Source organism: Geobacillus zalihae NBRC 101842 (genome assembly GCF_001544135.1).
GTDB classification, from domain to species: Bacteria; Bacillota; Bacilli; order Bacillales; family Anoxybacillaceae; genus Geobacillus; species Geobacillus zalihae.
The window spans coordinates 1-57,671 of sequence record NZ_BCPV01000013.1; the positions used below are offsets into that span (position 1 = coordinate 1).

The 57,671-nt window shown below is 54.4% G+C and carries 46 protein-coding genes and 4 pseudogenes (1 of these 50 running past the window's edge); 4 read left to right on the forward strand and 46 right to left on the reverse strand.

Annotated elements, in window-relative coordinates; all coding sequences use genetic code 11:
* Positions 1 to 65: 65 nt before the first annotated feature.
* Positions 66 to 773: a cytochrome c biogenesis protein CcdA gene (locus tag GZ1_RS06015; RefSeq protein ID WP_011230838.1), complete on the reverse strand. Its 708-nt coding sequence runs from the start codon at positions 771 to 773 to the stop codon at positions 66 to 68.
* A 168-nt stretch (positions 774 to 941) separates the two neighbouring features.
* Here GZ1_RS06015 and GZ1_RS06020 point away from each other — a divergent pair, with 168 nt between their 5' ends.
* Entirely contained in the window at positions 942 to 1,121 is a 180-nt protein-coding gene (locus tag GZ1_RS06020; RefSeq protein ID WP_011230836.1) for an aspartyl-phosphate phosphatase Spo0E family protein, read from the forward strand.
* A 57-nt stretch (positions 1,122 to 1,178) separates the two neighbouring features.
* Here GZ1_RS06020 and GZ1_RS06025 read toward each other — a convergent pair.
* The 8 genes and pseudogenes from GZ1_RS06025 to yneA all read right to left on the reverse strand — a co-directional run bounded on the left by GZ1_RS06025 (position 1,179) and on the right by yneA (position 9,362).
* Positions 1,179 to 2,958 (reverse strand): annotated as a pseudogene (locus GZ1_RS06025) (ABC transporter ATP-binding protein).
* A gap of 90 nt (positions 2,959 to 3,048) precedes the next feature.
* Positions 3,049 to 4,788, reverse strand: coding sequence for an ABC transporter transmembrane domain-containing protein (locus tag GZ1_RS06030; protein ID WP_060788109.1), 1,740 nt, complete (start codon positions 4,786 to 4,788; stop codon positions 3,049 to 3,051).
* 124 nt (positions 4,789 to 4,912) lie between these two features.
* Positions 4,913 to 5,125, reverse strand: coding sequence for a YneF family protein (locus tag GZ1_RS06035; protein ID WP_011230833.1), 213 nt, complete (start codon positions 5,123 to 5,125; stop codon positions 4,913 to 4,915).
* An 89-nt stretch (positions 5,126 to 5,214) separates the two neighbouring features.
* Positions 5,215 to 5,652 carry a sporulation inhibitor of replication protein SirA gene (sirA, locus tag GZ1_RS06040; protein WP_015374473.1) on the reverse strand — a complete coding sequence of 146 codons (438 nt, stop codon included), beginning with the start codon at positions 5,650 to 5,652 and terminating at the stop codon, positions 5,215 to 5,217.
* 246 nt (positions 5,653 to 5,898) lie between these two features.
* Positions 5,899 to 7,905: a transketolase gene (gene tkt, locus GZ1_RS06045; RefSeq protein WP_060788110.1), complete on the reverse strand. Its 2,007-nt coding sequence runs from the start codon at positions 7,903 to 7,905 to the stop codon at positions 5,899 to 5,901.
* Between the two features lie 118 nt (positions 7,906 to 8,023).
* Entirely contained in the window at positions 8,024 to 8,254 is a 231-nt protein-coding gene (locus tag GZ1_RS06050; protein WP_013145682.1) for a DUF896 domain-containing protein, read from the reverse strand.
* A 129-nt stretch (positions 8,255 to 8,383) separates the two neighbouring features.
* Positions 8,384 to 9,037, reverse strand: a complete 654-nt coding sequence (locus GZ1_RS06055) for a YneB family resolvase-like protein (protein WP_015374471.1) — start codon at positions 9,035 to 9,037, stop codon at positions 8,384 to 8,386.
* A 19-nt stretch (positions 9,038 to 9,056) separates the two neighbouring features.
* The gene (gene yneA / locus GZ1_RS06060) at positions 9,057 to 9,362 is read right to left on the reverse strand and encodes a cell division suppressor protein YneA (protein WP_015374470.1); all 306 of its coding nucleotides are present in this window, start codon (positions 9,360 to 9,362) and stop codon (positions 9,057 to 9,059) included.
* Between the two features lie 151 nt (positions 9,363 to 9,513).
* Between yneA and lexA the strand changes: the two genes are divergently transcribed.
* The gene (gene lexA, locus GZ1_RS06065) at positions 9,514 to 10,137 is read left to right on the forward strand and encodes a transcriptional repressor LexA (protein ID WP_011230827.1); all 624 of its coding nucleotides are present in this window, start codon (positions 9,514 to 9,516) and stop codon (positions 10,135 to 10,137) included.
* Between the two features lie 63 nt (positions 10,138 to 10,200).
* Here lexA and glnA read toward each other — a convergent pair whose 3' ends face one another.
* From glnA to hflX, 4 genes are all read right to left on the reverse strand, one after another.
* Positions 10,201 to 11,535 (reverse strand): type I glutamate--ammonia ligase, encoded by a 1,335-nt coding sequence (glnA, locus tag GZ1_RS06070; protein WP_060788111.1) that lies wholly within the window; start codon positions 11,533 to 11,535, stop codon positions 10,201 to 10,203.
* Positions 11,536 to 11,574: 39 nt separating this feature from the next.
* Positions 11,575 to 11,976 (reverse strand): MerR family transcriptional regulator, encoded by a 402-nt coding sequence (locus GZ1_RS06075; RefSeq protein WP_020756060.1) that lies wholly within the window; start codon positions 11,974 to 11,976, stop codon positions 11,575 to 11,577.
* A gap of 76 nt (positions 11,977 to 12,052) precedes the next feature.
* Positions 12,053 to 13,324, reverse strand: a complete 1,272-nt coding sequence (locus tag GZ1_RS06080; RefSeq protein ID WP_060788112.1) for a methionine gamma-lyase family protein — start codon at positions 13,322 to 13,324, stop codon at positions 12,053 to 12,055.
* Between the two features lie 13 nt (positions 13,325 to 13,337).
* Entirely contained in the window at positions 13,338 to 14,585 is a 1,248-nt protein-coding gene (hflX, locus tag GZ1_RS06085) for a GTPase HflX (RefSeq protein ID WP_060788113.1), read from the reverse strand.
* A 160-nt stretch (positions 14,586 to 14,745) separates the two neighbouring features.
* On the opposite strand from hflX, the gene GZ1_RS06090 reads away from it, so the two are divergent.
* Positions 14,746 to 15,363, forward strand: coding sequence for a trimeric intracellular cation channel family protein (locus GZ1_RS06090; protein ID WP_015374465.1), 618 nt, complete (start codon positions 14,746 to 14,748; stop codon positions 15,361 to 15,363).
* 322 nt (positions 15,364 to 15,685) lie between these two features.
* On the opposite strand, the gene GZ1_RS06095 is transcribed toward GZ1_RS06090, so the two are convergent.
* The 13 genes from GZ1_RS06095 to GZ1_RS06155 all read right to left on the reverse strand — a co-directional run bounded on the left by GZ1_RS06095 (position 15,686) and on the right by GZ1_RS06155 (position 31,268).
* Positions 15,686 to 16,564, reverse strand: a complete 879-nt coding sequence (locus tag GZ1_RS06095; protein ID WP_015374464.1) for a DMT family transporter — start codon at positions 16,562 to 16,564, stop codon at positions 15,686 to 15,688.
* Positions 16,565 to 16,663: 99 nt separating this feature from the next.
* Entirely contained in the window at positions 16,664 to 17,233 is a 570-nt protein-coding gene (locus tag GZ1_RS06100) for a Uma2 family endonuclease (protein ID WP_020756055.1), read from the reverse strand.
* Positions 17,234 to 17,382: 149 nt separating this feature from the next.
* Entirely contained in the window at positions 17,383 to 18,534 is a 1,152-nt protein-coding gene (locus GZ1_RS06105) for a thiolase family protein (RefSeq protein WP_174520673.1), read from the reverse strand.
* Positions 18,535 to 18,662: 128 nt separating this feature from the next.
* On the reverse strand, positions 18,663 to 19,514 hold the full coding sequence (locus tag GZ1_RS06110; RefSeq protein ID WP_060788114.1) for a 3-hydroxyacyl-CoA dehydrogenase family protein: 852 nt from the start codon (positions 19,512 to 19,514) through the stop codon (positions 18,663 to 18,665).
* Between the two features lie 14 nt (positions 19,515 to 19,528).
* Positions 19,529 to 21,148 (reverse strand): long-chain fatty acid--CoA ligase, encoded by a 1,620-nt coding sequence (locus tag GZ1_RS06115; RefSeq protein WP_060788115.1) that lies wholly within the window; start codon positions 21,146 to 21,148, stop codon positions 19,529 to 19,531.
* 3 nt (positions 21,149 to 21,151) lie between these two features.
* A complete protein-coding gene (locus GZ1_RS06120) occupies positions 21,152 to 22,225 on the reverse strand; it encodes a CaiB/BaiF CoA transferase family protein (RefSeq protein WP_060788116.1) in 1,074 nt (357 codons plus the stop codon).
* A 14-nt stretch (positions 22,226 to 22,239) separates the two neighbouring features.
* Positions 22,240 to 23,385 carry an acyl-CoA dehydrogenase family protein gene (locus tag GZ1_RS06125; RefSeq protein WP_060788117.1) on the reverse strand — a complete coding sequence of 382 codons (1,146 nt, stop codon included), beginning with the start codon at positions 23,383 to 23,385 and terminating at the stop codon, positions 22,240 to 22,242.
* 25 nt (positions 23,386 to 23,410) lie between these two features.
* On the reverse strand, positions 23,411 to 24,985 hold the full coding sequence (locus tag GZ1_RS06130; protein WP_033006255.1) for a fatty acid--CoA ligase: 1,575 nt from the start codon (positions 24,983 to 24,985) through the stop codon (positions 23,411 to 23,413).
* Between the two features lie 167 nt (positions 24,986 to 25,152).
* Positions 25,153 to 26,085, reverse strand: a complete 933-nt coding sequence (gene spoVK, locus GZ1_RS06135; protein ID WP_060788118.1) for a stage V sporulation protein K — start codon at positions 26,083 to 26,085, stop codon at positions 25,153 to 25,155.
* A 318-nt stretch (positions 26,086 to 26,403) separates the two neighbouring features.
* A complete protein-coding gene (gene hfq, locus GZ1_RS06140) occupies positions 26,404 to 26,634 on the reverse strand; it encodes an RNA chaperone Hfq (RefSeq protein ID WP_060788119.1) in 231 nt (76 codons plus the stop codon).
* Between the two features lie 34 nt (positions 26,635 to 26,668).
* On the reverse strand, positions 26,669 to 27,616 hold the full coding sequence (miaA, locus tag GZ1_RS06145) for a tRNA (adenosine(37)-N6)-dimethylallyltransferase MiaA (protein WP_060788120.1): 948 nt from the start codon (positions 27,614 to 27,616) through the stop codon (positions 26,669 to 26,671).
* Positions 27,617 to 28,007: 391 nt separating this feature from the next.
* Positions 28,008 to 29,705, reverse strand: coding sequence for a methyl-accepting chemotaxis protein (locus tag GZ1_RS06150; protein WP_060788121.1), 1,698 nt, complete (start codon positions 29,703 to 29,705; stop codon positions 28,008 to 28,010).
* Between the two features lie 213 nt (positions 29,706 to 29,918).
* On the reverse strand, positions 29,919 to 31,268 hold the full coding sequence (locus tag GZ1_RS06155; protein WP_060788122.1) for an MDR family MFS transporter: 1,350 nt from the start codon (positions 31,266 to 31,268) through the stop codon (positions 29,919 to 29,921).
* Positions 31,269 to 31,461: 193 nt separating this feature from the next.
* Here GZ1_RS06155 and GZ1_RS06160 point away from each other — a divergent pair, with 193 nt between their 5' ends.
* Positions 31,462 to 32,982, forward strand: coding sequence for a glycine betaine uptake BCCT transporter (locus tag GZ1_RS06160; protein WP_020756986.1), 1,521 nt, complete (start codon positions 31,462 to 31,464; stop codon positions 32,980 to 32,982).
* Positions 32,983 to 33,209: 227 nt separating this feature from the next.
* Here the strand turns inward: GZ1_RS06160 and GZ1_RS06165 are convergent, their stop codons facing one another.
* From GZ1_RS06165 to GZ1_RS06255, 20 genes and pseudogenes are all read right to left on the reverse strand, one after another.
* A complete protein-coding gene (locus GZ1_RS06165) occupies positions 33,210 to 34,235 on the reverse strand; it encodes a C40 family peptidase (RefSeq protein ID WP_060788123.1) in 1,026 nt (341 codons plus the stop codon).
* 209 nt (positions 34,236 to 34,444) lie between these two features.
* A complete protein-coding gene (gene mutL / locus GZ1_RS06170; RefSeq protein WP_060788124.1) occupies positions 34,445 to 36,337 on the reverse strand; it encodes a DNA mismatch repair endonuclease MutL in 1,893 nt (630 codons plus the stop codon).
* A 14-nt stretch (positions 36,338 to 36,351) separates the two neighbouring features.
* Positions 36,352 to 39,063, reverse strand: coding sequence for a DNA mismatch repair protein MutS (gene mutS / locus GZ1_RS06175; RefSeq protein ID WP_060788125.1), 2,712 nt, complete (start codon positions 39,061 to 39,063; stop codon positions 36,352 to 36,354).
* 96 nt (positions 39,064 to 39,159) lie between these two features.
* Entirely contained in the window at positions 39,160 to 39,708 is a 549-nt protein-coding gene (locus tag GZ1_RS06180) for an outer spore coat protein CotE (protein ID WP_015374452.1), read from the reverse strand.
* A gap of 224 nt (positions 39,709 to 39,932) precedes the next feature.
* On the reverse strand, positions 39,933 to 40,364 hold the full coding sequence (locus tag GZ1_RS06185; protein ID WP_011230803.1) for a YlbF/YmcA family competence regulator: 432 nt from the start codon (positions 40,362 to 40,364) through the stop codon (positions 39,933 to 39,935).
* Positions 40,342 to 41,937, reverse strand: a complete 1,596-nt coding sequence (miaB, locus tag GZ1_RS06190; protein ID WP_013145701.1) for a tRNA (N6-isopentenyl adenosine(37)-C2)-methylthiotransferase MiaB — start codon at positions 41,935 to 41,937, stop codon at positions 40,342 to 40,344. Before miaB ends, GZ1_RS06185 begins: the two co-directional genes overlap by 23 nt.
* 228 nt (positions 41,938 to 42,165) lie before the next feature.
* Positions 42,166 to 43,032: a 2-oxoacid:ferredoxin oxidoreductase subunit beta gene (locus tag GZ1_RS06195; protein WP_011230801.1), complete on the reverse strand. Its 867-nt coding sequence runs from the start codon at positions 43,030 to 43,032 to the stop codon at positions 42,166 to 42,168.
* Positions 42,999 to 44,771, reverse strand: a complete 1,773-nt coding sequence (locus tag GZ1_RS06200; RefSeq protein WP_060788126.1) for a 2-oxoacid:acceptor oxidoreductase subunit alpha — start codon at positions 44,769 to 44,771, stop codon at positions 42,999 to 43,001. Before GZ1_RS06200 ends, GZ1_RS06195 begins: the two co-directional genes overlap by 34 nt.
* 155 nt (positions 44,772 to 44,926) lie before the next feature.
* Positions 44,927 to 45,850: a dipeptidase gene (locus tag GZ1_RS06205; RefSeq protein ID WP_060788127.1), complete on the reverse strand. Its 924-nt coding sequence runs from the start codon at positions 45,848 to 45,850 to the stop codon at positions 44,927 to 44,929.
* A 93-nt stretch (positions 45,851 to 45,943) separates the two neighbouring features.
* Positions 45,944 to 46,204, reverse strand: a complete 261-nt coding sequence (gene spoVS / locus GZ1_RS06210) for a stage V sporulation protein SpoVS (RefSeq protein ID WP_003251598.1) — start codon at positions 46,202 to 46,204, stop codon at positions 45,944 to 45,946.
* A gap of 128 nt (positions 46,205 to 46,332) precedes the next feature.
* Positions 46,333 to 47,127, reverse strand: a complete 795-nt coding sequence (locus GZ1_RS06215; RefSeq protein WP_060788128.1) for a TIGR00282 family metallophosphoesterase — start codon at positions 47,125 to 47,127, stop codon at positions 46,333 to 46,335.
* Positions 47,128 to 47,240: 113 nt separating this feature from the next.
* Positions 47,241 to 48,797, reverse strand: a complete 1,557-nt coding sequence (gene rny / locus GZ1_RS06220; protein ID WP_033012175.1) for a ribonuclease Y — start codon at positions 48,795 to 48,797, stop codon at positions 47,241 to 47,243.
* A gap of 431 nt (positions 48,798 to 49,228) precedes the next feature.
* A pseudogene (gene recA / locus GZ1_RS06225) lies at positions 49,229 to 49,903 on the reverse strand (recombinase RecA); the annotation flags it as partial.
* Positions 49,904 to 50,089: 186 nt separating this feature from the next.
* Positions 50,090 to 51,997: a group II intron reverse transcriptase gene (locus GZ1_RS06230; RefSeq protein WP_060788130.1), complete on the reverse strand. Its 1,908-nt coding sequence runs from the start codon at positions 51,995 to 51,997 to the stop codon at positions 50,090 to 50,092.
* Positions 51,998 to 52,707: 710 nt separating this feature from the next.
* A pseudogene (locus GZ1_RS19940) lies at positions 52,708 to 52,791 on the reverse strand (hypothetical protein); the annotation flags it as partial.
* Between the two features lie 1,024 nt (positions 52,792 to 53,815).
* Positions 53,816 to 54,103: pseudogene (locus GZ1_RS06235) on the reverse strand (recombinase RecA); the annotation flags it as partial.
* 177 nt (positions 54,104 to 54,280) lie between these two features.
* Positions 54,281 to 55,525, reverse strand: a complete 1,245-nt coding sequence (locus tag GZ1_RS06240; protein ID WP_015374449.1) for a competence/damage-inducible protein A — start codon at positions 55,523 to 55,525, stop codon at positions 54,281 to 54,283.
* Between the two features lie 26 nt (positions 55,526 to 55,551).
* Complete coding sequence (pgsA, locus tag GZ1_RS06245; RefSeq protein WP_011230793.1) at positions 55,552 to 56,130, reverse strand: CDP-diacylglycerol--glycerol-3-phosphate 3-phosphatidyltransferase; 579 nt, start codon at positions 56,128 to 56,130, stop codon at positions 55,552 to 55,554.
* 80 nt (positions 56,131 to 56,210) lie between these two features.
* The gene (locus tag GZ1_RS06250; protein ID WP_060788131.1) at positions 56,211 to 57,104 is read right to left on the reverse strand and encodes a helix-turn-helix domain-containing protein; all 894 of its coding nucleotides are present in this window, start codon (positions 57,102 to 57,104) and stop codon (positions 56,211 to 56,213) included.
* A gap of 27 nt (positions 57,105 to 57,131) precedes the next feature.
* Positions 57,132 to 57,671: the 3' portion of a DUF3388 domain-containing protein gene (locus GZ1_RS06255; protein ID WP_015374447.1), read on the reverse strand. The gene runs 252 nt beyond the window's last position; only the last 540 of its 792 coding nucleotides appear in the window; its start codon lies beyond the right edge, outside the window — the gene reads right to left on this strand; the stop codon is at positions 57,132 to 57,134.

The window sequence follows — 57,671 nt, forward strand, 5'->3', positions numbered from 1 at the left end:
TCCATCGCCCTCTCCTCAACGATATTCCTCCAACAACAGCCGCACAAAGGGCGGCTCCATCGCCGCTAAAAACCAGTAAATCCGCCAAACAAGCTTGTCGTATAAGCAATCAGCTTTGTCATCCAGTCAAAGTACAAAACGACGCCCATCGCCACCATGACATAGCCGCCCGCCTTCATGATGGATGCGCTATGGCGGCGGATCCATTGCAGCTTGCCGATAAAAAACGACAACATGAAAAACGGAACGGCAAATCCGAGCGTATAAGCAAGCATATACATCATTCCTGAGCCCGGGTTGGTGGCGGCTAGAGCGACAACCGCCACCAAAATCGGCCCCATGCACGGCGTCCAACCGGCGGCAAACGCCATGCCGATCAGCACGGAGCCGACATATCCCGATGGCCGTTCACGAAACGAAATGCGCCGGTCTTTCAGCAAAAACGCCGGCTTCCACAGCCCGGCGACGACGAGGCCGAGAGCGACGATCACGACCGCGCCGATTTGCCGGATCGCATCTTGATAATCAACAAACAGCCTTCCAAGAAGCGAGGTGCCAAAGCCAAGCGAGATAAAAATGAGCGAGAAGCCGAGCAAAAAGCAAAGCGTATGCCATAAGCTGCGGCGGTTCAGCATCGCGTTTTCCTCTTTCAACTCGCTGACCGACACGCCGGTGATATACGATAAAAACGCCGGATAAAGCGGCAAGCAGCACGGGGAAATAAACGACAAAAACCCGGCGCCGAACGCTAAAAATAGATTGAGATCATTCATTGGTGAACCAGCCCCTGCTTTTTTACTTTTTATTTTAGCAGAATTCCTTCTTCCCGTAACATGTTTCTCATTGTTCCTGGTCAATTTTTCTATTTTCCATTTTTGCGTTCACTGATAAAATAGTATAAAGCACCATACACAATACTTCAAGCAAAGGACGGTCGATTCGTGCCGAAATGCAAATTGTTGACCTTGATTGAACAAAAGCGGATGGAGCTTGTCGACACGGTGGCCAAAACGGGGTTAAACTCGGCGGCGGCCATGAAAATCAGCAAAGAACTTGACACGTTGCTCAATGCCTATCAACGCGAACAAACCAAGCGGCGAAAGCAAAGCGCCTCCCGCTAGGCGGGACATGGCGCTTTCTTCTTTTTGTTCCAAGCAGGGGCGGCAAAACGCCGCCATTTACGCATGGACGTCGACGAGGCCGTTTTGCAGCAAGTACATTTGGTAGTAAAGCCCTTTTTGCGCCAGCAGTTGCTGATGCGTACCGCGCTCGATGATTTCGCCGCGGTGGAGGACGAAAATTTGATCGGCGTCTTGAATCGTTGATAGACGGTGGGCGATGACGATCGTCGTCCGCCCTTTCCGCATGCGCATGAGCGCATCTTGAATCGCTTCCTCTGTTTCGGTGTCAATATGGGCGGTCGCCTCATCGAGCACCAAAATTTTCGGATCAGCAGCGATCGTGCGAGCAAAGGAAAGAAGCTGGCGCTGACCGCTTGATAACGTCGCCCCGCGCTCGGCGAGCACATGGTCGTAACGATCGGGCAATTGCTCAATAAACGCATCGGCCTGCACGAGCCGAGCGGCCTCCTGAATGGCTTCGTCGTCCAGTTCCTGATTATACATGCGAATGTTCTCTTTGACCGTCCCGTAAAACAAAAACGGATCTTGCAAGACAAGGCCGAGGCGGCGGCGCAGCTCGGCGCGCGAGTAATCGCGGATCGACCGGCCGTCAAGCAAAATATCGCCGCGGTCAAACTCATAAAAGCGCATGAGCAAGTTGATGATCGAACTTTTGCCGCTGCCGGTATGGCCGACAAACGCGACCGTCTGACCTGGACGGATGACAAACGACAGCCGTTTCAGCACATCCCGTTTGCCATCGTAGGAAAAGCTGACATCCCGAAATTCGATTTCCCCGCGCTCGATCGCATGCGGCGACCAGTTTGGATTGGCCGGCGCCTCTTCTTGATGATCAAGAAGGGCAAACACGCGAGAGGCGGAAACGATCGCCTGCTGGTAAAGAGACAGGCGCATCATCATTTGCGTCACCGGTTCGAAAAAGCGCTCCAAATAGTTGACAAACGCATACAGCACGCCGATCTCAACTGGGCCATCAAGCGCCGTGATGCCAAAAAAGCTGAGAACCACTATGATTGACAACATATACACCACATCGATCGCCGGTCGAAGCAGCAGTCCATCGAGGTGGATGTTTTTCATCCCCGCCTTGCAATGCGCTTCATTGACGGCGGCAAACTCTTGATATAAACGGCGCTGCTGGCGGAACGCTTGAATGACGGCCATTCCTTGCAGCGATTCGTTCAATTTGGCGTTCAGTTCGCTCAGCCGTTCGCGCATCTCTTGATAAAACACCGAGCTGTAGCGTCGGTATGTGTGCATGATGAACGCGATCGCCGGGAGGATGAACAGGCAAAACAACGCAAGCTTAGCATCAAGCGAAAACATGGCGACAAACACGCCGATGACAAACAAGCCGTTTTGCACAAAGGCCGCTAGGACGCTGATGAACATGTCCTTGATCGCTTCTGTATCGTTCGTCACCCGCGAAACGATGCTTCCGCCCGGCGTCCGGTCAAAATAGCTCATCCCGAGCCGGTGCACTTTCGCAAACACATCCATCCGCAGCGCTTGAATGACGTGCAAAGCGAGCCGCTGAAACTCGACAAGCTGGAAGTAGGAAATGATCGTTTTCAAGACGAGCACGCCGAGATAGGCGGCGGCCAGCGCCGCCACCGGTCCAAAAGCAAGGCGGCCCGGCACCAAATAGTCGTCAATGAACACTTTCACCAAATACGGGCCGGAAAGCTCCCCGGCCGTTGCCAACAGAAGAAGCGTAAACGCAAGCGCAGTTTCTTTTTTTGTATCTTCCCATATAAGCGAGCAGCCGCCATAAAACGCGCCGCTGCTCTTTTGTTGTCAACCATCGGTCGTTCATCCACTTCCCCCTATCTCCACAAACAACTTGTGTTTTCATGTTTTTCGATCCGCTCGTTTTTGGCGGGAGCTCGAACGTTCAGGTCTGTTGTTACTCCGCAAGCGCCTCAAGCTGCTGGCGTCGATGCATGTCACGATACCAGCCGTCTTCTGCCATCAGCTGCTCGTGCGTTCCGGCCTGCACAATTCGCCCCCCGTCAAGGACGAGAATCCAATCGGCATGCTCAACCGCGCTTAAACGATGAGCGGCGATGATCGTCGTTTTTCCGCGCCGCTCCTGTTTGAGCGCCGCTAAAATCCGCGCCTCGGTCTTCGCATCCACGGCCGACAACGCATCATCAAAAATGAGCACTTCCGGGTCAATGAGAAGCGCCCGGGCGATGGACAGCCGCTGTTTTTGCCCACCGGATAGGGAAACGCCGCGCTCGCCGATGACCGTCTCATACCCGTCAGGAAACTGCAAAATGTCATCATGAATGTCGGCCAGCCGCGCCGCCCGGACGACCTCGTCCTCTCCGGCTTCCGGCTTGGCAAAGGCAATGTTGTCGCGGACAGAGGCAGAAAACAAGAAATGGTCTTGCGGCACGTAGCCGATCGCCGAACGGAGCGCGAAAAGCGTATAATCGCGGATGTCGCGGCCGCCGAAGCGAATCTCGCCGTCATAGCCGTCAAACTCGCGCAGCAGCAGGCGAAGCAGCGTCGTTTTGCCCGCCCCGGTTTTGCCGACGACGCCAAGCGTCGCCCCGCGCTCCAGCGAAAAACGAATGTCCGCGAGCGCCGGCTTTGTCTCTCCCGGATAGACGAACCGGCGAACACGGTATTCAATGTCCCCTTTCGGCGGGACATCTACGGCATCGGGGTGCTCGATGATTTCATCTTGTTCAGCCAACAGCGCCCGCACCCGGTCGTACGAAGCGCGCCCTCGCTCAACAATGTTAAACAGCCAGCCGAACGCCAACATCGGCCAAATGAGCAGGCCAAGGTAGGTCGTAAACGACACAAGCTCGCCGATCGTCAATTCGCCCGCCAAAACCATTTGGCTGCCAAACGCCACAGCGAGAAAAAACGACAGCCCAACAAGCAGCCCGATCGTCGGATCAAACAAGGCGTCAATTTTGGCGACGGCAACGTTTTTCGCCACGACGTCTTCCGATTGACGGCGAAACGCCTCGACATCGTGTTCCTCATAGCCGAACGCCTTGATGACGCGGATGCCGCTGACGCTTTCCTGCACCTTGTCGTTCAGCGACGAAAACGCCGCTTGCGCCGTTAAAAACCGACGATGGAGCATCGTCCCATAGCGGCTCGTCGCCGCCGCCATCAGGGGCATCGGCAATAGGCTGATGAGCGTCAGCTTCCAGCTGATCGAAAACGCCATCGTCGCCAACACGAACCCGCCAAGCGTCACTGAGTCAACAAGCGTCAAAATGCCGCTTCCGGCCGTCTGCTGAATCGCCTGCAAATCGTTGGTCGCATGGGCCATTAAATCGCCGATCCGCTTCCGCTGGTAAAACGACGGCGACATGTTCGTAAAATGCTGATACAGCTCGTTGCGCAGCTGGCGGGCAAGCTTGACCGCCGAACCGAAAATGAAAATGCGCCAAGCGTAGCGGAGCCCGTAAAGCGCCGCCGCAACGGCGGCGAGGACGGCGATCCAGCGGATGAGCACTTCTTTTGTCATCGTGCCGTTTTTCATATGATCGACCAACAGGCCGAGCACTTTCGGCGGGACGGTCTCCAAAAACGCCACGATGACAAGCACGAAAATGCCGGTGATATACGCCTTCTTTTCTTGACGGAAAAACCAAAACAAATCGCGAAACACGCGCATAAGGCCCGCCCTCCTTTCATTTGGCTGACGAACAATCGCCATATTATTGTAACAAAACTAGAAAAATTTTGAAAGAACATTTTGGCAAAATAAAAAGACACTCTCGATCGAGTGTCCGTTTCGCTTATTTCAGTTGATTGTTCATCATTTTCATCATCTGATTGATTTTCTTCTGGGATGGCGTCATTCCCATTTGCATCATCATCATGCGAATCATTTGTTCATTGATCGGCGGGTTTTTCTTCAAATAATTGATCATCGTTTTGCGGGCGACGAAAAATCCGATCGCCACCCCGGCGATGAGCGCCAGCACGCCAACGAGAATCGTACCCCACATAACAGCGATTTTCCTCCTTCTTGTTGTCTCCCTAACAGTGTACTAAACGATGCGTCATTAGACAATATTTCGCGGCAAAAATCTTTTCATTACGCAAATTTTCTTCCTTGTCGAGGCGCAGACAGCCAGTAGTAATCGACAAAATCGGCGTCGACCGCCAAAAACGTCGGCGAAATCCGAGCGAGCGCCCGTCCGATGTCCGCGGCAAGCGGCGCGCTGTCAGCGACAAGAAGCAAGCGGCGCTTTTGCACGACAAGCAACGCTTCCTCGCCGGAATCGTTTTGCAAAACAAACATATTGCGCTCCAAATTTTTGCCGACGCGGCCGGCAAAATATTGCTTTAAGCCAAGTTCCAGGCGCGAAAATGACAGCCGTTCGGTGATAAATTCGACTTGCTTGCGGCAAATCGCCTTCAGCGGCGCTTTCGCGTATTGATGCTCACGAAGCAGTTCGACAATTTTTTCTGCCCGATGGCGGTAATGCGACGCCACATCGTCATTCAACAAATAAATCCAATAGCGGACCATGCCCCATCCCCCATTTCTGTTCAATCTATTTTCTATTATAGAAAATGAAAGGGGAAAAATATGTCTATTAACGGCAAGTTTTTTCACTAACATTGTCGATTTTTGTTTGCGATGGCCATGCGGCCGCAAACAGGCCAACAAACAAGCCTTTGTCCTCGATTCAACCCCGAAAATACTTGACCAAAGCGCAGCCATCTTTCACAAAAACAAGCTGCCCCTGCAACAACGCAAGGGCAGCTTTTCCGGTTACTTGCCGAGCAGCGCTTTTGTGCGGCGGACGACGTTGTCAACCGTAAAGCCATACTCGGCCATGATTTTCTCTCCCGGAGCGGAAGCACCGAATCGGTCGATGGCCAAAATGTCGCCCTCGGCGCCGACGTAGCGCTCCCAACCGAGCGACGCGCCCATTTCAATGGCGAGCCGCTTCGTCACGGCCGGCGGAAGCACTTCATCGCGGTACGATTTTGGCTGCGCTTCGAAGCGGTCCCACGATGGCATGCTGATGACGGAGACATGGATGCCCTCAGCGGCAAGCGCTTCTTGCGCTTTGACGGCCAGACCGACTTCCGAGCCAGTCGCCAACAACAGCGCCTCCGGAGCACCGTTTTTCGCCGGTGAAACGACGTACGCACCTTTTTTCACGCCTTCATACGCCAACTCAGCTGTTGCCGCCAACGTCGGCACATCTTGACGCGTCAAGACGAGCGCAGTCGGCTTGTCCGTCGATTCGAGCGCCAGCCGCCATGCGGCCGCCGTTTCGTTTGCGTCAGCCGGACGGATGACCGACAAGTTCGGCATCGCCCGAAGCGAAGCGAGATGTTCGATCGGCTCGTGCGTCGGCCCGTCTTCGCCGACGGCGATGCTGTCGTGCGTCAAGACGTAGATGACCGGCAAGCCCATCAGCGCCGCCAAGCGGATCGCCGGACGCAAATAGTCAGAGAACACGAAGAACGTGCCGCCGAACACTTTCAATCCGCCGTGAAGCGCCATGCCATTGAGCGCCGCCCCCATGGCAAACTCGCGCACGCCAAACCAAATGTTGCGCCCTTCGTAGCTGTCCGGCAAGAAGTTGCCGCCGCCTTTGATGAGCGTTTTATTCGAGCTTGCCAAGTCCGCCGAACCGCCAAACAATTGCGGCACCGCTTTGGCGATGGCGTTGATCACGTCCCCGGACGATGAGCGGGTCGCCAGGCTTTTGCCTGCTTCGTATACCGGCAAAGAAGCTTCCCATCCATCTGGCAGTTTGCCTTCGATCGCTCGCTTCAATTGGGCGGCCAGCTCCGGATGCGCCCGTTCGTACGCGGCGAACTGTTCGTTCCATTCCGCTTCTTTTTTCGCACCGGCCTCTTGCACCGTCGCACGGAAGTGGGCGTACACTTCTTCTGGCACGTAAAAATCTTCCGCAAATGTCCAACGATACGCCTCTTTCGTCAGCTTCGCCTCTTGGGCGCCGAGCGGAGCGCCGTGGACGCCGGACGTGCCCGCTTTATTTGGCGCGCCGTAGCCAATCGTCGTTTTGACTTCAATGAGCGTCGGCCGGCTGAGGTCCGCCCGCGCCTCCTCGAGCGCTTTGGCGATTTCTTCAATATTGTTGCCGTCCTCAACGCGCAAATATTGCCAACCGTACGCTTGGAAACGTTGGGCGACGTTTTCCGAGAACGACAGGTTGAGCTCCCCGTCCAGCGAAATGTCGTTCGAGTCATACAGGACGATCAGACGGCCGAGCTTCAAGTGGCCGGCGAGTGACGCCGCTTCGCTCGCCACTCCTTCCATCAAATCGCCATCGCCGCAAATGGCGTACGTATAATGATTGATAATCTCAAACCCGTCGCGGTTGTATGTAGCGGCCAAATGCCGCTCCGCCATCGCCATGCCGACCGCCATCGCGATCCCTTGGCCAAGCGGTCCCGTCGTCGCTTCCACGCCCGGCGTATGGCCGTATTCCGGATGGCCCGGCGTTTTGCTTCCCCATTGACGGAATTGTTTCAAATCATCCATCGATACGTCGTAGCCGCTTAAATGAAGCAAGCTGTACAATAACATCGACCCGTGCCCGGCTGACAAGACAAACCGGTCGCGGTTGAACCAGTTTGGATTCGCCGGGTTATGATTCATAAATTTCGTCCAAAGCGTGTACGCCATCGGCGCCGCGCCCATCGGCATGCCCGGGTGCCCGGATTTCGCTTTTTCGATCGCGTCAATCGACAGCGTTCGAATCGTCGTAATCGCCAACTCCTCGATTGAATGCGCCATCGTCTTCCTCCCTTTCATCAACATGGTGTCATTTACTATCATATAGAAAATCAGATTCCTTGTACAACGTTTATTTCCTCCTTCGGGACAAACGAGACGCCGTCTGTTTTTTCGCGGCTTAATGGAAGCGCCGCCGCTGGCTTTCCTTTAATTTTTTCGGCGTCACGTCGTTGCCGTTCGGGTCAATGACGGTCACTGTATGGAGCATATCGGTCATCGCCTTGCGGAACGCTTGAATGTACTCACGGCGCAGCTTCGCTTGCTCGAAGGCCTCTTCGGCCGACAAGCCGGCCGTTTTCGCTTTTTTCGCCAGTTCATTGATGCGGGCTAATTTATGTTTGGCAAGCATTGATCATCTTCTCCTATCTGCCATATTCTCACTCTGTTTTATCTTATCTGATCAACCGGGAAGATGGCAACGATGGCATCTTGGCTTCCTTTGCCCGCTCGCCGCTTTAGGGTCAGGCGCAGTACACGATCAACGCCGCCTTTGTTGCTCGTCCATATATTCCTGGTAACGCCGATGGACGGTCGCCTTGGACGCCTCGTAACCGAAGCTTCGCATCGTCGCGGCGATATCGGCAAACGTCAGTCCGCGCTCGCGCAAGCGGACGATCTCCTCAACCGGCAGATCAATTCGATCGCGCCCGGCGTTTTCGCCCCGGCGCCTTAGGTTCCGCTCCGGTCGGTAGCCGCTGGCGATGGCTCGCTGCATGCCACGCTTAATTTTGGCGTTATGTATTTTTCTTTGGTACTCCTCGACAATCGCGATGATGGATAACACCATCTCATCGGCCTCCGACAGCGGCATCTCCCCGCGGTGGCTGGCGCTGTATATTTTCACCCCTTGCTTTTTCAAGCAATGCAGCACCGCCATGCGCGCATGGCCGCGCCCAAGCCGCGTTTCATCTTGAATGAGCAGCACATCGACCTCGCCTTCCTCGCAAAGCGAAAGCAGCTCCAACACGCCGTCGCGGTCGGCTTCATAACCGCTCGCCTGCTCGGCGATCACTTTAACGACTTCAAATCCACACTCGGCCGCCAGTCGCTCGAGCTCATCTCGTTGCCTCGCGAGCGACGTTTCCTGTTCAGCTTTGTCCGTGCTGACTCGGCAGTAAATGACCGCCCTCATGGCCAATCCCTTCTTTCCATCACTGATTGACGGCCACCGAGCCGCCCTGCTTTGATTTTAACACAGGAATGACAATTTGTTCACCGGCGGCAAGACGCGGGCTCGGCAAATGGTTGACATCGACGACCCAGCGGATGAACTCATCAGGCGGCATATGGTGTTCCTGTTCGTACTGTTTTGCCAGCCCCCAAAGCGTATCGCCGGGAGCGACCGTGATCGTCACGTATTCTTTTTTATCGACCGGGCTGCTGGCGTAAACGAACCCTGCCAACACGAGCGCAAACAAAAATGAAAACAAAACATAGTGCAGCAACGTTTTCCCCATTCTCCCCACCCTTTCTAGAATGTTTGTTCGCTTTCCTTCATTATAGTCAAGAACATTTGTTTGTGTCAATAAAAAACTCGAACTTATGTTTGTTTTTTCGTCTTCCGCATGGTATAATGAAGGCAAATGATGTGGCGAGAGGTGTGAAACCATGACGAAACTGTCAAAACGACAACAGCAAATTTTAGAGTTTATTAAACAGGAAGTAAAAACAAAAGGCTATCCTCCGTCGGTGCGGGAAATTGGGGAAGCGGTTGGACTGGCGTCAAGTTCGACGGTCCACGGGCATCTCGCGCGCCTAGAAAGCAAAGGGTACATCCGCCGCGACCCGACAAAGCCGCGCGCCATTGAAATTTTGGACAACGATATGGCCAAGGAGAGAGAAAAAGAGGAGATCATCTCGGTGCCGATCATCGGCAAGGTGACGGCCGGTCAACCGATTACAGCGGTGGAAAACATCGAAGGCTACTTTCCGCTGCCGAAGCGGCTCGCCGCTGGCGAGGAGCAGCTGTTTATGCTTGAAGTGATGGGCGACAGCATGATCGAAGCCGGCATTCTCGACGGCGACTACGTCATCGTCCGCCAGCAGTCATCGGCCAACAACGGCGACATCGTCGTCGCCATGACGGAAGACAACGAGGCGACGGTGAAGCGGTTTTTCAAGGAAAAAGACCACATCCGCCTGCAGCCGGAAAACGCCCATCTTGAGCCGATCATCGTCCGCGACTGCACGATTCTCGGCAAAGTGATCGGCGTCTATCGCCTGTTCGACTGACTCGTGCCGGCCTGCGCCCATAAAAAAGCTGCCCTGAAAAAAACGGGGCAGCTTTTTTATGAATCAGTAGAGTTCCATATATTGGTCCAATTCCCATTGATGAACCGTTGTCCGATACATATCCCACTCGATTTCTTTCGCTTCGACGAAATGCTCGAATAAATGTTTGCCGAGCGCGTGAATCATCACTTCATCGGACTTCAAGTTTTCCAACGCTTCATGCAGCGTTGCCGGCAAATCGACAATGCCTTCTTCGAGCCGTTCTTCTTTCGTCATGACGTAAATGTTTCGATCCACTGGCGCCGGAGGAGTGAGCTTGTTGCGAATGCCGTCAAGCCCAGCGGCTAAAAGCACCGCCATGGCCAAGTATGGGTTGGCCGACGGGTCAACGCTGCGCACCTCAATGCGCGTGCTCATGCCGCGCGAAGCTGGAATGCGGATGAGCGGGCTGCGGTTGCGCGCCGACCAAGCGACGTAGCACGGCGCTTCATAGCCTGGAACAAGCCGCTTGTACGAGTTGACGGTCGGGTTCGTCACCGCCGTAAAGTTCGGCGCATGCTTCAGCACACCGGCGATAAACTGCCGTGCCGTATCGCTCAACTGCAAGTCGCCGTTCGGATCGAAAAAGGCGTTTTCACCGTTGCGGAACAGCGACAGGTTGCAATGCATTCCTGAACCGTTAATCCCAAAAATCGGCTTCGGCATAAAGGTCGCATGCAATCCATGTTTGCGGGCGATCGTTTTGACGACGAGCTTAAACGTTTGAATGTCGTCGCACGCTTTAATCGCATGGGCGTATTTAAAATCGATCTCATGCTGGCCCGGGGCGACTTCATGATGGGACGCTTCGATTTCAAACCCCATTTCCTCAAGCTCGAGCACAATGTCGCGCCGGCAGTTTTCCCCAAGATCGGTCGGCGCCAAATCGAAATAGCCGCCGCGATCGTTCAGCTCCATCGTCGGGTGTCCTTTTTCGTCAAGCTTGAAAAGGAAGAATTCAGGCTCAGCTCCTAAGTTAAAGGCGTTGAAGCCAAGCGCCTCCATCTCTTTCAGCATCCGCTTCAAGTTATAGCGCGGACAGCCTTCAAACGGCGTGCCGTCCGGGTTGTAAATGTCGCAGATAAAGCGGGCGACTTTTCCTTTTTCCGCCGTCCACGGGAAAATGACGAACGTATCCAAGTCCGGATACAAATACATATCCGACTCTTCAATGCGGACAAATCCTTCGATCGACGACCCGTCAAACATAATTTTGTTGTTAAGCGCTTTCTCCAGCTGGCTGATCGGAATTTCGACGTTTTTGATCGTGCCCAAAATATCGGTGAATTGCAGGCGGATGTACTTGACATTTTCCTCTTTGACGATGTGTAGAATGTCGTCACGCGTATATTTTGCCATGTCCAAACTCCTCCCCGGCTCGGAAATCATGTTCCGTCATTAATGAAAGAAGCGAGCGAGATCTCCTTGGCGAAGCGATGCGCGCTGGAACCGCCCGGCCTGCAGCAATTCATTCCGCAAAATTTCGCGCAGTTCTTCGTCCGACAGCTTCGGTTTTCCTACTTTTTCGACTTTCTCCGCCTGCTGGTGGCGTCCTTCCTCCCGCGCGGCAAAAATTTGCTTAATGCCCGCCAAGTTGACGCCTTGGTCGATCAAATCTTTAATTTCCAGCAAGCGGTCAATGTCATTGAGCGAAAACAGCCGCCGGTTGCCTTCCGTGCGCGCCGGCGTGACGAGGCCGTGCTCTTCGTAATAGCGGATTTGGCGGGCCGATAGATCCGTCAGCTGCATCACGATCCCAATCGGAAACAATGGCATGGAACGACGAATATGGCTGCTCATGCCAATTCCTCCTCGCTTTTGATACCTTCATTTTACCATAATGTCAAGAAACGAGTCAATGAAGCGTTACATTTTCTCACAAACAAATCAACTGCTGTTCAAGCAAACGGTGGACGGCTGAACAAATGGCGATTTTGACGTGTGAATACGTCAGCCCGCCTTGCACGTAGGCGACATATGGCGGCCGCAGCGGCCCGTCTGCCGTTAGCTCGATGCTCGCGCCCTGCACGAACGTGCCGGCCGCCATGATGACTTTGTCCTCATAGCCGGGCATCTCGCTTGGGTGCGGGGTAAAATGGGCGTTGACGGGAGAAGCGGCTTGGATGGCTTGACAAAAAGCAACCATTTGTTCTGGATCGTCAAAGCGGACCGATTGCACAAGGTCCGTGCGCTTCTCCTTCCACGACGGCGATGTCGAAAGCCCGATGCGCTCGAGCATCGCCGCCGTAAACACCGCTCCTTTGAGCGCCTGGCCGACAATGTGAGGGGCGAGGAAAAACCCTTGGTACATCTCCGGCAACGCATACAGTGACGGACCGACTTCCGCTCCGATGCCCGGCGAGGTCATCCGGTAAGCGCATGCTTCGACGTATTTTTGCCTCCCAACGATATAGCCGCCTGTTTTCGCCAAGCCCCCGCCCGGGTTTTTAATGAGGGAGCCGGCCATCAAATCGGCGCCGACATGACACGGCTCTTTCTCCTCCACAAACTCGCCGTAGCAGTTGTCGACAAACACGACGACGTCGGGCTTAATCGCTTTGACAAAAGCGATCATCTCCGCGATTTCGTCGACCGTAAACGACGGGCGTGTCGCATAGCCGCGCGAACGTTGAATGCCGATCATTTTCGTCCGCTCGTTCATCGCCCCGCGCACCGCCGGAAAATCAACGGCCCCGTCCGCCGTAAGCGGCACGCTTCGGTAGCGGATGCCAAACTCTTTCAGCGAGCCGACGCCGCGGCCGCGGACGCCGACGATTTCCTCAAGCGTATCGTACGGAGCGCCGGTGATGTAAAGCAGTTCATCGCCCGGGCGCAACACGCCAAACAGCGCGATGGCAATCGCGTGCGTGCCGGAAATGATTTGTGGGCGCACAAGCCCTGCTTCCGCCCCGAATACATCGGCGTAAATGCGGTCAAGCGTATCGCGGCCGATATCGTCATAGCCATACCCGGTCGATGGGATGAAATGCCCGTCGCTCACTTGATGGCGGCGGAAACTGTCGAGCACGCGATATTGGTTCGCATCGACCATCCGGTCGATGCGCCGGTGGATCGGCGCAATTTGCTGTTCAACTTCCTCAACAAGTGCAGCGATCGTTTCTCCATGTTTCCATTGTGTCCAAAACATCGATGAACCCTTTCTACCGTTGGAATGATTGCAATTCCCCATACAAGGGATGCGCTGGCAGCACGTACCCTTGGCAGTCGTACGTGCCCCTTTGTTCATTATAATGCCATTCGTGCAAAATGGTGTCCGATTTTAGCTGGGCGAGCAGTTTTCCTTCCCCGCTCGGGATCGATACGTCATAATGAACCATTTGCCGTTTCACCGCTTCTTCAATAAAGCGGCGGAGCCGGTCGACATCGGCAGCCGAGAGCGCGCTCATCACGATCGCATCGGTTGTCGTCGGGAGAAATTCCAGCGTTTGCCGGTCGCTTTTATTGTAAACGGTGACGGCCGGAATGGAAGAAGCCCCTAGTTCCGCCAAGAGCCGCGATACCGTCCGCTCATGCTCGGCGTAGTCCGGATGCGACGAATCGACGACGTGAAGCAATAAATCCGCTTCCTTCACTTCTTCAAGCGTCGAGCGAAACGCAGCGACAAGCGTCGTCGGCAAGTCTTGAATGAACCCGACCGTATCGGTGAGAAGCACCGTGTAGCCGCATGGCAAGACGCATTTGCGCGTCAACGGGTCGAGCGTGGCAAACAGCAAGTTTTCCTCGAACGAATCGGCGGCGGTCAGCCGGTTGAAAATCGTCGACTTGCCGGCGTTCGTATAGCCGACAAGCGCCACTTGAAAGGCGCGGTTTTTTTGCCGGCGCTCGCGGTAGCGTTCGCGATGCTCAGCCACCCGGCGAAGTTCGCCTTTAATATCGTCAATGCGGCGGCGAATGTGACGGCGGTCGGTCTCCAGCTTCGTCTCCCCCGGACCGCGCGTGCCGATGCCGCCGCCCAAGCGAGACAGCGCCTCCCCTTGGCCGCTAAGGCGCGGCAGCATATACTCCAGCTGGGCGAGCTCGACTTGCAGCTTTCCTTCTTTCGATCGGGCGCGCTGAGCAAAAATGTCTAAAATGAGCTGCGTCCGGTCAATCACTTTCACCTCGCCAAGCATGTTCGTCAAATTGCGCGCTTGGCTTGGAGAGAGCTCGCTGTTGAAAATAACCACGTCCGGTTCCAGCTGCTTGACTATGGCGGCGAGCTCTTCCGTTTTCCCTTTTCCGATATACGTCGCCGGGTGCGGCGCTTCACGTTTTTGCGTCACCTCTGCCACAACCTCGCCGTTCGCCGTCGCAACGAGCGAAGCGAGCTCCTCCATCGAATAGCGAAACCGTTCATCATCGACACCAGCGAGCTGGCAGCCGACAAGGATCGCTTGTTCACGGCTCATGGCATCCCCCTTCCTTTCCCTCGCGGCGAACATGTTCTCTACGTTCATGATACCAAATCCCACCGTCGGTCTGCTAGTTCGTTCCAAAAAAACGATTGATTTTCCGCCGCTTTTGCCTCTACAATGATACAAGAACACGACACGGAAAGGAACAGCACGAATGACGTGGGAAGTATTGAGCATCATCGGCACGATCGCCTTTGCCATCAGCGGGGCGATCGTCGCGATGGAAGAGGAGTACGATTTGCTTGGGGTGTACATTTTAGGGATTGTCACCGCTTTTGGCGGCGGGGCGGTGCGCAATTTGTTGATCGGGGTCCCCGTGTCGGCGTTATGGGAACAGCAGCCGCTCTTTCTTGTCGCTTTGGCGGCCATGACAGTTGTGTATTTGTTCCCAAAGCAAATGCTGCCGCCGTGGAAGCGGTGGGGCAACTTTTTTGACGCCCTTGGGTTGTCCGCGTTCGCCATTCAAGGGGCGCTGCATGCCGTCAACATGGGGCATCCATTAAGCGCGGTCATCGTCGCCGCGGTGTTGACCGGAAGCGGCGGCGGCATGATCCGTGACGTGTTGGCGGGAAGAAAGCCGCTCGTGTTGCGCGCAGAAATTTATGCCGCCTGGGCCATTCTCGCCGGTCTCGCCGTTGGGCTGAAATGGGCCGAATCGCCCATGGAGCTGTATGTGCTGTTGATTGTCGTCGCCGCCCTCCGCATTTTGTCGTACACATACGGTTGGAAGCTGCCGCGGCGGGCGGTTGGAGAAAAAGCGGGCGAGCAATGATCAAACGGCAAAAACAACATCTACTCATTGATTCGTACGAAAAGATAGACGGCTCCTCGCTTTTATATAGATGCAATTTAAAGCTTTGCCATTTTTCTTTTTTACCGGTCATTTCATCCGACTGTCGAGTGACCGAACAACGCTGCTTAAAGACCCATATATGGGTCTGTGAAGCAGGCGGTTGTTCGGTCCTCCGTCACGCCAAGGCGTGACGGAGAAGCCTGTGGCTTTCCTCCGACAGTCGAAAAGGGGAAAACCGCTTTTCCGTCAAGGATATGTTAAACTTCTTCGTTGCATCTATATAGTTTGCTGACGCTTTCCTTTACGCGCTTTGCCCGCTTCGCACCGCCACGACCACCCCAGCAACGATCAGCGCCCCACCAAGCCAAAACGAGGCGGTGAGCTCCTCATGCAACAGCAGCCAGCCAAAGAGCGAGCCGACAAGCGGCTGGAAAAAGAAAAAGAGCGAGCCGACGCCGGCGTCGATCATTTCCATCCCTTTGTTCCAAAGAAAAAATGCCCCCGCCGTCGATACAACGCCAAGATACAACACTCCAAGGGCGACGGGAACGCTCCAATGGCTCGCGGCAAGCCCTGGCCCTTCGGCGAACATCATCGGGGTCATGCCAATGAATGCCACAAAAATGGCATACGTAGTGACCGAAAACACGGACAGGCGAGCTGACGCCATTTTCACCAGCACCGACAACAGCGCCCAAGTGATCGCCGCGCCGACTAACGCCATATTTCCAGCGAACGTCGACTCCCCGCTGCCCCCGAGGCCAACGATGACGATGACACCCGCTGTCGCCAGTAGCAGCGCGGCCATTTTCCGCCATGTAAGCGCCTCGCCAAGCAGCCAGCGGGCAAACAAGACGACAAACGCCGGCGTTGAGGCGGTAATGAGCGAAGCAGTATGGGCGTTCGACCATTTCGTGCCGACAAACTGCAAGGAAATAGAAACGACGTAGCCGATGATTCCGATCGCGATGACCATTCCCCAATCACGCCCGTTTTTCGGCGGGCGCTCGCGTTTCACCGCGGCGATGGCACCGAGCACAATCAAGGCAACGGCGTAGCGCAGCCAGACGAGCGTAAACGACGGAATGTAGTCCAACACGTATTTGCTCACGACGTACATCCCGCCCCAAATGCTGGCAGCAAGCGATAAACACAAGGAAGCGAGAACAGGTTGTTTCATGGCATCGATCCCCCTATGCGTTCTTCTTTCTGCTGCTGACATCAAAGGCGAAGCCGTTATTTCCAGAGATGGCAGTCAAACAAGGCTGTTCTCCATCAGCTACACATCGCTTTCTTCCGGAGGAAACACGGGGGCGAGCGAAACCGTCAAATCCGGTTGCCAAAACGAAACCAACTCATCGCTTGGCCCGAAAACCGCTCGCTGCTCGAATCGTCCATCTTGCCAGCTGAGCACTTCGATCGTTCGATTGCTGGGGTCTACCATCCAATATTCATGCACCCCATATTTTTCGTATAAATAGTATTTCTGGTTTCGATCGCGCAGGGCGGTGCTTGGCGACAGCACTTCCACAACGAGATCGGGAGCCCCTTTCATTCGCCGATTCCCGATTTGCTCAACCCGACAAACGACTGATAAATCCGGCTGAACAACCGTTTTCGCCATCCGTTCCGGCTCTTCAGGATCAAGCTGAACATTAAACGGGGCAAGAATAACATGACAGCCGCGCGCCTGAAAATGCGAAGCCAATGCAAGGTGCAGTTGTCCGACCACATACTGGTGCTCAAACGACGGAGACGCCAATAAATAGGGAACGCCATCGATCAGTTCCCAATTTCCTTCCCAATGTTCAATGTCGCGATACGTGTAAAACGGCTTCTCCTTCTGCACTGCGCTTCCCCTTTCACTTTCTTTTCTTTCATCTTATCACACGGCACTGGCTCCGTCCCATACTTTTATGTTCCCGTCACGAAAGAAAAAACAGCGGGCGCCCCCGCTGTCGAGCGTGTGTCACACAAATGTTTTTCCGCACGTTGCCCTTACTCCCGTTCGATGATCGTCGCCGTCGCCATCCCGTGGCCGATGCAAATCGTCAATAGCCCATAGCGGCCGCCGCGCCGTTCCAGTTCGTGAACGAGCGATGTCATGAGCTTCGCACCGGTGGCGCCGAGCGGATGGCCAAGCGCAATGGCGCCGCCGTTGACATTCACCTTCTCAAGCGGAGCGCCGATTTCCTTTTGCCAAGCGAGCACGACCGGGGCGAACGCTTCATTGATTTCAATAAGGTCGATGTCGTCGATCGTGAGGCCGGCTTTTTTCAATACTTGCCTCGTCGCCGGGATGACGCCATCCAGCATATACGTTGGGTCGGAGCCGACGACCGTTTGCGCGACAATGCGCGCTTTCGGCTTCAGTCCGAACCGCCTCGCCGCCTCCCGTTCCATCAAAAGCACAGCAGCCGCCCCGTCGCTCATTTGGCTCGCATTGCCGGCGGTGATGACGCCGTCTTCTTGAAACACCGGCTTGAGCGCGGCGAGCGCTTCCGGTGATGTATCGGCCCGCGGCCCTTCATCATCGGTGACAAGGATTTCGCGGCCATCGCGGTCAAGCCCTTTCACCGGAACGATTTCGGCGCGAAATTTCCCCTCGCGCAAGGCGGCCAAGGCGCGCCGATGGCTTTCGTAGGCATAGGCATCCAGCTCCGCGCGCGTCAGGCCGTATTTTTTGGCGATCCGCTCAGCCGAGACGCCCTGGTGGATGAATTCGTATTTTTCATGAAGCGACGGCGGAATCGTCTGCTCGTTGCCATCGCTTAAAATCGGCACTTTCGTCATGCTTTCGACTCCGGCGGCGATCGTGACATCCATATCGCCAGAGCGGATTTCCTGGGCGGCGAAATGAATCGCCTGCTGCCCCGAGCCGCACATTCGGTTGATTTGCACGGCCGGCACTTCGATCGGGAATCCGGCCTCGAGCGCCGCCAGCCGGCCGATGTTGTACCCTTGTTCGGCGATCGGCGTCACGCAGCCCATGACGATGTCTTCGACCATCCGTTTCTCAATGCCCGCCCGGCGCACGACTTCATCGAGCACCACCGCGGCAAGATGCACCGGATGAACATCCCGGAAGACGCCGTTTCGCTTGCCGACCGGCGTCCTGACGGCTTCCACAATCACCGCTTCACGCACCATTTTCTCCTCCTTGTTGATGTTGTCAACGCCACGCCTTGACGGCGCAGCCGCACCGTTGTATCCAACGATGCACCGCGGCGCCGCCAAACGAGCCCGTTTCTGTCCACCTCTCCGTGAGAGGCGCTTGTTCATTTTGCATACGTATAGAACCCTTTCCCTGTTTTCCGCCCTAAATGCCCGGCTTCAACGAGCTTGCGCAAAAGCTGCGGCGCCCGGAACCGGTCGCCGTATGCTTCCGTCATGTTTTCACTCACAAACAGGAGCGTATCAAGCCCGACCATGTCGGCGAGCTCAAAGGGACCCATCGGGTAATTGAGCCCAAGGCGCACCGCTTTATCGATGTCTTCCACAGAGGCTACTCCCTCTTCGTACATGCGGATGCACTCGATCATATGAGCGGCGATCGCTCTTGTCGTCACAAATCCTTGCCGGTCTTTCACGACGACCGTTTCTTTGCCAAGCTCCACAGACAGCCGACGGATGGCGTCGACTGTGTCGTCAGAAGTCGTCTCACCTTTCACAATTTCGATCAACTTCATCACTGGCGCCGGATTGAACCAATGCATGCCGATGACGTTTTCCGGCCGCTTCGTCGCGGCGGCAAGCGCCGTGACGCTCAGCTCGGATGTGTTGGTCGCTAAAATGGCGTCCGGCTTCGCCAGTTGATCAAGCTGCTGAAACACGTCTTTTTTCAGCGCCAAGTTTTCCGGCACGGCTTCGATGACGACATCCGCCCCGCGCACCGCTTCGGCCAAATCGACGGTCGAGCGGATGCGCCCGAGCGCCGCCGCTGCCTCCGACTCGGACAGCCCGCCGGTTTTGACAAAGCGGCGCAAGCTTTTTTCCGCCGAAGCGAGCCCATTTTGCAAGGCCGCTTCGGACACGTCATATAAATACACCGTTTTTCCCGCCATCGCCGCCGTTTGCGCGATGCCGCTTCCCATCACCCCGGCGCCGATGACCGCAATGGTGTCTGCCACGGTGTCCGCCTCCTTTACTCCTTCGCCGCATCGGCATAGCGCGCTGCCATCTCATCGCGCAGTTTCCGCTTCAAAAACTTGCCGACGCTCGTTTTCGGAATTTCATCGAGAAACACAATGTCATCCGGCAGCCACCATTTTGTAAATTGCGGGCGCAAAAAGTCGTACAGCTCTTCTTTTGTCACGCTTTTGCCTTCTTTCAGCACGACGCAGGCAATCGGGCGCTCTTGCCATTTCGGATGCGGCACAGCGACGACCGCCGCTTCGAACACCGCCTCATGGGCCATAAGCGCATTCTCCAAATCAACCGATGAAATCCATTCGCCGCCGCTTTTAATGACATCCTTCGTCCGGTCGACAATTTTCACAAACCCTTCTTCGTCCACGGTGACGACATCGCCGGTATGGAGCCAGCCATCGCGAAATGCTTCGTTCGTTCTCTCATCGTTGTAATACTCGGCCGCAATCCACGGACCGCGCAAGCAAAGCTCGCCCATTTCCTGGCCGTCCCAGCGAACCGGCCCGTTTTGGCCGATCACTTTCATCTCAAGCCCCGGCGCAAGCAGCCCTTGCTTGGCGCGAACATCAAGTTTCTCCTCGTACGACAGCCCGTCTTGATAGCTTTTCAGGCGTGAGACAAGCACAAGCGGGCTCGTTTCGGTCATGCCGTACGCGTGAATGAACGGAATGCCGTATTTTTCTTCAAACGCGCGGATGATCCCTTTCGGCGCGGCTGAACCGCCGCAAATGACGCGCGTCAGGCTGCTGACGTCATAGTTTCCTTTCTCCAACTCTTGCAACAGCCCGAGCCAAATCGTCGGCACGCCAGCGGTGATCGTCACTCGTTCGGCGTCAATCAGCTCGGCAAGCACTTTCGGCGTAAACGCCGGACCCGGCATGACGATCGTCGAACCGAACCAAGTAGCGGCAAACGGCAGCCCCCACGCGTTGACATGGAACATCGGTACGACCGGCATGACGACATCGCGCTCGCATAACCCTTGCGTATCAGCCAGCCCTAACGCCATCGCGTGCAAGACGGTGCTGCGGTGCGTATACACAACCCCTTTCGGATTTCCCGTTGTCGCCGACGTATAACACATACCAGCCGGTTGGTATTCATCGAGGTCTTTCAAGAACGGAAATGTTGGATCGCCCTCGGCAAGCAGTTTCTCGTAATGGTACACCGGCGAGAGCTTCGTTTCCGGCAGCTCGTCGGCATCGGTCATGACGATGAAAGCGCGTACGTTCGGGATCTCGTCCTTGATCGCTTCAATTGCCGGCAGCAAATCATCATCGATCAGCAGCACACGGTCATCGGCGTGGTTGATGATGTAAGCGATATGCTGCGGCGAAAGGCGGATGTTGATCGTATGGAGCACCGCCCCGATGCCGGGAATGGCAAAATACGCTTCCAAATGGCGGTGATGATTCCAAGCGAACGTGCCAACGCGGTCGCCGACTTCCACCCCGATCCGCTTCAACACGCTTGACAGCCTGCGCGTCCGCTCGCCGATCTCCTTGTATGTATGGCGGACGATGCCGCCTTTCATGCGCGAAACGACTTGCTTTTTTGGGAAAAACAACTCCGCCCGCTCAAGCATCATGGAAATGTTTAACGGTGTTTTCATCATCGGTTATTCCTCCCCCTTTACCAAATGCGCATGTTCATTGACTTTAGGCGGCTCCCCGCCGCCCCATTGGCCGTCCGGCCCATGTGCGGCCGTCCACACGCCGCCCGGCTGCAGCCGAACGAGATGGCGGAGCCGGCTGTCAGCAAACAGCGCCTTCGCCTCACCCGTCTCCAGCACCGGGGCAAGGCAGACGTCGACCGCTTCGGCGAACGCGCTCCACTCATCCAATGTCTTTTCACGGAACAAGGCGGCGAGCTCGTCATATACGGCTTCCCCCGATCGCGCCGGCGCCCATTGCGCCTCCGTCCATTCCGGATGGCCGACCGCCTCGCAAAACCGCCGCCAAAAGTGCGGCTCGAGCGCCGCTAAACTCATATAACGGCCGTCTTTTGTCTCGTACAGCTGATAGCACACCACCTCCCCAGACAACTCGGAAAGACCGGTCTTCGGCCCACCGCCGTGTTCAATGGCAAAGTGGCCGGCCATCATCGACGCCAAACCATCGACAAGCGAGACGTCTAAATGCGCGCCGGCCCCTGTTTTCTCACGGGCAAACAGCGCTGCCAAAATGCGTTCGGCCGCCGCCATGCCGCCGATAAAATCGGCCAGCGTCGCTTTCGGGTGAACCGGGCGGCCGCGTTCATCGGCGAGCTGCGCCAACAAGCCGGAGAGCGCCATGTAGTTTAAATCATGGCTTCCGAGCAGCGAGCGCCCGCTCTGTTGGCCAAAGCCGCTGATCGAGCAGTAAATGATCCGTTCGTTGTCGCGGCGCACGTCGTCGTAGCCGAGCCCAAGCCGCGCCATCACCCCGGGGCGGAAGCTTTCGATCACCACATCGGCGCGGGCGGCGAGCCGCCGGGCTTGCTCGCGCCCCGCCTCCGTCTTTAAATCAAGAGCGATGCTTTGTTTACCGGCGTTATAGGCGGCAAACAACCGGCCCTCGGCGAACGGGCGCAGCCGGTCGCCGGACGGCGGCTCGATTTTGATGACGTCCGCTCCGAGCTGCGCGAGCCGCCAGCTGGCAAACGGGCCGGGCAAGTAATGGGAAAAATCAACGACTACAATGCCATGAAGCATGTCTTTCCCTCTCTCTACAAATCTAGCTGCCGGGCGATGATCGTTTTCATCATCTCGTTCGTCCCGGCGTAGATGGCGCTTACGGGAATGTCGCGATAGCGCCGGGCAATCTCGTATTCTTCCATATAGCCGTAGCCGCCGTGCAGCTGCATCGCCTCGGCGGCGACGCGTTTGGCCATCTCGGTAATCCACCATTTCGCCATCGACACTTCGGTGACGATCTGTTTTCCTGCCATATGCTCCTCGATGACACGGTCGACAAACGCGCGGCCAAGGGTGATTTCCGTCGCCATCTCGGCAAGGCGGAACTGGACGGTCTGAAACTCGCTCACCCGTTTGCCGAACGCCGTGCGCTGTTTGACATATTGCTTCGTCAAGGAAAACATCACTTCCGCCGCCGTTTGGGCGGCAATGGCGACAACGAGCCGCTCCTGCTGGAGCTTTTCCATCAAATAGTAAAAACCTTTTCCTTCTTCGCCGAGCAAGTTATGCGCCGGCACTTTCGCATCTTGGAAAAACAGCTCAGCGGTATCTTGGGCGTGCAGCCCGACTTTCTCAAGCTTCCGGCCGCGCGTAAACCCCGGCGTATCCCGCTCCACGACAAGCAGGCTGATGCCGCGGTGCGGCGGCTTTGCCTGCGGATCGGTTTTGCAGGCGACGACGATCAAGTCGGCATGAATGCCGTTCGTGATAAACGTTTTTTGTCCGTTGACGATGTAATAATCGCCGTCTTTGATGGCCGTCGTTGAAATGTTCGCCAAATCCGAACCGGCGCCTGGCTCGGTCATGGCGATCGCCGTGATGAGCTCGCCGGTGACGCATTTTGGCAGCCATTTTTGTTTTTGCTCCTCCGTTCCGTACGATGCGATATACGGCGTGACAATGTCGTTGTGCAAGCCGATGCCGACGAGGCTCGATCCAACTTTTTCTAGTTCTTCGTTAATGACAACCGAATAGGCAAAATCGGCGTTTAGACCCCCATACTTCTCATCGACCCAGGGGCAAAGAAAGCCGTTCTCGCCCATCTTCGCCCAAAACGAACGCGGAATGATGCCGCGCTTCTCCCAATCGTTATAATGCGGGTACGCTTCTTTTTCCAAAAACTTGCGAAACGCCGCGCGGAACATATGGTGCTCCTCACGCAAATAGCGAGCCGTCACCCGTTCATCCCTCTCTTCTGTTCGGTCACTTTTTCTCTGTTCCGCCCGCCGCCTGTTTTTTCAGCTGTTCGCGCAGCAAAAACTTTTGGATTTTCCCGCTCGCGTTGCGGGGCAGAGCATCGATGAAATAGTAGGCGCGCGGACGTTTGTACGGAGCAAGGCGGTCGCTCGTTTTGCAAAACTGCTCGAGCTCATCGGCGGTCAGGAGGTCGTCTTTTTTGACGACGAAGGCGACGACTTTTTCGCCCCACAGCTCATCCGGCTCGCCGAGCACAGCGACATCAAGCACTTTCGGATGCTCGTACAACACGTCCTCGACTTCGCGCGGATAGACGTTTTCCCCGCCGCTGATCACCATGTCATCGACCCGGTCGGCGACATACAAGTAGCCGTCTTCATCAAGGTAGCCGAGGTCACCGGAATGATACCAACCTTTGTACAACGCTTTTTCCGTCGCTTCCTCGCGCTTGTAGTAGCCGGCCATCATGCACGGCCCGCGCATCACAATTTCACCGACTTCATATGGCGGCAGCACATCGTCTGGGTCGGACGGCCCGTCTTCACGCGCGCGGACGACGCGGATCTCATGGTTCAGGCAGGCGCGTCCAGCGGAACCGGCTTTTTTCAGCTGCTCGTCTTCCAACAAAAACGTCACCGCCGGCCCCATTTCCGTCATGCCGTACGCTTGAATCAGCTCGATGCCGAGCCGCTCTTGGCATTGCCTGACAAGGGCTGGAGCCATCGGAGCGGCGCCGTATAGGCCGAGGCGAAGCGAAGATAAATCGTAACCGCTTACATTCTCCTGCAAGATCATGTTCCACATCGTTGGGGCTCCGAATAGGATCGTAATCCGCTCCCGTTCGATCGTTTCAAGCACGAGCTTGGCGTCAAAATGGTGCAAAATGACGCTCGCCGCTCCGGCATGCACGCGCGGCAGCAAGCAGCAATGCAGCTCGGCGCAATGGAACAGCGGCGCTGCCGCCAGCCCGCGATCCGTCTCGCGGATGCGCATGACGCCATGGCAAATGACGCTTTGCTCGATCATGTCGCGGTGACGGTGCATCACTCCTTTTGGACGCCCAGTTGTGCCGCTTGTATACATAATGGCATAAAGATCGCTCTCATCCACATGAACACGCGGCGCTTCCTCTCCAGCCCGCGCGGCCTGCTCGTGAGCGTTTTTGGCAAACGGCGGCGGATCGCGGTCGATCGACCAAAATGACACGTGCGGGAAACGGCTGTGAATCGCGGCAAGTTCCGGTTCCACCGCCCGTTCAAACAGCACAATTTTCGGCTCGGCGTCCATCAAAATATAGGCAATTTCTTCCGCCCTCAGCCGAAAGTTGATCGGATTGAACACCGCGCCGATTTTGGCGCAGGCAAACAAAGCGGTCGCGAGCTCAAGCGTATTGTACAGCACCGTCGAAACGCGGTCTCCTTTGCGGACGCCCGCTTCCAAAAACGCGTTCGCCCACCGGTTGACCTCCCGCTCCCATTCGGCGTACGTATAGCGGCGCCCGGTCGCCACTTCGACAACCGCTTCCCGGTCCGGAAACTTTCGCACTGTTTGGGAAAACATCTCTCCAATCGTCACGTACAAACGCCTTCTCCCCCTTTTTCGTGTCTCGACAGAGGGCGGGCGGATCCCATAGACAGACAATTCAAATAATTTAGTGCATATGCCCCCGTTGTTTATGTATTCGCTCTTTTGGCCGGCATTCCTCTTTTTACGGCACAAAAAAAAACGAAAAGGAGACCCCTTTCGTTTTACGCATGGAAGACGAAATCGCGGTCGCGGATCGTCATCAGCTCTTTTTTGTCATAGCGCCCTTCGTGCAGAAGACGGACCGCCTGCTTGCGGATCGCTTTTTCGATCAAATTGCGCACATAGCGGCCGTTGCTGAACTTGAGGCGGCCGGTCGCTTCCAGCGTCCCTTCGAGATGAATGTACAGTTTCCGCTCCGCTTCCGGCGTCATTTCATACTCGCGTTCGCGCAGCATTTGTTTGGCGATTTGCACGAGCTCTTCGACGGTATAGTCCGGAAACTCGATCGTCAGCGGAAAGCGCGACGGCAACCCTGGGTTCAACGATAAAAAATAGTCCATTTCTTTCGGATAGCCGGCCAAAATCACAACCAAGTCGTCGCAATAGTCTTCCATCCCTTTGACAAGCGTGTCAATCGCTTCTTTGCCGAAATCTTTTTCGCCCCCGCGGGCGAGCGAATACGCTTCATCGATGAACAAAATTCCGCCGCGCGCTTTTTTGATCAAATCGCGCGTTTTGCTCGCCGTATGCCCGATATATTCCCCCACCAAATCGGCCCGCTCAGCCTCAATAAAGTGTCCTTTCGACAGGACGTTCATCTCAAAAAACAGCTTGCCGAGCAAGCGCGCCACCGTCGTTTTGCCGGTGCCGGGATTGCCTTTGAAAATCATATGGAGCGCCTGGCGGTTCGCTTTTAAGCCGTTTTCTTTGCGCATCCGGTTAATGTACAGCCAGGCGTAAATTTCCTTGACAATTTTTTTGACATGATCGAGCCCGATCAATTGGTCAAGTTCTTTCTGGATGTTGCGAAGCGCCTGATGCTCTTCGCCGTCGAGCCAATCGTTCCGCTCGTCTTTTACTAAATGGTTGACCGTTTTCGAATTGAGCACAATATTAATTTGCCCTTTCGCCTTGTTCATCGTCAATTCCGACAAAGGGCGTCACCTCGCTTCCCGTTTTCTGCCATCCGCACACGTTCCGCATTCGCTGCCGGCGCCTCGCGCTTTTGCTATTAGTATACGTACGCCGCCGCCGATCCGTGACAATCGCCCAAGCGAACAACCGGCCGGTCGCAGCGGGAAAAGTTTGTATATTTTTATTCAAAAAAACAGCCGTTTACGCATTCAAATTGAAAAAGCCGCTCAGATCAACGGAACAGCGGAACGGGAACAAGGTGCAGACCGACGGGCATCGAAAAAGACGCCCCCCATTAGGAAAGGCGTCTTCTCTCGGCGGTGTATGTACCGTCGGCATTACTGGTGCTCGGTTTCAAACTGGATGTTCCGCTCCGGCGCAAACGTTGAAATGGCGTGTTTGTAGATGAGCTGTTGTTTTCCTTGCACTTCCAAAAGCACGGTAAAATTGTCAAATCCTTTAATATACCCGCGCAGCTGGAAGCCGTTCAATAAGAAGACGGTCACTTGAATGCCCTCTTTGCGCAGCTGGTTTAAAAACTGGTCTTGAATGTTGATCGTCGTTTTCATGGAACGTCCTCCTCTTTTCTCTCTAAAGATATGGTTATATATTCGCTTCGAGTCGAAGCTTTCCTGCTATGTAGCGAAAAATTTCCTCCACTCTAGCGGCGAACATCTTGGCGTCCGTCATGTCAAACCATTCGACCGGCATTTGGTTGCGAAACCAAGTGAGCTGCCGTTTCGCATAGCGGCGCGAATTTTGTTTCAGCTGCTCGATCGCTTCATCAAGGGAAACGCGGCCGTCAAAATAATCGTACAGCTCTTTGTAGCCAATCGCCTGCACCGCCTGGCAATCGCGAAAGCCGCGGTCGTAAAGCGCTCTCGCCTCGTCCACCAACCCTTCGGCAATCATTTGATCGACCCGCTCGTTGATCCGCCGGTAAAGCACGCTCCGCTCCGCCGTCAGCCCAATGATGGCCGCTTCATACAACAGCTGTTTTTGTTGGCCTCGCTGCCATTCGCTGAACGGTTTTCCGGTCGAGTGATACACCTCCAAGGCGCGGATGACGCGGCGGACGTTACGCGGGTGAATGCGCGCCGCACTTTCCGGATCAACCGCCTCAAGCTGCCGATGGAGCGCTTCGACCCCTTGTTCAGCCGCCAGCTGCCGAAGAGCCCGCCGGTACGCTTCGTCGGAAGGAGCGTCGGAAAACTGGTAGTCGTAAATGGCCGCCTGAATGTACAGCCCGGTGCCGCCGACGATGATCGGCAGCCGGCCGCGCGCGGAAATGTCGGCGATGAGGGCGCGGCAAAGCCGCTGAAATTCAACGACGGAAAACGGTTCACACGGCTCTTTAATGTCAAGCAAATGGTGCGGAATCCCGTCCATTTCATCCGGCTTTACTTTCGCGGTGCCGATGTCCATTCCTTTGTAAATTTGCATCGAATCGCCGCTGATGATCTCCCCGCCCAACTTTTTCGCCAAGGCGATGCCGAGCCTCGTTTTGCCGACCGCCGTCGGCCCGACAATGACAACGACTTTTTCTGCCATGGTGCGCCACTGCTTTCTATTGCTGAACTCATATCAACCACCATTATACATAAAAACGGCAACGCATGAAACAATTTCTTTCCTACGTTTTCGCCATCTGTCTGCCGTTTTATACATCACAGCACGAAAAATTGCCGTTCTTTCCGTTGCCGCGCCGAACGCCAAAAAAGTGAACGCCGCAAAAGGCTTTCACCGTCCGCTAGGCCTCTTTTGCTTTTCCGCCCTTTTTCTTGGCGCTGACTCTTTTAACGTGTCGTTTATTCCGCACAAATGAGACCGCGCATAAACAATACCGAGGGCTGTTAAGGCTGGGATGGTGATGATCGTGTTATATCGGCGCCTTTTCCGCCACAAAACGGGCCGGCTGCCGCAGCAGCCGTCTCCATGGCCATCACAACGAAAACTTGCTGACAATCGACTGCAAATCGTCTGCCATTTTCGACAACGACGCGGCCGAAGCCGAAATTTCCTCCATCGACGCCAACTGTTCTTCGGTCGCCGCCGACACTTCCTGGGCGCCGGCGGACGTCGATTCGGCCACATCAGCGACAAGCCGGACAGAGCGGGCGATTTGCTCGGAAGAAGCGGCCATCTCGCTGACCGCCGACGATACGTCGCGAATTTGCACAGCGACTTCATCGACGGCAGCGCGAATGCGGGCAAATGTTTCCCCGGAAGCGCGAATGACCCCCGTTCCGCTCACCACCTCATGGACGACCGACTCCATCGATTGGACGGCACGAGCCGTTTCGTCTTGAATAGCGGCGATCAGCTCGGCGATTTGCTGCGCCGATTCCGCCGACTGCTCGGCGAGTTTGCGCACCTCATCGGCGACGACGGCAAAGCCGCGCCCGTGCTCCCCGGCGCGCGCCGCCTCAATCGCGGCATTTAACGCAAGCAAATTCGTCTGCGCCGCAATATTGCGGATCGCTTCGATGATGGAGCCGATTTGCTCCGAGCGATGGCCGAGCCCTTTAATCACTTCGGCCAACCGTTCGACTGTGGCGTTCACTTTGTTCATTTGCGCGACGCTCGCTTCGATCGTTTTCCCGCCGTCCGCCGCCTGTTTCGATGTTTCGGCGGCGATGGCGGCCACGTTTTGCGCCCGTCCGGAAACGTGCCCGATTTGCTCAGACATCGAGCCGACGGCTGCTGACGTTTCCTCGACGCTTTGCATTTGCTTGTCCACACCGGAAGCAACGTCTTGAATCGTACTCGCGATCTGCTCCGTCGCTTTGCTTGTCTGCTCGGCGCTCGCTGCCAGCTCTTCCGAGGAAGCGGCCACCTGTTCCGCATTTTGCGCCACTTCATGCAGCACGCTGCGCAAGTTTTTCGCCATTTGTTCAAACGAAGCGGCCAACTCGCCGATTTCATCGCGGTTGCGGACGCCGGTTTTCGTCTCGGTCAAATCGCCGGCGGCGATCCGCTTCGCCGCTTCTGACAGGGCGAGCAGCGGGCGGGAAAGCGAGCGGCTGATGTAATAGCTGACGGTCGCTCCAGCCGCCGCCGTCAACAAGCCGACGATGATGATCAGCCGCTGGACCGCAGCCGCCGATGCGCTCGCATCATCATTAGCTTCCTTCATTTCCCGCTGCTGGAGAGCGACCAATTGATTCACCTTTTCATCAAATTGGGTTGTTAAGTCGCGCCCTGTTGTGGTCACAAGGGCGATGTACTGCTCCGGTTTGTTTTGCGCTTTTAAGTCGAACGTTTTTTGCCCAAGTTCGTAAAACTGCTGTTCAAGCAAATCGAGCTCGGCAAGCAGCTGTTTCGTTTCTTCCCGCGTCAGCTCCGCCGCAAGCTTTTCGCTTATTTTCTTGTACTCCCCATGCGCTTTTTCAAAGTTTTTCCTTGACGTCTCATCGCCGGTCAACAAATAGCCGCGCATGCTGCCGACCTCGCGGCGGATCAATACTTCAAGCTCTTTGGCATTGACAAGCTTCGTCACCCGTTTGTCGATCACATCGGTGTATGTACGGTCAAGAGTCGAAATTTCGTAATAAGAAAACCCGACTAGCAGCGCGATCAACACGTAGACGAGGCCGAAGCCAGCCAGCAGTTTTTTGCGCACGGTCATTTTCATGTTCATTGGCAAGTCCTCCGTCTGTGAATCAGTATGTTGTTCCATCTACATTATCGGATGATAACAGCCAATGTTTAGTATTTTTTTGGCTCTTTCGCCATCTTTGATGAAAAGGCCTGCTTCATTGAGAAAATCAACTGGATTTTCTCAATGAGCCTCCTCTTTCACCGTAAACTCGCAAGGAGAGCAAACCGGCCGCCCCCATGCCGCTTCCCCGCCTTACGCCGTTCCTTCCGGCTGCCACGTGTTTCGGCCGGTTTCGGCTTCATCATGAATGAAAAGCGAGGTGACAAGCGCGGCGATGCTGCCAATGAGGCCGAATAAAAACAAATGATGGATGCCGGTCATAAACGTCGGCGCCTTCGTCAAAAACGCTCCCATGACGGTCACGCCGATCGCCGTGCCGATATTGCGGCAAAACATAAAAAAGGCAGTTGCAATCCCCTTTTCATGGGCATCAGCAAGCTGCTGCGAGCCGATAACGCCCACGGTTGACGTCAAGCCGAACGACAGCCCTTGCAAAAACATGATGAAAAAGACGTACCAAAACCCATGGCTTTCATTCAGCAAGGCGAGGAAAAGGCCGGAAGCGACAAGCAGCACGTTGCCGATGATCAGAAGCGGACGATAGCCATAGCGCAAAATCCACTTCCCCGCCGGCACGGCGGCGATCATCCAGCCGACCGAGGAGCCGAGCAAGGCGACGCCGCTGGCAAACACGGACAAGTGGGCGACATTTTGCAAAAAGAGCGGGATGTAGCTTGACGTCCCAAACAAGGCGACACAGCTGACAAAGCCATTAATGTTCATCCATTTGAGCGTCCGATGATGAACAAGCGACAGCGGCACAAGCGGAGATGGCTGCCGTTTTTCGAAATAATAAAAGACGACAAGCAACAACGCTCCGGCCGCACCGTACCACCATCGCCCCTGTTCAACGACCGTGACGAGCAAAAGCAAGCTGATCGCCGCCGCAAACAGCGCCGCGCCCATATAATCAACCGCCGCCCGCTTCGGTTCATACACTTCTTTATACGGAAGCAGCGTCAAAAGCGAGAGCAAGCAAATCGGAATGTTGACATAAAAAACCCAGCGCCATGTCGCATACTCGACAAACAGCGAACCTAAAAGCGGCGCCAACACGGCAGAAAGTCCCCACATGGCCGTAAAAAACGCTTGGATTTTTCCGCGCTTTTCCACGGGGAACAAATCGCCGGCGATAATCGCCGGAAACGGCATCATAAATCCGGCCCCCACCCCTTGCAAGGCGCGGAACAAAACGAGCTGCACCATGTTTTGCGACAACCCGCAAAAAAGCGAGCCGATTAGAAATAAAATAATGCCAAAGCTGAATACTTTTTTGCGGCCGAATAAGTCCGACAGACGACCGGCAATCGGCGACAGGACAGTCGTCGCAATCATGTACGATGCAAACGTCCACGCATACAGGGAAAATTCCCCAAGCTCTTCGGCGATGATCGGCATTGTCGTGTTCATGATGGTCGTATCCATGGACGCGACGAGCATCGCCAGCACGATGCTGACCATGACCGACAGGCGGCTGCTCATACAAATAACCTCCTTTTTTGGTAAACTACAAGTATTTTATTTTACACGATAAAAAATCATGGCACAAAATGATATGCGTCAAAAATTTGGATCGTTTGTATTCATTGTCGAATTTTGTTACCCTAAAAGTGCAAAGCCCCAAAACCGCTAACACGATCCTCATGAGATTATTGTACAAATAAGGAGGAATGAGATGAAAAAAACAACAAGCGTCTTTTCTATTTCCATTGTGATCGCCATTATGTTCATTATTTGGGGAACCATTCCGGAGTCCTCTCTGCCGCGCTATCATTTAAACGCGGTCAGCGGTGCGGTGCACACGTTTCTAATCGATAAATTCGGCTGGTTTTATTTGCTCAGCGCTTCGTTGTTTTTGGCGTTTTCTTTGTTTCTTATTTTTTCCCGTTACGGAAATATCCGCCTCGGCCGCGACGGGGAAGAACCGGAATACAGCTATATGACGTGGTTTGCCATGCTGTTTAGCGCCGGAATGGGAATCGGGTTAGTGTTTTGGGGAGTGGCCGAACCGGTGTCCCACTATTACACGCCGCCAACAGGAGAAGAGGCAACGGCGGAAGCGGCCCGTCTGGCCATGCGCTACTCGTTTTTCCATTGGGGGCTGCATCCATGGGCGATCTACGGCGTCCTTGCCTTGGCGCTCGCTTACTTCCAGTTTCGCAAGCGAGAAGCCGGGGTCATCAGCCGCACGCTGCGCCCGTTGCTAGGAGCGCGGACAGAAGGCGGTCTCGGTGTAGCCATTGATACGCTAGCCGTATACGCAACCATTTTTGGCGTCGCCACCTCGCTAGGGCTGGGAGCCATTCAAATCAGTGGGGGATTGCATCAGTTGTTCCCAAATATTTCAAACTCTATTTCAACACAACTGCTCATCATTGTGGTTGTCACGGCTCTGTTTATGCTCTCGGCGCAAACCGGCCTAAACAAAGGCATAAAATGGCTGAGCAACATCAATATTGCGCTCGCATTGTTGCTTATGTTGTTCATGCTGTTTGCCGGTCCAACGAATTTTATTATGGATGTGTTCACGTCGACGATCGGGACGTACTTACAAAATCTTCCCTCGATGAGTTTCCGGCTCAACCCGTTCGAGCAAAATGATTGGCCGAAAGTGTGGACCATTTTTTATTGGGCGTGGTGGATCGCATGGGCGCCGTTTGTGGGGACGTTTATTGCTCGCATTTCCCGTGGGCGCACGATCCGTGAATTTATGATCGGTGTCTTGGTGGTTCCAACGATTTTCAGCGCCCTTTGGTTTTCCGTGTTTGGCGGCTCAGCTCTTTATTTGGAGCAGTTCCAACATGCCGGCATTGGCGAGGTAATGAATGAAAAAGGAGTAGAAACAGCTCTGTTTTTTACATTCGAACATTTCCCATTCGCTCCATTGCTCTCGGGAATTGCCATTTTGCTCATTTGCACATTTTTCGTCACATCGGCAGACTCAGCAACGTTTGTGCTCGGCATGCAAACCACTAACGGCAGTTTAAACCCGCCAAATTCGGTCAAGTTCGTCTGGGGCATCATTCAATCGGCAGCTGCGACGATCTTGCTGTGGACTGGCGGTCTGCAAGCGTTGCAAACCGCTTCGATCATCGCTGCATTCCCGTTTGCGATCATCATGATTTTGATCGTTCTGTCCCTTATCCGTTCATTTCAGGAGGAAGTGACGCGAAAAGCGAAAAAACCCATCCAATAATGACCAAAGGTGTCCCTCAAGCAACGGGACACCTTTTCTTATTATAGGATGTACGAAATGATTGACAGGCCTTATGATTCCCTTGGTTGTGACGATCAGCAGCTGAAGCAACATCTTTGCACGGGATGCATAAAAAAAGGCTGCCCGCCAAAGCCACAAATGTGCTTTATGCGAGCAGCCTTCCGCCGCATTCGGTTATGTTTAAGCCGACGTCCATACGCATCCCGTTAGTTAAGCACCCGGACCGCTTTTACAAACCGCGTTTTCCAATATGAGGACGTGAGCGACGAATACGTGACACCGAGCGAAACGGTGGCGTTGATCATTTGCCCGTTGCCAGCATAAATGCCGACGTGGTTGATTGTGCCGTTCGAATCGGTATCAAAAAAGACGAGATCGCCTTTTTGCAACTGGCCAAACGACACCGCCCGCCCGGCTTGCGCCTGCGCGGCCGAGGTACGCGGCAGCGAAATGCCGGCTTCGCCAAAAACGCGCATCGTAAACGATGAGCAGTCAAACACATCGGTGCGCGACGGGCTTGCTCCGTACAAATAGCGCGCCCCTAAATATTTTTCCGCAATATCGATGATTCGGTCGGCAAGCGATGCGGAGGACTCAGCGGCAGCCGAGTTGGCGGCCGACACCTGCTGCTTGGCCTCCCGGACATCAGCCGTTCCGCCCGCCACTTTAATGGCTTGGCCAATGCGAATAATGTTCGGGTTTGTAATTTGTGGATTCAGTGCCAATAGACGGTCGACCGTCGTTTGAAACTTGTTCGCAATCCCAAGCAGCGTATCCCCCGCCTGCACGATATACCGGCCGCTTGTCGGCACGGCTGCCGGCTGCACATTGTATGTATTGGAACGTTCCTGTCCCCCTGCTACTTGCAGCTTCTGCCCGGCGCGAATGAAGTCTGGGTTCGCAATGCTTGGATTGAGCTTGAGCAGCGCATCCACAGTCGTGCCAAACTTGCGGGCGATTCCGCTTAACGTATCACCAGGCTCGACCGTATATGTATTCGAAGAAGATTCGTTCGATTCATTTGGCTCATTGACGCGCAATACTTGTCCGGGAAAAATCAAATCCGAAGACAAATCGTTTTCTTGCTTTAACGCTGCGACCGTCGTGCCGGATTGCCGGGCAATCTTCCAAAGCGTATCGCCTTTTTGCACCGTATAGCTCGCCGCCGATGCCGCGTGGCCGGCCAACAACGAGCCGATCAACGTGCTTGTCAATACAACCGTTTTTTTCATGCTGCATCCCCCTATGACGTCGATGTATCCATCTTTATGTATCCATGTTTATACAAAATTCGCTATCACTCTACAAAATTCACCACAGTATTCCTGCACATGTGCCATTATAGTAAAATCAAAGCAATCCGTCTGTAACAGAAAGAATAAAAGTAGATTACAAAACGATTACAAAAAGCGCCCCCTTTGTCGCGCAAAGGGGGCGCAGGCTACATCACCCGTTTAAATAGTTTTTCAATTTCATATGTCGAAAAATGAACGATGATCGGCCGGCCGTGCGGACAAGTAAATGGGTCCGTCGTCTGCCGCAGCGCCTCAAGCAAAGCGAACAGTTCATCCTGGCGCAAATGTTGGTTTGCTTTAATGGCGCGCTTGCAGCTCATTAAGATCGCCGCTTGTTCGCGCAATTGCTTGATGTCGACCGTTTTGGCCGCCAACACTTGTTCGATCATTTCCTCGATGATTTCCTTTTCTCTCCCTTTCGGAAACCACGTCGGATGGGAGCGAACGAGAAACGCCCGCGGCCCAAACGGCTCAAGAAACACGCCGCAGCGCGCCAACTCATTGCGGCAGGCGGCGATTCGCTCGTACTCGTCGGCTGGATATTCAAACATCAACGGAACGAGCAGCTCCTGCACTTCCTTCGTGGCTTCGCCAAGTTTTTCCCGGAAATATTCATAGTTGATCCGCTCTTGAGCCGCATGCTGATCGATCATATACAGCCCATGTTCGTTCTCCGCCAAAATGTACGTCCCATGCAATTGTCCGATCGGATAAAGCGGCGGCAGGCGATCGGCCGCCGCTTTATCCTCCGCTTGCCCATCTGTCGGCAAGCGGAGGGCGCGCCGCTCTTCTCCCACCTCTTCCTCCTGCTTTCGCTCGAAAGCGGGCCCATGTTCGTCCGGTATTCCCCATTCATCCGTCTGCACAGCCGCGGATGGCCGCTCAGCCGGTGCGTCACCGGTTAGCGGCGCAAAAGGGGCGGTCGCATCTTCCCCGCCGCCGATGTCGCTCGATAAGACAGACGGCTCGCGGACGCGATGAATGAACGTCCAAGCCGCCTGCTCCGCCTTTGGTTTTGCCATCTTGCTGTCGGCAGATACGGACGGAATGAGCGTCCGCTCGCGAAATGCCTGGCGGATGGCGTCTGTGACGAGCTCATTCAGCTCTGCTTCCTTGCTAAAGCGGACTTCGAGCTTTGCCGGATGGACGTTGACGTCGACAAGCACCGGATCCATTTCAATGGATAAAAACACAATCGGATAGCGGCCAATCGGCAAGAGCGTATGGTAGCCGGCTTCAATCGCTTTCATGAGCGGCACGCTGCGCACATAGCGGCCATTGACAACAAGCGAGATGTAGTTGCGCGAGGCGCGCGTCACGTCCGGCGGCGAAATGTAGCCGCGAACGGTAAAATCGAGCGATTCCGCTTCGATGGGGATCATTTGTCTCGCCGTCTCCATGCCGTAAATGGCGGCGAGCACGTGCCGAACGTCGCCGCTGCCGTTTGTCGCCAGCAGCGTCTTGCCGTGATGGCGAAGCCGGAATGACACGTCCGGATGGGCGAGCGCTAGCCGGTTGACGACATCGGCTGCGTGGCCGAGCTCGGTATGGATCGTTTTCATATACTTGAGCCGCGCCGGGGTGTTGAAAAATAAGTTGGACACCGTAATCTCCGTTCCTTTGCGTCCGGCCGCCCGCTCGCGGGAGACGAGCGCGCCTCCTTTTAACACGAGCTTCGTCCCCGGTCCGCGGCCTGTGCCGGTCGTCAGCTCCACTTCGGATACAGAAGCGATGCTCGGCAGCGCCTCACCGCGGAACCCGAGCGTGCGGATGCGGAACAAATCGTGCTCGTTGTGAATTTTGCTTGTCGCATGGCGTTCAAAAGCGAGCAAGCAGTCGTCTTCCTCCATGCCGTCGCCGTTGTCAATGACGCGGATTTTCGCCATTCCCGCCTCTTCAAGCTCGATGTTGATGACCGTACTATGGGCATCAATGGCGTTTTCCACCAACTCCTTGACGACCGAAGCCGGCCGCTCGACGACCTCGCCGGCGGCGATTTTGTTTGCCAGCAGGTCATCGAGCTTGCGGATGCGTCCCATCGGGCCTCCCTCCTTTACTTGAGGAGCTTTTGCAGTTCATACAGTTTGTTGAGCGCCTCAAGCGGCGTCATCTCGAGCAAATTGATCTCTTTCAGCGCCGCGAGCGCCTTTTTCTCTTTGCTTGAAAGAGGCGGCTCCACAGGCGCCGGGGCAAGGTCAGGAAACATGCTCAGCTGCTCAAACGCCGCTTCCGCCAAAACGTCCTCCCGCGCCGCGCCGGCTGACGGACGGGAGGCCTTCTCGCGCTCAACCTTGCTGCCGACGTCTAACGCTTCGTTCCCCTGAAAAGCCAAACCCGCTTCCGCCAAAGCGCCATCGTCCATCCTGCCTGCGGCGGCTTCCTGTTTTCCCGCCGCTTTCTCCAGTTCCGCTAAAATGGCCCGCGCGCGTTCAATGAGCGAAGCCGGCAGCCCGGCCAGCTCGGCGACGTGAATGCCGTAGCTCTTATCGGCCGGCCCGTCGGCGATTTGATGCAAAAAGACGACTTTGCCGTTTTCCTCGATGGCGCGGGCATGGACGTTCGAAAGCCGCGGGAGCGAACGCTCCAAGGCGGTGAGTTCATGGTAGTGGGTGCTAAATAGTGTTTTCGCGCCGATATGGTCGTGAATGTACTCAATGATCGCCTGGGCGAGCGCCATGCCGTCGTACGTCGATGTGCCGCGCCCGATTTCATCAAACAAAATGAGGCTGTTTTGCGTCGCATGAGCGATGGCGTGGCGCGCCTCCAACATTTCGACCATAAACGTGCTTTGTCCTGCCGACAGGTCGTCAGCAGCGCCGATGCGGGTGAACACTTGGTCAAAAATGGGCAGCACCGCCCGCTCGGCGGGAACGAAACAGCCGATTTGCGCCATGATGGCGGTGAGCGCCACTTGCCGCATGTACGTGCTTTTTCCAGCCATGTTCGGTCCAGTGATGAGCAGCATTTCCCGCTCGCGGTTCATGTAGCAGTCATTCGGCACGTACATTTGCGCGCCGAGCACTTTTTCGACAACCGGGTGGCGGCCGCCTTGAATCACCAAGACGCGCTCCGTGGAAAACTGCGGACGCACGTAGCGATACTCGTCGCTGATCGTTGCGAATGATTGAAGCACATCAAGCTCGGCAATGGCTTTCGCCAACGTCTGCAGGCGCGGGATGTATTGCTTCACCTGCTCGCGAATGGCGACAAACAGTTCATATTCGAGTTCGATGCTTTTTTCTTCCGCCTCCAAAATGAGCGCCTCTTTTTCCTTCAACTCCGGGGTGATAAAACGCTCGGCGTTGGCGAGCGTCTGCTTCCGTTCGTAACGTCCTTCCGGAACAAGGGGGAGATTGGGCTTTGTCACTTCAATATAGTAGCCAAACACTCGGTTGTAGCCGACTTTGAGCGATTTGATGCCGGTCGCTTCCCGCTCCTTCGCCTCAAGTTCAGCGATCCACGCTTTGCCGTTGCGGCTCGCATCGCGGTAGCGGTCGAGCTGCTTGTCATACCCGTCTTTGATGAGGTTCCCTTCTTTGACGGAAAGCGGCGGCTGTTCTTGAATCGAGCGCTCGAGCAAATCGACGAGCTCTTCGCACGGGTCAAGGCGCTCGCACAGCTTGTCCGCTTCAGCGAGCGGCAGCGCGCCGACCGTCTGGCGGAGCGCCGGCACTTGAAGAAGCGACTTTTTCAGCTGCACGAGATCGCGGGCATTGGCGTTGCCGTAGGAGACACGGCCGACAAGGCGCTCAATGTCGTAAACGCCGCGCAGCCTGTCGCGCAGCTCCTGCCGTTCAAAATAGCTCGTTTTCAACGTTTCCACAAAATCGAGGCGCCGTTCGATTTCGCGCCGATCAATGAGCGGCCGGTCCAGCCATTGTTTTAAGAGCCGCCCGCCCATCGCTGTCACCGTTTCATCCAAAAGCCATAACAACGAGCCTTTCCTTCCTTTTGACCGCACCGTTTCGACCAATTCCAAATGCAGCTTGGAATGTCGGTCCATTTTCATATAGTGGTCAACTTGATACAACTCAGCCGGCTGCAAATGATCGAGCCGCCGCTTTTGCGTGCGGACGAGGTAATGAAGCAAACGGGCTGCGGCCTGCCGCAGCTTTTCTTGCGCCACATGGCCGATGACGCCGTTCCATTCGTCGCATAGAGATGTGTCGTCCTCATAAGAGACCGCCGCCCCGTACCGCTCTTTCAGCTCGCGCACCCACTCTTCGCCGCTGTCTGTGGCAACGATGATCTCCCGCGCTCCAACGGCGTGCAATTCGTTTGCTGCTTCCTCCCACGAAGAAAGAAGCGTCAATCGGACCTCGCCGGTCGACAAATCGGCGTAAGCCAATCCGTATGTACCATCAGCAAACGGCGTGAGCGCCGCCAAGTAGTGGTTTTCCTTCTCGGTGAGCCCTTTGCCTTCCATGAGCGTCCCTGGGGTGATGAGCTGCACCACTTCGCGGCGAACGACGCCTTTGGCCGTTTTCGGGTCTTCGACTTGTTCGCAAATGGCGACTTTATATCCCTTTTCGATTAACTGTTCAATATATCCTTGCGCCGAATGGTACGGCACCCCGCACATCGGCACCCGTTCATCGCCGCCGCCATCGCGGCTTGTGAGCGTAATTTCCAGCTCTTGCGCCGCCTTGATGGCGTCGTCAAAAAACAGTTCGTAAAAATCGCCAAGCCGGAAAAATAAAAACGCGTCCGGATATTGCGCTTTAATGTGCAAATATTGCTGAATCATCGGTGTGTACGATGGCATCGCTTCTCCCCAACCTTTTCGGCCCGAAGGCTCGTTGATTGCGCTACTATTATAACAAGCGGCAAAAGAAAAAACTAGGAAAGAAATTTCCTAGTTTTATTCTTCTTCGCCAAGCAGCAAATCTGGGCTTAAATCTTCTAATTCTTCATCAAGGTCATCCTCGTCGCAAAAATCGTCGTCCTTGCCGCAGCCTTCCGGATTGATGGCAACGCACACCTTCGTTTCGCCGATCACTTCGGCGACAAACTCCCGCTCAACATCGACGACGATTTTATTGCCGTTTGGCGAAATCGTGCACTCGAGGCAGTTCGGCTGCTGGATGACGCGGACGATGACATCGGTGTCATCGCTGATTAAATGATCTTTGTCGCGATATTTTAATTTGACGACGTCCGTATACGACACCGTTTCGGTGACGACTTCGGTTTTTGTATTGTGGTTGTACGAATACCAGACGTTGATGTCATAATGGCCGTGAATTTCGACCGTTTTATCGCATTTTTTCGCTTCATAACGGTGGTTGATGATCCAGCAGCCGAGAATGCTTGACGGGCGGTTCGGCGCCGTCACCGTATGGGTCGATTGTGTAAACTTGCGGCCTTTGCCGACAACGGCTTTCGTAATAATTTCTCTGTATTCAGACATCGAACGGAACCCTCCTCAAATGAATCTTCATTTCATCCTATGCGCCATCTCCGCTAATGTGCACAGCAAATGAATCATTATTCCGTATAGTTCATTGTATGCGCCTGCTCCGTTCGATGTGCCTTCTTTTTTGCCGCCAGATAGCCGCCCGCGGTTCGGGGAAAGGGAGAGCGCGCCCATAAGAAAAAAAGCGCCCCCAAAGGACGCTTTTGAGCCGCATGCCATTAATGGCAGCCGCCGTGTTTGTTGTAGCGAAGCGCGGCGCCGGTTTCGCCGCGCAGCACGTCGCCTCCCGTCGAAGCGAGAATTTCATCGGTCACCGTATTCGAAATCGTCGAGGCGACGAGCTGAAGCAGGTCGTTCACATCGGATTGGGACTGCTGGAATTCGCTGACGATCGGGATTTGCGACAACTCTTCGTAAATGGCGTCAATTTTGGCCTCAACCTGTTTCAGCGCTTCATGTTTTCCGTAATGCTGAAGGTTGACCGCTTGCTTTTGCAGCGATTTCAGCTCGTTGATCAACGTGCGCACTTTTTCGTTTTGGTGGATTTTTTCTTCCGCTCGTTTGAAAAAGTCGACTTCTTCCGTTTCGGCGATCATTTTCGCCAGCTGCTTCGCCTGGGCCAAGATATCATCCCGCGTATATTTTGCCATGTTCGTTCACCTCGATCGCTTCATTGACTAGCTCGCCCGTCAGCGTCCACGTCTTTGCCTGCGTAATGCGCACGTTGACCAATTGGCCAATGAGCGATTTGGGGCCGACGAAGTGGACGAGCTTGTTTTTGCGCGTATAACCCGCCAATACATCCGGATTCGTTTTGCTTTCGCCTTCCACAAGCACTTCGACGACTTGCCCTTCGTATTGCTTCATTTTCTTGGCCGCGATTTCTTGAACAAGGTCGTTGAGACGCTTGAGCCGCTCTTTTTTCACTTCCATCGGCACGTTGTCCTTCATGTTCGCCGCCGGCGTGCCTTCGCGCGGTGAATAGATGAACGTGTAGGCCGAGTCAAATTCGACTTCACGGTAAAGCGACAGCGTTTCTTCAAACTGCTCGTCCGTCTCGTTCGGGAAGCCGACGATAATATCCGTCGTCAACGCGACATCCGGAATGGCGGCTTTGATTTTGCGAACGAGCTCCAAGTACTCCTCGCGCGTATATTTGCGGCCCATCATTTTTAAAATTTCCGTGCTGCCCGATTGCACCGGCAAATGGATATGCTCAACCAAGTTGCCGCGTTTGGCGAGCACTTCGATGAGCCGGTCGTCAAAGTCGCGCGGATGGCTCGTTGTGAAGCGGATGCGCGCAATGTCAATTTTGCGCAGCTCATCCATTAAATCGCCAAGGCCGTACTGGATGTCGGTGAAATCTTTTCCGTAAGCGTTGACGTTTTGCCCAAGGAGCGTAATTTCTTTATAGCCTTGGGCGGCGAGCTGGCGCACTTCTTGGATGATGTCTTCCGGACGGCGGCTTCGCTCTTTGCCGCGCGTGTACGGGACGATGCAGTACGTGCAAAACTTGTCACAGCCGTACATAATGTTGACCCATGCTTTAATCTTCCCTTTGCGCACTTTCGGCAAGTTTTCAACAACGTCGCCCTCTTTCGACCATACTTCGACGACCATTTCTTTCGACATGTACGCCTCATGCAAAATGTACGGCAGGCGATGGATGTTGTGCGTGCCGAAAATGAGGTCGACGTATTGGTATTGTTTTAAAATTTTCTTGACAACCGATTCTTCTTGCGACATACAGCCGCACACGCCGAGCAATAAGTCCGGGTTCGTCGTTTTGAGCGGCTTTAAGTAGCCGAGCTCGCCAAACACTTTGTTTTCCGCGTTTTCACGGATCGCGCACGTGTTGAGCAAAATGACGTTTGCCTCTTCCGGACGGTCGGTCGGCTCATAGCCGAGCGCCATGAAAATGCCGGCCATCACTTCCGTATCGTGCTCGTTCATTTGACAGCCATACGTGCGGATGTAAAACTTCCGTCCGCGCCCCATGCCGCGAAACTCTTCAGGAATCGCAAAGTCTTTGACGTACTTGACTTCCTCTTTGCCGCGTTTCTTCGCCTCTTTTAAATTCGGCGGGAGAAACACGCTCGTGAAATATTTCTCATAGTCTTTCGTCGTTTTTTCTTTCAGCCGGTCCAAGGCGGATTTTCTGTCCGCTGGATGGCTTTCGGTTTTGATTTGTCCCGTTTGCTCCAAACGTTGTTTTTCGTTCATAGCAATCTCCTTTCTTCACAAAATCATTCGATCATCCGGGACGAGCGGCCGCCTTTTCCTGTGCAGCCGGCCTCGCCTCGGCAAATTTCTTCCAACCACACACTACCATAGTATATCGCGAGCGGCAAGGAAACACAATGGGGTTTGTTCCGGAGGACCGGAACATGTCATGATAACAAAAAACACCCAATGAGGCAAGCCTCCATCGGGTGCAAATGGTTTCCATTTTTACATAAACTCTGCTACGAGTTCGGCGAACTTTTCTTTGCTCATTTTCAGCTCCGCCTCGGCAAGCGGCGCCTCGCTGTAGCCTGGCACAAGCTCTTGGTACGACTTTTGTTCTTTGTTTTGATAAATGATCCCGGTGACGAGACCATCGTATTTCATGACCGTCTGCATCGCCATCTCCCGGTCGGACGGGTCGTATCCTTCGATGTCGCTCACCTTGATGAGCCGCTCTTTGAACCACTCGTACGTATTCACTTTGTTGTACGTCACGCACGGGCTGAAGACGTTGATGAGCGCAAAGCCTTTATGCTTGACGCCTTCCTCAATCAAGCTTGTCAATTCTTTTAAATCGCTTGAGAAACCTTGCGCGACAAACGTCGCTCCGGCGCTTAACGCGATCTCGAGCGGCGACAAAGCCGGCTCGATCGACCCGTGCGGCGTGCTTTTTGTTTGGAAGCCGGCAGCGCTGCGCGGCGATGTTTGTCCTTTCGTCAACCCGTAAATTTGGTTGTCCATGACGATGTATGTGATGTCGATGTTGCGGCGAATGGCATGAACCGTGTGCCCCATGCCGATCGCGAATCCGTCGCCATCCCCGCCGGCGGCGATGACCGTCAAATCGCGGTTCGCCATTTTCACTCCTTGCGCCAGCGGCAAAACGCGGCCGTGCGTGCCGTGAAAGCCGTAAGAGTGAATGTAGCCGGAAATGCGGCCCGAGCAGCCGATCCCGGAAATGACCGCGAGTTCGTGCGGCTCCAACCCGAGATTGGCGGCCGCGCGCTGGATGGCGGCCTGCACGGAAAAGTCGCCGCACCCCGGACACCAGTTCGGTTTCACATCATTGCGGAAATCTTTAAAGGTGGCCATTGCGCTAACAACTCCTTGCATTTAGTATAGACGTCGCCCGGCAAGAACGGATTGCCGTCGAATTTTAAGACGCTGGCGATTTTATCAGCGTGCCCGACGTTCATTTTCAACAAGTTCGCCAGCTGCCCGGTAGCGTTTTGCTCGACGACGACGACTCGTTTCGCTTTCTCGACAAGCGGCCGCACGTCGTCAACCGGGAACGGATGAAGCAGACGGATGTGCGCATGGTTGACTTTGACGCCATCTTGCTCGAGCCGCTCCATCGCTTCTTCAATGGCTCCGCGCGTCGATAAAAAGCCAACAAGGAGCAAATCCGGTTCTTCGTGGCGGAGTTGTTTGTGCACCGGCGTCGGGAAGTGGATGTGCTCAAGTTTGCGCATCCGTTTTTCCATTTGCGCCCGGCGGTTTGCCGCCGTCTCTGACGGGCGGCCTGTTTCGGCGTGTTCGACCCCGGTGACATGGTGGATGCCGTATTTTGTTCCCGGCAGCACCCGCGGCGAAACACCGTCCGGCGTGATTTCATACCGTTTGAAGTTGTCTTTGTCCGGAAGCGGCGGCAGTTCACCATTCATCAGCTTGCCGCGGCGGATCTCGATCCGATCGTAATCAAGCGGCTCAACCGTCTGCTTGCCGAGCGACAGCTGCAAATCCGACAGGAAAATGACCGGGCATTGGTATTCCTCGGCTAAGTTGAACGCTTCCGCCATATCGTAAAACGCTTCTTCGACCGTGCTTGGCGCCATGACAATTTTGGGAATTTCCCCGTGCGTGCCATAGATCATCGCGAGCAAATCCGACTGCTCTTGCTTTGTCGGCAAGCCGGTGCTTGGACCGCCCCGCTGCGTATCGACGACAACAAGCGGTGTTTCCGTCATCCCGGCCAGCCCAATCGCTTCGGCCATAAGCGACAACCCGGGTCCGGCCGAAGCGGTGAACGCCCGCACGCCCGCATAGTTGGCGCCGATCGCCATCGTACAGGCGGCGATTTCATCTTCTGTCTGGATGACCGCGCCCCCAAAATCCGGCAGCTTTTTAATCAAATACTCCATAATCTCCGAAGCTGGGGTGATCGGATAGGCGGCCATAAAGCGCGCCCCGCCGGCAATGGCGCCCAAGGCGATGGCATCGTTGCCAATCATGAACATTCGCCGTTTGCCGTCGGCTTTGGCTAGTTTCATCGTTTTCGTCGAACCATCGAGCTGCTCTTTCATATATTGCGCTCCAGCGCGAATCGCTTCCATGTTTTTCTCAACGACTTGCGCCCCTTTGCGCCCAAATGTATCAACGACAACACTTTCGAACACGGCGGCGTCCAAATCGAGCACCGCACTTGTCGCGCCGATGGCAACCATGTTTTTCATCAGCGGATTGCCAAGCTGTGTGGCGATATCGGTGAACGGAACGGCGTAAAGCGCCACTCCTTTTCCTTCCGGAATCACCGGATTGAATTTGGCGTCCGCCATGACGATGCCGCCGCTGTGCAGCTCGTGAAAGTTGAAGTCAATCGTCTCTTGGTCAAACGCCACCAAGATGTCCAAATCGTCTGCGACCGCCCGCACCGGCTTCGTGCTGACGCGGATTTTGTTGTTCGTATGACCCCCTTTGATGCGTGAAGAAAAATGACGGTATCCATATAAGTAATATCCGAGGCGGTTCAGCGCTGTGGAAAAAATTTCTCCTGTACTTTCAATTCCTTCCCCTTGCTGGCCGCCCACCTTCCATGACAGCTGTTCGATCATGCATTACACCCCTTCATATTCACTCCAGCCTTTCGCTACTATTGTACCACTTTTCTGACAAGGAAACTATCATTTTAAACGCCTTTTTCAGCCGGCACCGCGGATGCCCTGTCTTCTATTTTAGGATACGCAGAGCCGATACTCCGTGATATTCGTCACTCCGGTAAATGGGCGTAGAAGTTGCCGAATAAAAAGCGGGATGCTTGTTCGGCGGAGTAATGCTTGTACAGCTCGTTGACAAGCCGCGCATATTCCCTTGCCGTTCCAAGACCGGCGACCGTCTCCGTGATGCCATCGAAGTCGGAGCCGAACCCAACGTTGTTTTCCCCCCCGAGCGCGCAGATATGGTCGAGAAGGCGAAGCACATCGGCGATCGTTGCTCTCCGTTTGTCCTTCGTTAAAAAGTACGGGACAAAATTGATGCCAATCATCCCGTCTTTTTCAATCAGCGCTTTCAGCTGCTCGTCCGTCAGATTGCGCGGATGCGGGCAGAGGCGATGGGCGTTCGAATGAGAAGCGATCGGAAAACAGGCTGTTTCGATCACATCCCAAAACGCTCTTTCCGACAAATGGGACACATCGACCCACCGCTTTGTTTCATTGAGCAGCTCGACGACTTGCCGGCCAAACGCGGTCAAGCCGGCGCCGCGCTTCTCCCACGCCCCGTCGGCGACGGCGTTTGGAAAGTTCCACGTCAGGCCGACAGAAGCGACGCCGAGGCGAAGAAGCGTCTTTAACTTGACAAGGTTGGCGCCGATGGCGTCGCATCCTTCGAGCGTCAACATCGCGCCAATTTCCCCTTCTTTCAGTGCGGCGATATCCTGCTTCGTCCGCACAAACTTGACGGACGGGAACGCCTCGACGATGCGGGCAAAGAAAATGTCCACCATCTCCAATGCCGCTGTGAACCGGGCTTCTTCCGGCACGGTTTCCGGCACGTAAATGGCAAAACATTGCACTTTTATTCCCGCTTCCGCCATGCCAGAAAAGGTGACATGAAGCGGCGCCCCATCGTGAAACGACAACGACCGGTCTTGCCATAGCTTCATGAGCGCATCACAGTGAGCATCGAAAATCATTCATTTTCCCCCTTAAAAAAGCAAAAATAACCTGCCTGCCTTCTGCAGCGAAGGCGCCAACAGGTTATATTTTACCATTGACTCATCATCGAGTTAACGAGGTTCGACGATTAATTTAATGGCGGTCCGCTCTTCTCCGTCAATAATAATATCGGTAAACGCCGGAATGCAAATCAAGTCCATGCCGCTTGGTGCCACAAACCCTCGTGCGATCGCTACTGCCTTAACGGCTTGGTTCAATGCACCTGCACCGATCGCCTGAATTTCCGCCGCGCCGCGCTCGCGCAGCACCCCGGCAAGTGCACCGGCTACAGAGTTCGGATTCGACTTTGCTGAAACTTTTAATATTTCCATTTCTAGCTCCTCCCTCGTCCCCTTGAAAAATGGATTTCGGTAAAATGTCTTCACTGTAACTATATTCACTGTTTCGACAACTATTCCTGCTGAGGAGAAGCTTGTTTTTAAAATTTATAAAAAAACGATTATTCAAAATACGGGTGGTCGTCATTAATGATCAACCGTTCAATGCCAAGCGCACGCCCGCTTTTTCCATCAACATCGACAAGCACCGCGTTCAGCTGGCTTCGTCCTTCCTTGACGCCGAACCGGACCGGCAGTCCGGTTAAAAATTTGCGCAGCACCGCGTCGCGGTCAACCCCTAAAATGCCGTCATACGGGCCGGTCATGCCGACATCGGTAATATACGCCGTACCCTTCGGCAAAATGCGATTGTCCGCCGTCTGAACGTGCGTATGCGTGCCGATGACGGCCGACACGCGTCCATCCAAGTGCCAACCCATCGCCTGTTTTTCGCTTGTCGCCTCAGCGTGAAAATCAACGATGATGACCGGCGTGCGCGCCGAGGCAGCGGCAATCAATTCATCCGCTTTTTGAAACGGACAGTCAATCGCCGGCAAAAACGTCCGCCCTTGCAAGTTGATGACCGCCGCCTCCCCTTGCTCGGTCGGCACGTAGACGATGCCTTTTCCCGGTGTGCCGGGCGGATAGTTCGCCGGGCGGATGAGCGCCTTCGCCTGATCGATGAATTCAAAAATATCGCGCTTGTCCCACGCATGGTTGCCTAATGTCACAACATGGGCGCCTTGGGCCAAAAACGCCCGGTAAATCGGCTCGGTGATCCCTTTCCCGCCGGCGGCGTTTTCACCATTGATGATGACGATATCGGGACGGTGTTTTTCTTTTAATTTCGGCAAATAATGCTCAACCATTTTTTGCCCCGGCGAACCGACGACATCGCCAATAAATAAGATTCTCATGATCGATCCCTTTCTAATCAAAAAAATATGACGCTTCGCTTCAAAGGTGGTGCGGATCCATTGTACTTTCTCATTTTACGCACAAAAAAATAAAGTGGCAATAGGATGCCACTTTATTTCGCATATTCGACCGCGCGCGTTTCACGGATGACGGTCACTTTAATATGGCCCGGGTAGTCGAGCTCTTCTTCAATCCGTTTGCGGATGTCACGCGCCAACCGGTGCGCTTCCAAATCGTCGATCATATCCGGCTTGACCATGATGCGCACTTCGCGGCCAGCCTGGATGGCGTACGATTTTTCCACGCCTTCGTACGATTCCGCGATTTCCTCCAGTTTCTCTAAGCGGCGAATATAGTTTTCCAGCGTCTCGCTGCGCGCTCCCGGCCGCGCTGCGGAGAGCGCATCCGCCGCCGCCACAAGCACCGCGATGACCGATGTCGGCTCGGTGTCGCCATGGTGGGAGGCGATGCTGTTGATGACGACGGGATGTTCTTTGTACTTCGTCGCCAGCTCGACGCCGATCTCCACGTGGCTGCCTTCAACCTCATGGTCGATCGCCTTGCCGATATCATGAAGCAAGCCGGCCCGGCGCGCCAACATTTCGTCTTCTCCGAGTTCGGCCGCCATCAGTCCGGCTAAAAACGCCACTTCCACCGAATGTTTCAAGACGTTTTGTCCGTAGCTCGTCCGGAACTTCAGCCGCCCTAAAATTTTGATCAAATCCGGATGCAAGCCATGGACGCCGACTTCAAACGTCGTCTGCTCACCGACTTCGCGAATGTGCTCATCGACTTCGCGGCGCGCCTTTTCCACCATTTCTTCAATGCGCGCCGGGTGGATGCGTCCGTCTTGCACAAGCTTGTCTAACGCGATGCGCGCCGTTTCGCGGCGAATCGGATCAAACCCGGACAAAATCACCGCTTCCGGCGTATCATCGATAATTAAATCGATGCCAGTCAGCGTCTCAAGCGTGCGAATGTTCCGCCCTTCGCGCCCGATGATCCGCCCTTTCATTTCATCGTTTGGCAAGTTGACGACGGACACCGTCGTTTCGGCGACATGGTCGGCGGCGCAGCGCTGGATGGCCAGCGACAAAATCGCTTTCGCCCGCTTGTCCGCTTCCTCTTTCGCCCGCGTTTCCGCCTCTTTGATCATCATGGCAATCTCATGGGACAGTTCTTTTTCAACGCGTTCCAAAATGAGCTGGCGCGCATCGTCGCGCGTCAGGCCGGAAATGCGTTCGAGTTCGGTTTGTTGCTGCTTCACGAGCGCTTCCACTTTGCTTTCCATTTGTTCAATATGCTGTTGTCTTTCGTTTAACGCTTCTTCCTTCGCTTCAAGCAGCGCCTCGCGTTTGTTGAGCGCTTCATCTTTGCGATCGAGGTTTTCCTCCTTTTGCATCAAGCGGTTTTCTTGTTTTTGGAGCTCGCTTCTCCGGTCGCGGATGTCGCGCTCCGCTTCCGTCCGCAATTTATGAATCTCGTCTTTCGCTTCGAGAAGCGCCTCTTTTTTCAAGGCGTCCGCCTCGCGTCTCGCCTCTTCAATCAGCTGCTCGGCAGCTGCTTTCGCGCCACCGATTTTCGCTTCGGCAATCGATTTGCGAACAAAAAAGCCAACAACGGCACCAATGACTAAGGCAAGCAAAGCGGAGATGATGATCGAACCCATCGTTTCACCTCCTCTTGCTGTTTCGTTTTCCCTTGCGCCTTCTTCGCGCCATCGTCCGGCGCAGATGGACATTCCCGTTTTCAACGTATTGGCTTGGTCGTTTGCCTGGCCATTTCCACGCGCCCCCGCATCCAAGCAGTTCGCCGCTGCGGGCGGGCACGCGACCCTGCCGTGTACATGGACAAATATACATGTTCATTGTAAAGGCGGCGGTAGGAATTGTCAAGATATTACACAGGAGCCTTCTTAAGCCGCGGCACGCAGAGCGTTCTGCTCTGCCTCTTCTTTTTGGCAAAATGCGAAAAGAAACAGAACCGCCTGCAAGTTAGTCGGGCGTCCTCCGGCATATCCTGCAAAGGGACGTGAATGGCCGTTCCGTTTCGGCAGCTAGGAAAAAGGCGCCCCAGCCATGCCAGGACGCCTTCCGTCTGTTATTCCTCAAGCAGCCCAAATTCGTCTTGCATCGGTTCGCCGCCTGCTTCGCCATCATCGATGCCGTAATGTTTGCGGATGGCGCGGGCGATTTCTTCGGCGATATGCGGGTTTTCTTTCAAAAATTGTTTTGCATTCTCCCGCCCTTGGCCGAGCCGTTCGTCTTTGTACGAATACCATGAGCCGCTTTTTTGCACGATGTCCAATTCGGACGCCATGTCGAGAATTTCCCCTTCGCGGGAAATGCCTTCGCCGTACATAATGTCGACGTCAGCCGTTTTAAATGGCGGCGCAACTTTGTTTTTGACGACTTTAATTTTCGTCTTGTTGCCGACCATATCATTGCCTTGCTTAATTTGCTCGGCGCGGCGCACCTCTAGGCGGACGGAAGCGTAAAACTTGAGCGCCCGCCCGCCCGGCGTCGTTTCCGGATTGCCAAACATGACGCCGACTTTTTCGCGAATTTGGTTGATGAAGATGGCGATCGTTTTCGATTTGTTAATGGCGCCAGACAGCTTGCGAAGCGCCTGGGACATAAGCCGCGCTTGCAAGCCGACATGGGCGTCGCCCATCTCCCCTTCAATTTCCGCTTTCGGCACAAGCGCCGCCACCGAGTCGATGACGATAATATCGACCGCGCCGCTTCGCACGAGCGCTTCCGCGATTTCGAGCGATAGTGATAGGTAAGCCTTTGATGCAATCTCCGGCTTTTCCCCCACCCCACACCGTGCGTGCGAGTTTCCCCGCACACGGCGTTCCACCGGGACAGCTTCGATAGCCCCGTTTGGGCTATCTCTCCACCATATCACCTCGCGATGACATGGCAGCAGCACCTACAATTTTTCCAGCGAACAGAACTTTTATATTTTCAGCTTGTTCCTATACTCCGTTAGTTTGTCAATCATTTTTCGTTCTGTAAACGGCGGTTCTTGGTTGCTATGGACAAGCCTATGGCATTGGTTGCATAAGCTAACTAGATTAACGGTCTTATTGATCTCACTTAAAGGTTTACTCGGGTCAATATGATGGCAGTGGAAGTTACCGGGACTTAAGTATACAGCACATATTTTGTATTTTCCTTTATCTCTGTGAAATACATTCACCCTATTTAAGAAATATTCAAGATTATATTTCCCATCATTATGCTCAGATAAAATGTAGATGAATATCGAATCGTGATCAAACAGACTCATTTTATCTGGCAATCGTATTTTTCTATGCTTTTCTTCATACATTTTTCTGCCGTCTGCAGTGTATGGGGTCATTTCTTGTTTGAATACTGTTGCATACTGTATAGGCGTTATTTTTGCATGAGTAATCCCTACTCTTATGCCATCCTCTGTGACGACAGAAAAATGTTTCATTTGATAGCCTTTATGTCTGTCAATCCGATTGTGAAACTCTGACACAGGCCTTTTATATTGCGCCGCTTTTTCTTTCCCATACATTTTAACCCAGGTGCGGTAGGCTGTCTCTTCAATGACGCGATCTACTTTGCCCATAATGTACTTGGAAATGCCTATTTTTAGATGATTGGCTAATCCTATAATTTTGGCGTTAATGTTTTCAATATCAAGGGCTTTCTCTAATTCCGATTTTCTCGTTCTTAACAATCGAATATCGCGCTTAATTTCTTTGACCTTGGCATTGACTTTTTCCATATCGGGAATCATTCTAGCGGCGAATCCTTTTTTATGAAAGCGCCGCTTTCCTGCCTCAATACAAAAGCCAAGAAACTTAACCCGTTGTTCGCGGATATCTGCAATGAACGTTTTCTCATCCGATAGAGTTAAGTGCAACTCACAGGCTAAATACTGCTTACATTGCTCCCTTATTTTTTCCGCATATTCTTTCGTATCCGTAAGAATAACCCAATCATCAGCATAACGAATGTAAAAGACGGGATGATGTCCCTTGTTCCTTAACGCCGCTAATGCGTTTTTCTTTTCCCGATAGTTTGCGTTATTAGGGTGATACTCATATTCTTGGCCAACCATCCAGTCAAAGCTGTTGAGATATACATTAGCCAACAACGGGCTAATAATTCCTCCCTGAGGAATCCCCCTAGCGGTTGGATAGAATTTACCTTGTATCACTTGCCCCGCCTTCAGCATTTTCTTAACGATGCATAGTACCCGTTTATCCCTAACGCCCATATTCCACATGATGTTCAGAAGCTTCTTATGATTGATGTGATCAAAATAACTTTCAATGTCACCTTTTACAACCCAATACAGCTTGCTTCCGTTGATGATTTTCAGCATCCAGGCTAAGGCATGTTCGGTGGAGCGATACGGTCTGAACCCATAACTGTGCGGATAGAATTGGGCTTCGAAAATCGGCTCGAGCACTATCCGGAGCATCTCTTGGATGATTCTATCCGTCACCGCGGATATTCCTAAGGACCTCGTTTCCCCTTCCTCATTCGGACTATTGCCTTTTCTTTTTGAGCTTTTGGCATTTCCTTTGGGCTTGTTGCACCTTCTCACTGGTATAGGCTTATAGTCATTGAGTTTGGCTTTTATCATCCCGAAAACCTTTTCCGTTGGCATAAGCAAATAATCATCTACTATTTTCTGATCAATCCCCGCCGTTTTGCTACCTTTATTGCTTTTAATATTGCGAATAGCTTCTAAAATGACAACATCATTTTGAAGCAACTCAAGCATGCCGTAAAAATGTTTTTCCTTTTTAGCTTCTTGATAAAGAAGATCCAAGCAGTTTCTCAAGTCCTGTTCGCTTTTTACGACAAGTTTGTTTACCTTCATGCTCCTTTCTCCCTTTTTATAATACTGGGTGGAAGTGCCATGAATTAGCCTGCTTGCCGTAACATGTAGATACTTTGCCGCCCCGGCTGGTTCCCTTCACTCCAGAGCGTTTTTTCCTCCCCCATCGTTGCCTTTGGGGTTCAAACGGCGCTCCTTCATCATTACTATGGAACCGCTGACTCCCCCTAAGATATCATCGACCAGCCCTGTCTCCTCCTTAGGGGGCCTCTCACGTTCCCTACAGCCTATCCCTTCTTTTGAACGCCCTTAGGTGCCTACTCTACTCGGCAGGACCTCTGATTGGAACGTCCGCTACCCATCAGAGCAGTAACCGAACTAAGCCAGCCGGTTAAAGGAAACACCGCAAACAAGACACGGTGGTTCGTCCTGTATGGTCCCTTTTCAGGGAGCACCGGTAACCGAGCTTCACGCATAGGTTCCTTTCGTCACCATAGGCGTCTTTTAAGGAGCCCCGCACCACTTTCGCCATAGCCACATTTTGCGGCCTTAGGCTACTTGGGTTACGACTTCACCTGGCTTCATACATCCCGGTGAGGGTGCACCGGAATGCATGCAGGAGTCTCAGGCTCGTGGATATAGGACTATCACCACGGGAAGGAATTTCACCTTCCAACTCGGCTGTAGAGTTGTCCCGATGTTCCCATCGGACTCCGCTTTCGTGCCTACGCACTTATACGGAAACGTGACGCACCTTGCTCGCCCGTGTCAGGCTGGGAAAGCAGCAATTCATCGATATTGACCCCTAATTTTTGTGCATAGATGGGGTCGAGCGATAGCGATAGGTAATAGTCACCCTCGGCATTACCCGGAGGGGCTATTTTCCCCCGCTTCACACCGTGCGTGCGAGTTTCCCCGCACACGGCGTTCCATCGAGTACCCCGGTTACTAATCCGCTCTAGACTTTACTAGTGTACGCACTTTCTGTATTCCTCGAGTTTACTTATTGTGTAATGGCGTACATCTTGTCTTGTAGGTCGCGGAATTCCTGCTCCGACCTAGGAATGATTAGTTCTTGAAACGTTTGGTTGATAGTATCAAATCCTTTCTAGCGGATTTGTACCATACACGTTTTTAGTCAGTTTTGCTCACCGAAACCCTTACGGATTTCCTCACGGCTTCCTAATCATTGTCTGGGTTAGTAACCTAGGGTACTCGACTATGCCCCTTCGCTCCGCAGGAGTTACCCTGCTTCATCACTACTACGGGCTGCTGCCCCACCCCTTCAGCAGTCATTTCCTCCTGCTTAGCGGCATCGGGATGCGCATCCCTTGGCATCCGCTGGGGTGGTTCACCTGTACCGCATCACCTATCCTTGCATGCTCCCTTAGGCTCCACCTCTGACCCGTCAGCCGCCTTTCTGCCCATGGTTGGAGGGCTCAAGGCAAAGATCCTCTACGGGATCAATCCAGACTCGGCAAACACGAATACCTCATCCAGGGCTGAACCTCACTTAGGAGGTGAGCGCCTTCTTTTTTCGGCGCCCCACGCCTTACGAGCCGTACTTCCGGTGGTTCGTTCCAACGCTATGCGTTCTCTAGCCATAGGAGCTTTATGGACCCCCGGCTACTTCGCTAACCGCTTCTCAGGTCTGCTTTTCGCCGTCCTCTCCGAGCTTCGTACAGCCATGTTGCGCACCATGACCGCACGTCGGGGTATTAGGGCGGGAATGCCAACCTTCATTCCCGTCTCGGATTTTCACCGAGCTCTCGGTGATGCAGTTAGGACCTACTCATGCTCAGTCCCGCTGACTTTTCGCACGGCGTTTCCGCCATACTTCAGTCAGCAACAGGTCGCACCGTGCTCTGCGTCGATGAAAGCTGCTTGCCCGCCCCGCTTTTGCACTTCCGCGATCGCGTGAAGGGCAACGGTCGTTTTCCCGGACGATTCCGGGCCGTAAATTTCCACAATCCGCCCGCGCGGATAGCCGCCGACGCCTAACGCGATGTCGAGCGCCAGCGAACCGCTCGGCACGACCGACACTTTGCGGTCGACTTGCTCGCCGAGCTTCATGATGGCCCCCTTGCCAAACTGTCGTTCAATTTGTTTTAATGCCTGCTCCAATGCAGCTTGACGATCTTGGTTCACTAACCTACTCCTCCTTATTCTAGGACTACTTATACTATAACGCGTTTTGCGGCCATTGCCAAGCAAAAAACGAACGTCCATTCGTTTTTTCGGTGGAGAAACTAGCAACAATCGCCATACTCATGCGGTGGAAAAAACGATGTGCGGTGGAGAATGGAGAAGGAAGGGGGCGGCCGATCAGCAGTCGGCCGCGAGCATCTCAAGCAGAAAAAAACAGCCGTATTTGGCGGTGCGGATGCGAATGGCATCACGCGTGCCGGACAGCGTCAGACGGTGGACAGTTGCATCGCGCCCGCGGACGGCGATGCCGATATACACAGTGCCGGGCGGGTGGCCCTCAAGCGGATCGGGTCCGGCGACGCCGGTGAAGCTGATGCCGATATCCGCATCGCACATCGCGCGGACGTTTTCAGCAAGCAAACGGGCGCACGGCTCGCTCACCGCCCCTTCTGCCTCAAGCAGCGTGCGCGGTATGCCAAGCACCTGTTCTTTGACGCCGTTTGTGTAGCAGACGACACCGCCCTGCACGACTTGAGACGCGCCGGGGATGGCGGTGAGCTGTTCGAGGAAAAGGCCGCCGGTCAAACTTTCGGCCGACGCGATCGTCCATCCTCTTTCTTTTAACCGCTCGAGCGTCTTTGTAAACAACGTTTCATCGTTATATCCGTAGCAGTGGCGGCCGACGCGCGCCAAAATGGCCGCTTCCACTTCGTCAAGAAGCCGCTTCGCCTCCGCCTCATCCTGATGCTTCGCTGTCAGACGAAGCGTCACTTCACCGTCGCCGGCCAGCGGCGCGATCGTCGGATTCGACTGGGCGTCGATCAAATCCGCAATCGCCGTCTCGAGCGCTGATTCACCGATGCCAAAAAAGCGGAGCACGCGCGACTCGATGCGCTCGGAAAGCGAAAACGTACGGCGCAAAAAGGCGTTTCCGTATTTTTTGAACATCGGCCGCATTTCTTTCGGCGGCCCGGGCAGCAACATGTACGTAATGCCGTCTGCCACAAGCGCCATCCCTGGCGCCATGCCGTGCTCGTTTTTCAGCACCGTCGATCCTTCCAAGACGAGCGCCTGCTTTTTATTGTTTTCTGTCATCGGCCGGTTTGTGCGGGCAAAATACGCCTCAATCGCTCGGAGCGCTTCCTCGTCGATCACGAGTCGGCGGCCAAGCAAACGGGCGATCGTCTCCTTCGTTAAATCGTCTTTCGTCGGGCCGAGACCGCCGGTGAAAATGATGAGGTTCGCTCTCGTTTGCGCCGTTTTCACCGCCTGTTCGAGGCGGCCGGCGTTGTCGCCGACGACGGTATGGAAATAGACGTTAATGCCAAGCATCGCCAGCTGCTGCGACAAAAACTGGGCGTTCGTATTGGCGATTTGCCCAAGCAACAGCTCGGAGCCAACGGCAATGATCTCCGCGTTCAACAGACTTTCTCCCCCTTTGCGGCCGGCTATTTCGAATGGGAAAACGCATGTCTGTTTTTCGCAAAATAATCCCAGCCAGACCAAATCGTGAAAATGACCGCCACCCACAGCGCCAATTCAGCGAACGGAAACGAAATGAGCGAGAAAGGGAAGTTATGTAACAATAAAGCGGAAATGGCGACAATTTGCGTCCATGTCTTGATTTTGCCAAGCATGTTGGCAGCGACGACTTCCCCCTCGCCGGCAAGCACGAGCCGCAAGCCGGTGACGGCAAACTCGCGGCTGATGATGACAATCACCATCCACGCCGGAACGGCCCCGAGCTCGACAAGCACGATCAGCGCCGCCGACACAAGCAATTTATCGGCAAGCGGATCTAAAAATTTTCCTAAATTCGTCACCAACCCGTATTTGCGGGCATAGTAGCCATCGATCCAGTCCGTCGCTGAGGCGATGATGAAAATGAGCGCGCCGGCAAGATGGGCCACCGGAAGCTCTGTCCCGCCGATTTGGATGCTTCCCCACCCGAACGGAACGAGCATCACGATCAAGAAAAACGGGATGAGCATAATGCGCGCTACCGTAATTTTATTCGGCAAGTTCACCACAAATACCTCCGCTCATTCAACATCGTTCAGTCCGTGCGAAAAGCAGGCGCCTTCCTGCGGAAAAGCGCCCTGTTCCATCATTTCTTCAACACGAAATGCAGCTTTTGGTATACTTCCTCTTTCGGGGCAAACGGATAGGCAAACGGCTGGCCGTTTACCTTCATGTCGACGTCCAGCGTACGCCCGATTTTCACCCATACTTCGCTTTCGGCCGACAGATCGAACGTTTTCGTCTGCCCGCTTGTCAAGTTTCCGCGGTAAAACGTATGGCCTTTCGTATTGTATACTTCGACCCATGACGTTCCTTTGGATGAAAGCTCGATGGAAAACGCGCCGGAGCTTTCGACTTCAATCGTCGCCGTGTTGCCGCGCTTTTCCGTCACATTCATCGCCGCAGCCGGCTGTTCTTCTTCGCCAGTCGGCGCTGGCTGTTCATTTTGCTGTCCGTTTTCATTCGTTGCCTTCTCGTCCGTTTCCTTCGCCGGCTGCTTTTGTTTCGCTTGCTCAAGCGGCGAATGTTTCGGCTTTTCGACCTCCGCTGTTTTTGGGCTTGTCTTTGTCGGCGGCTCATTTGCGGCGCCGTGCTGGAGCAGCACCCAAACGAGGACTGCCGCCCCGATGACGACCGCCGCGACAACCACTTTCGGCAGCCAATCGAGCCATTTCGCCCCCTCGGCAGACAGTTGCTGGTGCGTCTTCACGCGCGACAGCGTCTGCGGAATGTCATCTTGATAAGACTGGGGAATGTCCTGTTTATACTGTTCAAACAGCTCATCCGGATCAAGCCCGACCGCTTCAGCATATTGCCGGATGAAGGCACGCACATAAAAATTTCCAGGCATGATGGCATAGTTGCCTTCTTCGATGCCGATCAAATACCGCTTTTGAATTTTCGTCATCTCCTGCAGCTCGTCCAAACTCATCTTTTTTTCTTCCCGTGCTTCCCGCAAACGTTTTCCTAGTTCCGTCAACGGCCAACACCTTCCACTTTTTTTAAATTAAAACCCAAATTCGGAAAACCCGTCATCGCCCAACAATGACGGGCGGTCAATCGCTTCGTAGGAAATATCTTCGTCCGGTTCATGGCGCAGCTCAATCATATAATCAAAATCATCGAGCGTGTATTCCGTATGGCGAACAAACATGTCCGGATGCTCGACGACTTTCGTCGCCTCAAGGCGCATGAGCTCACGGATGAGCTGCCAGTGCTGCTCGTTCCCGCGGCGCGTTGAGACGATGCCGTCGATAATGAAAATGTTGTCCTCGCTATACTCATCTTCCATCAACTGCGTGCGAACCGTCTGTTTAATCAGCGTCGATGAAACAAACAGCCATCGTTTGTTGGCGCACACGCTGGCGGCGACGATCGATTCTGTCTTGCCGACGCGCGGCATCCCGCGGATGCCGATGAGCTTATGCCCTTTTTCTTTAAAAAGTTCCGCCATAAAATCGACAAGCAGTCCAAGTTCATCACGGACGAAGCGGAACGTTTTTTTGTCATCGGCATCGCGCTGGATATAACGGCCGTGGCGGACGGC

Excerpts from the sequence above, each read along its gene's own strand:
- GZ1_RS06015 (WP_011230838.1), bottom strand. The coding sequence starts at position 773 with ATGAATGATCTCAATCTATTTTTAGCGTTCGGCGCCGGGTTTTTGTCG.
- GZ1_RS06030 (WP_060788109.1), bottom strand. The coding sequence starts at position 4,788 with ATGCGCGTGTTTCGCGATTTGTTTTGGTTTTTCCGTCAAGAAAAGAAG.
- GZ1_RS06035 (WP_011230833.1), bottom strand. The coding sequence starts at position 5,125 with ATGTGGGGTACGATTCTCGTTGGCGTGCTGGCGCTCATCGCCGGGGTG.
- sirA (WP_015374473.1), bottom strand. The coding sequence starts at position 5,652 with ATGGTCCGCTATTGGATTTATTTGTTGAATGACGATGTGGCGTCGCAT.
- tkt (WP_060788110.1), bottom strand. The coding sequence starts at position 7,905 with ATGGCGCATTCAATCGAGGAGTTGGCGATTACGACGATTCGAACGCTG.
- GZ1_RS06050 (WP_013145682.1), bottom strand. The coding sequence starts at position 8,254 with ATGCTTGCCAAACATAAATTAGCCCGCATCAATGAACTGGCGAAAAAA.
- GZ1_RS06055 (WP_015374471.1), bottom strand. The coding sequence starts at position 9,037 with ATGAGGGCGGTCATTTACTGCCGAGTCAGCACGGACAAAGCTGAACAG.
- yneA (WP_015374470.1), bottom strand. The coding sequence starts at position 9,362 with ATGGGGAAAACGTTGCTGCACTATGTTTTGTTTTCATTTTTGTTTGCG.
- lexA (WP_011230827.1), top strand. The coding sequence starts at position 9,514 with ATGACGAAACTGTCAAAACGACAACAGCAAATTTTAGAGTTTATTAAA.
- glnA (WP_060788111.1), bottom strand. The coding sequence starts at position 11,535 with ATGGCAAAATATACGCGTGACGACATTCTACACATCGTCAAAGAGGAA.
- GZ1_RS06075 (WP_020756060.1), bottom strand. The coding sequence starts at position 11,976 with ATGAGCAGCCATATTCGTCGTTCCATGCCATTGTTTCCGATTGGGATC.
- GZ1_RS06080 (WP_060788112.1), bottom strand. The coding sequence starts at position 13,324 with ATGTTTTGGACACAATGGAAACATGGAGAAACGATCGCTGCACTTGTT.
- hflX (WP_060788113.1), bottom strand. The coding sequence starts at position 14,585 with ATGAGCCGTGAACAAGCGATCCTTGTCGGCTGCCAGCTCGCTGGTGTC.
- GZ1_RS06090 (WP_015374465.1), top strand. The coding sequence starts at position 14,746 with ATGACGTGGGAAGTATTGAGCATCATCGGCACGATCGCCTTTGCCATC.
- GZ1_RS06095 (WP_015374464.1), bottom strand. The coding sequence starts at position 16,564 with ATGAAACAACCTGTTCTCGCTTCCTTGTGTTTATCGCTTGCTGCCAGC.
- GZ1_RS06105 (WP_174520673.1), bottom strand. The coding sequence starts at position 18,534 with ATGGTGCGTGAAGCGGTGATTGTGGAAGCCGTCAGGACGCCGGTCGGC.
- GZ1_RS06115 (WP_060788115.1), bottom strand. The coding sequence starts at position 21,148 with ATGATGAAAACACCGTTAAACATTTCCATGATGCTTGAGCGGGCGGAG.
- GZ1_RS06120 (WP_060788116.1), bottom strand. The coding sequence starts at position 22,225 with ATGCTTCATGGCATTGTAGTCGTTGATTTTTCCCATTACTTGCCCGGC.
- hfq (WP_060788119.1), bottom strand. The coding sequence starts at position 26,634 with ATGAAAACGACGATCAACATTCAAGACCAGTTTTTAAACCAGCTGCGC.
- miaA (WP_060788120.1), bottom strand. The coding sequence starts at position 27,616 with ATGGCAGAAAAAGTCGTTGTCATTGTCGGGCCGACGGCGGTCGGCAAA.
- GZ1_RS06150 (WP_060788121.1), bottom strand. The coding sequence starts at position 29,705 with ATGAACATGAAAATGACCGTGCGCAAAAAACTGCTGGCTGGCTTCGGC.
- GZ1_RS06155 (WP_060788122.1), bottom strand. The coding sequence starts at position 31,268 with ATGAGCAGCCGCCTGTCGGTCATGGTCAGCATCGTGCTGGCGATGCTC.
- GZ1_RS06160 (WP_020756986.1), top strand. The coding sequence starts at position 31,462 with ATGAAAAAAACAACAAGCGTCTTTTCTATTTCCATTGTGATCGCCATT.
- GZ1_RS06165 (WP_060788123.1), bottom strand. The coding sequence starts at position 34,235 with ATGAAAAAAACGGTTGTATTGACAAGCACGTTGATCGGCTCGTTGTTG.
- mutL (WP_060788124.1), bottom strand. The coding sequence starts at position 36,337 with ATGGGACGCATCCGCAAGCTCGATGACCTGCTGGCAAACAAAATCGCC.
- mutS (WP_060788125.1), bottom strand. The coding sequence starts at position 39,063 with ATGCCATCGTACACACCGATGATTCAGCAATATTTGCACATTAAAGCG.
- GZ1_RS06180 (WP_015374452.1), bottom strand. The coding sequence starts at position 39,708 with ATGTCTGAATACAGAGAAATTATTACGAAAGCCGTTGTCGGCAAAGGC.
- GZ1_RS06185 (WP_011230803.1), bottom strand. The coding sequence starts at position 40,364 with ATGGCAAAATATACGCGGGATGATATCTTGGCCCAGGCGAAGCAGCTG.
- miaB (WP_013145701.1), bottom strand. The coding sequence starts at position 41,937 with ATGAACGAAAAACAACGTTTGGAGCAAACGGGACAAATCAAAACCGAA.
- GZ1_RS06195 (WP_011230801.1), bottom strand. The coding sequence starts at position 43,032 with ATGGCCACCTTTAAAGATTTCCGCAATGATGTGAAACCGAACTGGTGT.
- GZ1_RS06200 (WP_060788126.1), bottom strand. The coding sequence starts at position 44,771 with ATGATCGAACAGCTGTCATGGAAGGTGGGCGGCCAGCAAGGGGAAGGA.
- GZ1_RS06205 (WP_060788127.1), bottom strand. The coding sequence starts at position 45,850 with ATGATTTTCGATGCTCACTGTGATGCGCTCATGAAGCTATGGCAAGAC.
- spoVS (WP_003251598.1), bottom strand. The coding sequence starts at position 46,204 with ATGGAAATATTAAAAGTTTCAGCAAAGTCGAATCCGAACTCTGTAGCC.
- GZ1_RS06215 (WP_060788128.1), bottom strand. The coding sequence starts at position 47,127 with ATGAGAATCTTATTTATTGGCGATGTCGTCGGTTCGCCGGGGCAAAAA.
- rny (WP_033012175.1), bottom strand. The coding sequence starts at position 48,797 with ATGGGTTCGATCATCATCTCCGCTTTGCTTGCCTTAGTCATTGGTGCC.
- GZ1_RS06230 (WP_060788130.1), bottom strand. The coding sequence starts at position 51,997 with ATGAAGGTAAACAAACTTGTCGTAAAAAGCGAACAGGACTTGAGAAAC.